The sequence below is a fragment of the Aeromonas sp. 603079 genome, from assembly GCF_049172135.1.
Taxonomy (GTDB): domain Bacteria; phylum Pseudomonadota; class Gammaproteobacteria; order Enterobacterales; family Aeromonadaceae; genus Aeromonas; species Aeromonas veronii.
The window spans coordinates 57,433-115,103 of the sequence record NZ_JAAKPX010000001.1 but is presented as its reverse complement, the minus strand read 5'-3'; the positions used below and the strand labels follow the sequence as shown (position 1 = coordinate 115,103).

Below are 57,671 nucleotides of genomic sequence, written 5' to 3'. Positions count from 1 at the left end.
CCACCGATGACGATGCGGTTATCCGGGGTCAATACCAGATGGAACAGGATGTTGCGGGTGTCGTAGTAGGGCACCCGACTCTGCCACTGGATGGCGGCCAGCTGTTTTTTGGTAAGCGGCTCGGTGACGGCGCTCTGGGCGTGCACCGGAAATACTCGCCCGCTGAAGTAGCCAAGTTTTGAGGTATAGCCGTTGGTCGCCAGCACTATGCTGTCGGCGGTCACCTTGTACTTGTCGGCTACATTGAGCTCGATCTGCTTGCCCTCCTTGATCCCCAGCACCGGGCTCTGCTCATAGATGGTGACGCCCGCCTGCTCCACCGCCTTGCGCAGGGCATTGACCAGTTTCATGGCGTGAACCTGACCACCATTGGGGTCGTAGACCGCCCCCACGTAGCGGTCGGTGCCCAGTTTCTCTTCGGTGGTATCGGCGTTCCAGTACTGGAGCGGGATGCCGAGGCGATTGGCGGTTTTTACATAGTCGCGGTACTCGGCGATATCCTCCTCATCGAGGATCGCCTCCACATAGCCATCGAGCTTGAGGTCGGTCTCGACGCCGGTTGAGGCCACCAGCGCCTGCAGCTTGCGCATGCTGGCGACGGTGAGGTCGTAATGGCGCTTGCTCGCTTCCCCCTCTTCGTCGAGATCCATCACCTCGGAGCCCGGCAACACCATGCCGCCGTTGCGGCCCGAGGCGCCGCTGCCCACCTGCTTGGCCTCGAAGATGGCGATCTTGAGCGACGGATTGGCTTTGGCCAGATGCCAGGCGCTGGAGAGGCCGCTGTAGCCGCCGCCTATGATGGCGATATCCACCTTCAGGTCTTGCGCCAGCGGGGCACTCTCCTCTGCCGGTTTCTCCTTGAACCAGTAGCTGGTGTTGGGCTCAAAGTCGCTCATCTTGGGGCCGCAGGCGGCGAGGAAAAAACAGCTGATGCACATGGTCAACGCTCGTTGGCAAAGGGTGGTCGGATTCATCTTCTACTCCGGTTACAGATACAAAATATCAAATCATTTCATCGGGTTGGGCGGTATTGACCCGGCGGCCTATGTCTCGCAGCCGGGCCAGCTGATCGGCAAGACCGGGCCCCTCATCCAGGCTGGTGACAAAGTTCCAGAGGTAGGTCATCACAGCATAGACATGGCCTGCCGAGACCTGGGGTTGGGCCATCAGCATGGTGATGGCCAGCAGGAACAGCAGGGAGGCGCTGATGCCGACCGCCAGAAAAGCGAGTGCCTCCCGATCCGAAATCCGGATTCGGAGCCAGGCCAGCGCGCGGTAGTGGCGGGCGAGGCTGGTTGATTGGGCATGGGTGACCAGTTTGACCTCGTGTTCCAGTCGATCGTTGAGCCGCTCGTGCAGCAGCTGGTTCTTGCGCGAAAAGCCGGGCAGCAGCAGGCCGAACAGCAGCAATACCCCCATGCAGGCGATGCCGACCCAGAACTCGATCACCATCAGCATCACGGCCGCCCCGACGATGGAGATCAGGCTGGTGGCCAGGATCGGGATATGTTTCTCGAAGAAGTCGACAAACTCCCGCGCCAGGGTGACCCGCGCCACTATGGTGGATTGCCCCTCCTGCTGCTGGCGCTGGGTCAGGATCACCGGCACCGCCAGTGCCGCATAGATATGGGTAAAGGTGCGGGTATCGACCGCCCGGCGCAGGGCGCCGATGAGCCAGAACAGCAGCACGATCAGGGCGTAGCTTGAAGCCTGCCACCACTGGCCCTTGACGATGGCGTCGATGGCAAAACCGGCGAACAGGGGATAGACCACCAGCAGGATGTTTTCGAGGGCCACCAGCGAGAAGGTGCCCGCCAGCTTGAGGGGATTGGCCCGCGCAATCGCCCCCAGCGAACGACCGGCCGAGTGTGGCAACGGCGTGGCCTGCTCGTCGCAACTGGCTGCCGAAGTGGTTGGTGTTGTCATGGGTTATCTCCTAAGATGTCGGAAACGCTAAGTTTGAGCGAGTGCTCAAAGTCAAGCAGAACGATGGATATCGCAGGAGGTCAGATGGCACGCCCATCAGCAGAACAGCGCAAAGAGATGATCATCGAGGCCGTATTGGCCCTGTTTCGAGAAAAGGGGATGGCGGCATCGTCAACCCGTGATATTGCCGAGCGCACCGGTCTGGCGCGCAGCCACGTCTACCACTACTTCAAGGATTGGAAGGAGCTCTGCCTCTGCGCCGTGGAGCGTTTCACCTATCAGGAGATAGCCGAGCAGCGGGAGTGGCTGTTGCCGCTGCCGGCCCGCGAAGCGTTGCCGCTCTTTGTACGGGACAACCTGCCGACCAGTCAGGATGCCTCCTGGGCCATCTACCTCGATGCCTGGAACGAGTCACTGCGCGACCCTGTGTTTGCCGAGAGCTACCGCAAAATCATTCTGGCCTGGCGCGAGGTGCTGGAGCAGATCCTGCAAAAGGGGATCGACAGCGGCGAGTTTGTGGCGGGCGATGCCCGGCGACTGGCGCGCCAGATCACCTCGCTCATCAACGGCTATGCCGATGACCTTATTCTGGAGCCGACCCCCGAGACGGTAGAGGCCACTTATCAAGAGATCATGCTGGTGGTCAATCAGCTGGTCTTGCCCCCGGCCCACTCATAGCGGCGCTGGCACACAAGGGAGGGGAGGCATGCCAGCGTGGTACCTCCCCCGGTTTTGTTGGCTATCCGTCGGGCGTGCGATGGTCAGATACCAGGGAGCGGTTGTTGATGTCGATTACCCATTTGTCACTGCAAGATGCCCGTCATCTGCAGCTGGCGGCGCAGGGGCTGCTCGTCCCCCGTCGCAGCAAGGCGACCCCGGCCAATCTGCTGGCCACCATTCGCCGAATGGCGTTGCTGCAGATTGATACCATCTCGGTGGTTGCCCGCAGCCCCTATCTGGTGCTCTTTAGCCGGCTTGGCCAGTACGAACCGAGCTGGCTGGAGCAGTTGCTGGCCGACGGCGAGATCTTCGAATATTGGGCTCACGAGGCCTGTTTTGTACCCCGCGAGGATTACCGGCTGTTGCGCCACCGGATGCTCGACCCCGCGGCCATGGGCTGGAAGTTTTCGGCCAACTGGCTTGCAACCCATCAGCAGGAGATTGACCAGCTTATCGAGCGCATTCGTGACCATGGTCCAGTGCGGGCGATCGACTTTGAGCGCACAACAGGCAAGGGGAATGGCTGGTGGGACTGGAAGCCCGAGAAACGCCATCTGGAGGTGTTGTTTATCACCGGTCAGTTGATGGTGCGGGAGCGGCGCAATTTTCAGCGGGTCTATGACTTGGCCGAGCGGGTCATTCCCGAATGGAGCGACCAGCTGCATCTGCCGAGTGTTGCAGAGGCGCAGCGGGATATGGTGCGTGCCAGTTGCCGTGCGCTGGGGCTGGTCAAAACCGGCTGGGTTGCGGACTACTATCGGCTGCGGCGCGGCAAATATGATGTCCTGCTCCATCTGCTGGCGGACGAAGGTGAGCTGCTGCCGGTTCGGGTGGAGGGGTGGCAGCACGATGCCTTTGTGCACGCATCTCTGGCCGATGAGCTGGTGCAGGTCAAGGAGGGCCGTCTCAAGGCAACCCATACTACGGCCTTGTCGCCGTTCGACCCGCTGGTGTGGGATCGCAAACGGGCCAGTGAACTGTTCAACTTCGACTATCGCATCGAGTGCTATACCCCGGCCCCCAAGCGCCAGTATGGCTACTTTGTGTTGCCCTTGCTCCATCGCGGCAAGCTGGTGGGCAGAATGGATGCCAAGGCCCATCGCCAGCAGGGGATCTTCGAGATCAAGAGTCTCTATCTGGAAGTCGGGGTGAGAGTGACCCGCACGCTTGCACAGGATCTGGTGAAAGCCCTGCACAAGCTGGCTGATTGGCACCAGACCCCGCAGCTTCGTTATGGTGCCATTCCGGCCAATTTGCTGGCGTTATGGCATGAAAGTGTTATTGACGAATGAGCGCTATCCCTTCTGGACTAAGCTGCAAGAGGAGAAAACAGTTCGGGAGCGGGAGATGAAACGAGCGGTGACATGGTTGACTGGGCTTGTGCTGGCTAGCCTCTCCCCCGTGCTATGGGCACAAGGACCTGTGGTACGGATCTGTTTGGGGGAGGGCAACGAGTGGGCTCCCTTTACCTACTGGGAGCGCAAGGACGGGGTGCCCGATACCAGCCGTCTGACCGGTTCGGCGACCACACTCGTGCTCGATGCATTGGAAAAGAGCGGATTGTCATATCAGATCCGCTATCTTCCCTGGGCGCGGGTCCAGCAGGAGCTGGCAGACTATCGCCAGAATGGTCTGTGCGAGTTGACCTGGGATGCCAGTTACAAACCGGAGCGGGCCGAGTTTGCTTTCTACAGCGTTCCTCTCTATTACACCCGCCTCGGCTTTTTCTATCTCAAGCGTCGCTTCCCCGACGCACCAGATTTACAGATGGTCAATCGCTCACGTGTGTGCGGGGTGATTGGCTATAATTACACCCCCTACGGTTTGGCACAGGAGCCACGCAGGGTGAGGCAGTTACAGCAGGCGCTCGATATGCTGGAGCGGGATCGCTGCGATTTTCTGCCAAGCGAAATTGAACCACTGGTGAGTGGCATCAGTCTCGGGATTTACCAGAGCGAGAGTGGATTGCTCAACCTCGTCTTGCCCAGCCGAAAGCAGTTTTACCTGCTGGTCAGCAAGGGCTCCCCCCGCGCTCACGAGCTGGTGAATAACCTCAATCAGGCTCTGGTGGCGTTTCAGGAAGGAGGGCATGCCGACGAGGTGATGCGCCGTTTCTTGCCGCCGATGGAGTAGGTGCTCATCAGGAAATGCAGCTGAAAAGGGCCAGCCTGAGCAATCTTGCTGGCCCTTTTCAGCTGTTCAGGAGGATAAAAAAACCGGGCAGAGTGCCCGGTTTGGTCTATCAGTCAGATGTGATTACTGGAGTACCAGTACCATCAGCAGGCCGACGGTAATGGCAGATACCAGGAAGGCAAAGCCATAGAACACATAGTGGTGCAGCTTGGTGGTGTGGATCCCCAGATCGTGCAGACCGTGGTAGATACGGTGCATGCCGTGCCAGATGGGCAGGGCGATGATCACCAGCAGGATGCAGGCACCCCACCAGGAGCTGGCAAACGCGTGCACGCGGTCATAGCTCATAGTTTCCACGTCCATGATGCCCATGGGCACCAGCAGACCGGTGATGAGGACAATGACCGGCAGCAGCATGGCAACGACCATGCCACCCGCACCAAACAGACCCCAGTAAATTGGCTCGTCAGAACGTCTCATTGTTTTCTCCTCAGGCCACGATGATCAGGACAAGCAGGGATACCACAGCCAGCGCCACATACTGGGCGATGACGATCGGTTTCTCCGGCACCAGGTCTTCACCACGGAAGATACGCATGGCTTTCGGCGCCAGTGCGAACCAGGTCTTGGCGTGGAACAGGCAGGCTGCCAGCGCAATCACATGGAACAGGATGGCGATCGGGCTTTGCAGGGATTCCAGCCAGCCGTTGAACGCTTCCTGACCCTGTACCAGACGCATCAGACCCCACATCAGCACAACAGCGTAGATGGAGACGAAGATACTGGTGCCTTCGCGGATCATGTAACCGGTGTAGAAGGCGTTCTTCAGCCACCAGTCTTTCTTCATTTCGCGGACGTAAGGTTTACGTTTGCTTTCAGTGTTGTTCATGGTCTCAATCCTGCTCTCAATCTGGCTTGAACATGGCGATCATGTAGTCCTTGGCACTCTCTACCTTGCCAAGCTGGATGGCCGCTGCCGGATCGACGCCCTTCGGGCACACTTCGGAGCAGTAGCCCACGAAGGTACAGCCCCAGACGCCTTCGTCCTGGCTGATGATGCGCATACGCTCTTTGGCACCGGCATCACGGTTGTCGACGTTGTAGCGATAGGCCAGAGCCAGTGCCGCCGGACCGGTGAACTTCTTGTTGATGCCGTACTGCGGGCAGGCCGCGTAGCAGAGACCACAGTTGATGCACTGGGAGAACTGCTTGTACTTCGCCATCTGGGCCGGAGTCTGGATGTACTCGCCATCGCACAGGTTGCGCGGCTCGCTCGGGATGATGTACGGCTTGATGCTCTCCAGCTTCTCGATGAAGTCGGACATGTCGACCACCAGATCGCGCTCGATCGGGAAGTTGTTGAGCGGCTCGACGGTCATCTTGCCCGGCAGGTAGTCGCGCAGGAACGCCTTGCAACCCAGCTTGGGCACACCGTTGACCATCATGCCGCAAGAGCCGCAGATCGCCATCCGGCAGGACCAGCGGAAGCTCAGGGTAGAGTCCAGGTGATCCTTGATGTACTGCAGGGCGTCCAGCAGAGACATCTCTCTCTGGTATGGCACCTGGAAGGTTTGCATCCAGGGCTCGTTATCCTGTTCCGGACGGTAGCGCAGGATCTCAATTTCAATCATCTCAGCCATTCTTCTTAGCCTCGTCTTGTTTCTCACCCTCGGAGCCGTACACGCGTTTTGCCGGCTGGGACTTAGTGATCTTCACATCGGAGTAATCGATGGAGGGCGTTTCGCCATTTTTGTAGAACGAGAGCGTGTGCTTGAGGAAGTTCACGTCATCGCGCTCTTCGTAACCATCCAGACGCTGGTGGGAACCGCGGGACTCTTTACGATTGATGGCGGAGTGCGCCATGGCTTCAGCCACGTCCAGCATGTAACCCAGTTCGATGGCGTACAGCAGATCGGTGTTGAAGACAGAGGACTTGTCGTTGATCTTGACCTTCTTGTAACGGGCTTTCAGCTCGTTGATCTTGTCGATGGTGCCCTGCATCAGCTCTTCGGTACGGTAGATACCGACACCGGCTTCCATGGACATGCCCAGTTCGTTGCGGATGTCTGCCGGGTTTTCAGTACCGTCTACGTCCATCAGGGAGAGGTGCTGCTTGATGAGCGCCTCGGCCTTGGCGGCCAGCGCTTCGGTATTGCCATGCTTCTGAGTCTTGGCAAATTCACCAGCCTGCTCACCGGCCAGCTTGCCGAATACCACGATCTCGGACAGGGAGTTGGAACCCAGACGGTTGGCACCGTGCAGACCGACGGAGGCACATTCGCCCGCGGCGTAGAGGCCGGGCAGACGGGTGGCACACTTGTTGTCAGTCTCGATACCACCCATGGTGTAGTGGGCAGTCGGACGTACCGGGATAGGCTCTTTGGCCGGATCCACGTTGACGTAGGCTTTGGCCAGTTCGCAGATGAACGGCAGACGCTCTTTCAGGTACTTCTCGCCAAGGTGACGCAGGTCGAGGTGAACCACATCGCCCATCGGGCCCTGAATGACGCGGCCTTTCTGCTGCTCTTGCCAGAATGCCTGGGAAACACGGTCGCGCGGACCCAGCTCCATGTATTTGCTCTTCGGCTGGCCGATCGGGGTTTCCGGGCCCAAGCCGTAGTCTTGCAAGTAGCGGTAGCCATCCTTGTTCAGCAGGACGCCACCCTCACCACGACAACCTTCGGTCATCAGGATGCCGGTGCCCGGCAGACCGGTCGGGTGATATTGGACGAACTCCATATCACGCAGCGGTACGCCGTGACGGTAGGCCAGTGCCATGCCGTCGCCGGTGACGATGCCACCGTTGGTGTTGTAGCGATAGACACGGCCAGCGCCGCCGGTTGCCACGATCACGGATTTGGCCTGGATGAAGCGGGTGATACCGTTCTGGATGTCGAAGGTCAGTACGCCCTGAACGCGGCCGTCGTCCACGATCAGATCAAGACAGAAATGCTCGTCGAAGCGCTTGATGCTCGGGTATTTGACGGAGGTCTGGAACAGGGTGTGCAGAATATGGAAACCGGACTTGTCTGCGGCGAACCAGGTACGGGGAACCTTCATGCCACCAAACGGACGCACGTTGGCTTTGCCATCCGGCTTGCGGCTCCAGGGGCAACCCCAGTGTTCCAGCTGGATCATCTCTTTGGTCGCGTTGTTGACGAAGTATTCCACTACGTCCTGCTCGCACAGCCAGTCACCACCGGAGACGGTGTCGTTGAAGTGGTTTTCGAGGGAGTCGTCATCACGGACGACACCGGCGGCGCCGCCTTCGGCAGCAACCGTGTGGCTGCGCATCGGGTAAACCTTGGAAATCAGGGCGATGTCCAGGTCTGGCTGTGATTCGGCTATAGCGATAGCGGCGCGTAAGCCGGTACCGCCAGCACCGATGATGGCCACATCGGTCTTGATAATATCCACATCTGCCTCCTTAGGGATAGATTTGCTGGGCACGATTTTGCTCTATGAAAAAAATTCAGGCTTGATGCAAGTCAAACTGCTAGGTTTTATTCCCTTTTTATTGGTTATTTTTCTATAAAACACCCAAATCCCTGGATGAAAATGTCGTTATTATCGTCATTTTTTGGTGTTACTGAGCAGTTGAACACCTAGCTACGAGTACTTTAACTTCTGGATTGTACGTAGTTTTCTTTCAATAAAATGCGAATCACCTCTCTTTTTAGGTACTCGCGAAAAAAATTTTAAGTTTTTTATTGTAATTTTTTAATGAGAATTATTGGCATTTACTTGTTCGGATAGAAATAGTTAATCCGAAATGCTGCGGTGACCACGGCGGTGATCTGATAATCCCAGACGAATCACAAGGATTTCAAGGCGGGGTATTTGGCGGGTAATGTGAGATTACTCACTGAAAATTAAGCGCTATTTAGAAAAATAAAAGGGGCCTGTACGGCCCCTTTTGCTCATGCTCAAATGCGGAACATGCCGACCTGATTGCTCAGTTCACCCGAAATATTTTTAAGTTGTTCAGAGAGATGGCGTGAGCTGTCTGCATCCACTGCCAGTTCGTCCGAGACATCTTTCACCGCCTGAATGTTGCGGCTGACCTCGTCGGTCACCGCTCGTTGCTCTTCCGCCGCGCTGGATATCTGGGTCGCCATGTCGGAGATCTGATTGATGGAGGAGGTGATCTGTTCCAGCGCCTGGGTGGCGTTGTTGGCATCATCCACGCTGTTCTGGGCCAGCAGCTGTCCTTCATGCATGGTGCTGACTGCCCCCTGGGTATTGCGCTGCAGGGTCTCGATCATGCTGCGGATCTCGACGGTGGAGCTATGGGTACGCTGTGACAGCACCCGCACTTCGTCTGCCACCACAGCGAAACCCCGGCCCTGTTCGCCTGCACGGGCTGCTTCGATAGCTGCGTTGAGTGCCAGCAGGTTGGTCTGTTCGGCGATGCCCTGAATGGTGGAGAGGATGGTGTTGATCTCCTGAGCGTTTTTCTCCAGTTCCTGAATGATGTTGGAGGCCTGTTCCACCTGGGTGGCCAGATCGGTGATGGAGCGCTGGTTGCGGGCGATCACCTGCTTGCCATGTTCGCAACTGCTGCTAGAAGAGCGGGCTGCTTCGGCGGTCTGTTCGGCGTTGCTTGCCACTTCAACGGCTGTGGCCGACATCTCGTGTACTGCAGTAGCGATCTGGGAGATTTCGTTTTGCTGACGTGCCAGCCCCTGATTCGCCTTCTCCGCCATGCTGTGGGAGGATTTGGCCTGCTGATTAAGCTGGGTCGAGGAGTTGGAGATATCCTGCACCATCACATGGATCCGGTCGATGAAGGTGTTGACGTGCTTGGCAACCGCGCCCACCTCGTCTTCCCGCTCGATCTTGATGCGGCGGGTCAGATCACCGTTGCCGCGTGAGAGATCGGCAATCGCTTCGCCCAGGGTTTTCAGGGGTGCCAGTGAACCATTGATGGCGACATAGGAGAAGCCAGCCACGATCAGTATGGTGATAAGCCCCTGGATGAGGGAGGAGGTGACCATGCTGCGCACCGACTGATAGGCGGTCTCCTCATCCACCATCATGCCGTAATACCAGTTGGTATTGGGGATTGCGTTGAAGTCAAAGACCTCTTTCTTGCCACTGATCACCAGCTCGTTGATCATGCCGTCATGGGCGATCTGGTTGATGTAAGAAGCGGTCAATTCAGGGGCCAGTGCGGTGGCAGACTTGAGACTCAACGAGGCATCCGGGTGGGCGATGATGGTGCCATTACTGTCTACCAGAATGGCGTAGGTGCCCTCGGTAGTGACTGCCAGAATATCCGAGATAAGGGCGCTGATGGATACGTCACCGGCGATGACGCCCTGAGTGTTGCCGCGCTGGAACGGCTCGGCAATGGTGACAATCAGTTGTCCGGTAGAGATATCCGCATAAGGGGCAGTAATGACCAGTTTGCCAGCTGCCATCGCATCCTTGTACCAGGGGCGTTGACGGGGGTCATAACCGGCAGGGAGGTTGGTGGGCTTGCTCTGGATCATCTTGCCATCGGCAGTACCGGCATAGACCAGGTCGAATCCACCTGCATTCATGGATTGGGCCAGATGGCTGATGGGTTCATCCTCTTTGGTGAAAGCCTCCTTGGTGGTGCTGACGATGGCGATACGGGAGTCAACCCAGCGGGAGATCCCCTTGACGTTGGCCATGGAGCTTTCGTCGATGATATTCCAGACCAGCCGCTGGGTTTCGCTGCGCAGTTGCGAGGTGTTGTACCAGACCTGTATCCCGGTGATCACCAGAATGATGACCCCGATAGCCAGGACCAGCTTGTTTTTAATCGATAAGTTCATAGTTACATCCTTGTGAGCGTCAGTCTGAGTGTGTGGAAACTGGTTATTGTTATGTGCCTGTTCTTATCGGCTGAAGTTGAACTCTTTGTATCCCGATCAGCTATTTAAAGTTAGTGCCTAAATCAGAGCTTATCCATATGTGTATCCTTGTCAGGTGGCTACAGGAAACGATCTGGACGATTGGTGAAGATTCCATCGACCCCCATGCTGGCTAGTTTTTCATAATCTTCATGATAATCAACGGTATAAACTAGAACCCTTAATCCGCGTTGATGTGCATCTTCCACCAGTATCCGGTCGACAAAATCCACGTCGCAGTTAAGTGACCAGGCCCCCAGCTCATCAGCAAACAGCGCCAGGTTGAGTGGCAGATTGGCGGTCAGGGCGCCGAGGCGGATATCGGGCCGCAAGGCGGCAAATCGGGCCAGCTCCGGGTGATGGAAGGACGAAACCACCCACTGGCCGGGAGTAAAGCCCAGCTCGGCCTCTGCCCGTCGGGTCAGGGCTGCCACCGCATCGGCGGTATGAGCCCCCTTGAGCTCGATGTGCAACTCGCAGCGTCCGGCTATGATCTCCATCACCTGCCAGAGGGTCGGGATCACCTCTCCTTCACCGGCATCAAGCTGCTCCAGATAGGAGCGGGATTGCTCGGTCAGTACCCCCTTGCCATTGGTGCAGCGCTCCAGCCGCCGGTCGTGGAAGACCCACAACTCGCCATCGGCCGCCTGCACGTCGATCTCGATGGCTGATGCTCCCAGCTCCAGCGCTTTGGCCATCGCCTTGAGAGTGTTTTCGGGGGCCAGACCGCTGGCGCCACGATGGGCAATAATCTGCATGTTCTGCTCCTTTTACCTCGCGGATCAGCCGCGGCTCAGGTGAATGTCGATCTGTTGATGGGGCAGAGTAAGTCCCTGCTGCTGCATCTTCTCCAGCACCAGCGAGTGAACCTCGTGAGTGATGGGCATCCGGTGATCCATGTTGTTGACGTAGAGGCGGATCTCGTAGATCAGCGCCGAGTCGGTGAATTCGATCAGGAATACTTCCGGACTGGGGGTCTCCAGTACCAGAGTAGAGGCATGGATCGCCTCCTCAAGAATACGTTGCACCAGTTTCGGATCACGGGTCAGACCGATCCGGATCCGCAGTTTGACCCGGGTTATCGCATCGGAGAGCGACCAGTTGATGAACTGCTCGGTGATAAAGGCCTTGTTGGGCACGATGATCTCCTTGCGATCCCAATCCACTATGGTGGTCGCCCGGGTTTTGATCTTGGTTACGGTGCCGGTGAGATCGCGAATGGTCACAGTGTCACCGAGCCGGATTGGTTTCTCGAACAGGATGATGAGGCCGGAAACAAAGTTGGCGAAGATCTCCTGCAGGCCGAAACCCAGCCCTACCGAGAGGGCGGCCACCAGCCACTGGGTCTTCGACCAGTCGATACCGAGCATGGAGAAACCGGTGAGGGCGCCAACGAGGATCACCAGATACTTGCTGATCGTGGTGAGTGCAAAGCCGGTTCCGGGAGAGAGGCTGAGGTGCTGAAGCAGGGTCAGCTCCATCAGCCCCGGCAGGTTGCGGGCGGTCACCACGGTCAGGATGAAGACGAAGGCGGTCAGCATCAGATCCTGCAGGGTGATGGCGGAGAGCTGCTCGATGCCACCAATCTTGCTGCTCACCTGCCATACCTCGATATTGCTGAGGAAGCTGAACGCCGAGTTGAGATCCGACCATTGCACTACCACCAGCATGGTGAAGCCGAGCATCAACAGGGTGCGCACCAGCCCCAGCGACTGGGCGCTGATGGTGTCGAGGTCCAGCTCAGTCTCTTCCACCACATCGGGGATCTCCGAACTTAGCTCCTCCTGATTGTCGTCACGGCCGCGCTGGGCCAGCATCTCGGCCCGCTTGCTCTTGGCACGCTCGAAGGCAAGGCGGCGGCGCTGGATCAGCATCCAGCGTCTGGCCAGATAGTAGATCAGCAGGCAACCCAGCCCCATCAGCAGGCTCAGCTCCAGCTGGCGCAGCAGGGTGCGCGAGGTATAGAAGTAGCCAAACAGGGCGCCGATCACCGCCAGCAGCGGCGCCAGCATCAGGCTGTTCCAGATGAAGTGGTGCAGCAGATGGGGCTTGGTCATGTCGGTCTGGCCCCAGGTGAGCGGCAGCCGCTCCCGGTTGAGGCGGGCAAAGAACAGCAGCAGCCAGAGTGCACCGATCATGAAGGCCATCCGGCCGAGGGAGTCGTAGAAGGCGTGCTCCTGATAGCTGTTGGCCATCCCCTGCACAAAGAAACTCGGGATCAGCACCAGCAGCAGGGTGCGAAACTGCCCCCATACCTTTTGCACCTGTTCCCGGGGCCAGCGGAAGTGGTGGATCAAAATCCCCCGCTCCAGCGTCAGATGGCGGGCCATCACCAGTGCCAGCAGCAGAAACCAGATCTCGCCAAGGCCGCGTGCTACCGCCACCGCAAACGGGTATTGCCAGGCCCCTTCGAGCAGGCCGCGCACCATCAGCACCATGGCGGGCAAGGGGAGGGCGGCAAGCAGGGAGCGCAGCAGCAAGCGGCTGGTGAGGCTGAATTTGTCCTGGGTCACCTTGCCGATCCGCGGCGCAATATGGTCGCAATAGAGGCTCAGGTGACGGGCCAGCTTGAACCAGCTCCAGGCCAGCACCAGCAGACCAATACCGGCTAGCGTGAGGCTCAGCGGGCTGTTCTCGGCGATGGCATAGGGCAGTTGCAACCAGTTGTCCGGGTTGAAGGCCAGGGTCAGCGCGGCAGGAATACCGAGCATCACCTGTGGGGTAAAGGGGCGCACATCCGGCATCCAGAACAGGTGGCTGGCGCTTATTTCGCGGATCTCGTCGATCTTGCTGTTCTGGCGGCTGTATAGAAGCTTGAGACGAGTCTGCTCCTGAATGAGGGTGTCTGAGGCGTCGTTGAGCCGGGTCAGCAGTTGGCGCCGGGCCTTGAGCAGGTTGTCGAGCACCGCTTGCTGTGGCCGATCGAGCGTCACCTCCTCTTCGGCCATCAGCTTGTCGCGCAACTGGCGGGTATCCTTGAGCCCATCCTGCTCGCTCTCGTACTGGTACTTGGCCATGCGGGCGCTGACGATGGCGGACTCCAGCTTGTCGAGGGGGAACTGGGGAGGCAGATCGGAGAGTTTGCTGCGCAGGTTCTCGCCGTAGGCATTACTGATCTGCAGCCACTCCAGCTGTTCGCGCACCGAGTTGACCAGCTCATTCAGCTCAAACAGATTTTTGTCGACGCTGCGCTGCTCATCCTGCACCCGCTCAATCTGATCTTCCAGTGTGCCGAGCTGGATGGAGAGCGCCTGATTCTGCTGTTGTTGCTCCAGCAGCAGCGGCATGTCGGTGGTGAGCTGTTTGCGCAGCCGTTCGCTCTCCTCCAGCGCCTGCTCGGTCTTCTCCCGCCGCAGTTGGTTCTGCTGGGTCAGCAGGCTGGCTTGCCACTCATCCTCGTCGGCGATGGCCAGATTGAGCTCCTGCAGTTTCAGCTTGCCGAGATCGTTGCGCTGCTGGGCAGAGAGCTGCTCCAGCTCCAGCATCTGGATCCGGTCGGAGAGGCTCTGCTCTTTCATTCTGGTCAGCAGCAGCTGTGCCTCCTGCTGGCGATCCGATTCGCTGCTGAAGCTCAGTCGCTCCAGCTGGCTGCGGGTCAGTTGCAGCTGTTTGCGCAGATCATCCACCCGCAGGTGATACTCCTGCCCGGTACTCTCTAGCTGGTTGAGGCTATCCATCACCCCCTGCCGCTCCTTGCGCAGGTTGAGCTGGCGGTTGCTGCTCAGGCCTATGGCCTGGCGCAGCGCCTCCTCCTTGAGGCTCGCCAGCGGCGGGCGAGCGGCGGGCTGATAGTTGTGCAGGCTCTCCTTGAGCCGTGCCGACTCCTTGGGGTAATCGATAAGGATCTGCTGATAGGCTTTGCTCTGCTCCCGGTAACGCTCGGCCTCTCTGGCAAATTGCAGCGCCTGCTGGTAGCTCTCCCGCAGCTTCTGGTTTTCCGGGGTATCGCTCTTGGGCACGCTCTGCAACAGGGATTCGGCCTGGGCAATGGCATCGTCGGCGCGCACGGCTGGCGGCAACAAGATAAGGGAGAGCAGCAAGAGGGTGAGCAGGCGTTGCAACATGAGGCTCGTTTCCGTTCAGAAGAGGTGGCCCTAGCCTAAAACAGGGCAGGGAGGCGGGTAAAGCAGTCTATATTAATGATTCATAACACAAATAACAGGAAGTCGTGCTGCCGTTTCGCTATGATCCCGGCCGCTTTCTCTCCACCGAGTCGAATATGTCAGCTGTTGATCTGGGCACAGCCCCGCTATCTCGCCTTTTCTGGCGTTACGTAACCCCGACCGTGGCGGCCATGCTGATCACCGGCATCTATGTCACCATCGATGGCATCTTCGTTGGCCATGTGCTGGGTCAGGATGGCATGGCCGGTTTGATGCTGGCTTATCCCATCTGCGCCGTGCTCTATGCGGTGGGGGCGCTGATCGGCATGGGGGCCTCGTCGCTGGTCTCCTTCTATCTGGGGCAGGGCAACCCGGCCAAAGCCCGCCATATCGTCGGAAATGCGCTGGTGATGGTGTTGCTGGCCTCGGCACTGCTCAGTTTTATCGGGATCCGCTATGGCGAGCCCATGCTGGCCTGGATGGGGGCGGAGGGGGAGATCTTCACCGCCGGGCTCTCCTACCTGCAGGCCTACGCCTGGCTTGGCGTCTTTGCGGTGCTGTCGATGGCGTTCAGCTCGCTGCTGCGCAACGATGGGCGCCCCGGATTTGTCACCCTCATCATGGTAGTCGGGGGGCTGCTCAACGTGCTGCTCGACTATCTGTTGATGGTGGTGTTTCCGTTCGGACTGGCCGGGGTGGCGACGGCCACCATGCTCTCCCAGGCAGTGACGGGCCTTGCTTGCCTGTGGCACTTCTTCACACCGCGTAGCCAGCTGCGGATAAGTTGGGACACCTTGCGCCCCGATCTGCGGCTGATGGGCGAGACGGTGCGCCTCGGGGTCTCCAGTTTTCTGATGTACCTCTATCTCTCGGTAGTGCTGGCGCTGCACAACAAGGCGTTGCTGGCGGTCGGCACTTCGCTGCATGTGGCGGCCTACGGGGTGATCAGTTACACCGAGGCCTTCTTCTATCTGGTGTTCGAGGGGATCGCCATGGGTATCCAGCCCATCGCCAGCTTCAACGCAGGAGCCGGTCACTGGCGGCGGGTGCTGCGGATCCGCAACCTGGCACTCGGAGTGACGTTGGGGATCGCCCTGTGCGCCATGTTCCCGCTTTATCTGTGGCCGGAGGCGGCGGTCTATCTGTTTGCCGGCGACAACGCCACCCTGCTGCCGGTGGCGAGCCTCGGGATCTGGCTCTACTTCTGGGGGCTGCCGATGGAGGGCTTGCTGCTGGTGGGGGCCACCTACTTCCAGGCCATCAATCGGGCTCGCATCGCCTCCCTGCTCACTGGTGGCAAGCTGGTGCTGATCGGCGGTTTCTTGTGGGGATTCTCGACCCTGTGGGGCGTGCCCGGGGTCTGGCTGGCATTGCCAACGTGCAGCTCATTGCTGGTGTTGGTGATGTGGCGGGCGATGCGTCGGGAGTCCGGCGCCCACGCGCTGGCCGGATAGGTAATCAGGTTCGACGTGCAGATAGCAGACAGGCAGCCATGGGCTGCCTGTTTTGTTAGAGGATGTTTTGTTAACGGGCTCTGCCGATTCAGGGCTTGAAGGCACCGATAAAGATGGCGGGATCGACCCGGGTGTCGTTGAGGCTGACGTTCCAGTGCATATGGGGGCCGGTAGCGCGGCCGGTCGAACCGACTCGCCCGACGATGCCGCCACGCGGCAGGCTCTGGCCGAGCTTCACATCGATCTTCGACATGTGGCAGAACATGCTGATGAGCCCCTGACCGTGGTCGACAAAGACGGTATTGCCATTGAAGAAGTAGTTGCCGATCAGGATCACCTTGCCGGCGGCGGGGGACTTGATCGGGGTGCCGGCGTCCACGGCGAAGTCGAGGCCGGAGTGGGGATTGCGCTCCTCGCCATTGAAGAAACGACGCAGGCCAAACGGGCTGGAGAGGGGGCCGTTGACCGGCTTGTCGAACATCAGGTTGCTCGGCTGGTTGGGGCTGAAGGTCTGGTAAGCCCGGGTCTGCTCCGCCAGCTCTCGGTTGATGCGGGTCATATCCTCGGCGAGCGGATTGACCTGACGGCTGTTCTTGAGCTTGATGTGCTGCTCGCGGTAGTGCTTGGGGGTCACGGTGAAGCCGAGAGTACGGCCATCACCTGTGGTCAGTTGCTGGGCGCCGGGCGTGCTTTTCAGAGAGATGCCGACGATGGCGATCCACTGGTTGTCTTCGCGCACTACCAGCACGGGCTTGTCGTGATAGCGGGCCGTGGGGGCAGTGGGTGACGCGCCAAGAGGGATCACCGCAACGCCACCTGGTACCGGATGGTTGAGCAGGCGACTGATAAAACCCTCGGCCAAGGCCGACTGGCTGGCCAGTAACAACAACAGACAACACACAACTCTCATGACGATACCACTCGATGTTAAAGCGCCCGGGATGGCGGGATGACAACCCCCTGTCCGGCATTCGTCGATCACTAAAGGGTGATCACGGCACGCTGGCCACGACAGGCGCGGCTGGGGAAGGGGGCAGATTGTGCCTCGTTATGGTCGGGGCAGCCAGTGGCGGGGCGTGGCTGATGCCCCTTTTGTGCATAGTTGCGTCAGGTTTTATGTCGTGCTCGGGTTGCTTCGCCATTGAGTCGCCCCCGCCCTGGCTCTAGAATCGGCTTCCGGCACTTATGCCACCGACACTCCGAGGAGACGATATGAACGGATTACCCCCTTTGCGCACCACACCGGCCCGATACACGACAGGTCGTGGCTGGCTCTGGGTTCGCAGCGGGTTCGATATCTTCAACAAGGGGATGGGGATCAGCGTAGCCATGGTGCTGGTCTGGTTTATGGTGGGCATGCTGCTGGAGCAACTGCCGGCGGGGGGCCTTATCTCCCAGCTGCTCTACATGGTGTGGGGCGCGGGTTGGGTGGCGGTCGCCGCTCGGGGTTATCGGGGGGAGCCGCTGCAGTTTGCCGATCTCTTCGCCGGTTTTCGCCACAAGTTGACCCCGCTGATGCTCGGCGGTCTGCTGGTGTTGCTGCTGTTCAGCCTGGTTGGCCTCGTCTGTCTCGGTCTGCTCTCCGTGTGGGGGCTGCTCCCGCTGTTGACGCAGGATCCCGAGAGCATGGTGGTCTCTGCCAGCCAGTTGCAACAACTGCTGCTGGTGTTGCTGGTGGGAATGCTGCTCATCATTCCCGTGCTGATGGGGGTCACCTTTGCTCCTGCGCTGATCTACCACCACGATATCGGCATCATCCAGGCGGTGCGTCTGAGCTTCTTCGGCTGCTGGCGCAATATGTGGCCCTTCTTCTGGTGGGGGCTGCTCTCAGCCATGTTGCTGCTGTTTGGCGCGGCGCTGCTGCTGGTGGGTCTGCTGGTGGTGATCCCGGCGCTCAACTACTCCATCTATGTGGCTTATCGGGATATTTTCCTGGACGAGAGTGCGCAGCAGGAAGCGCCTCACTCAGAACCATTCGGATTTGAAGCCTGATCAAGGGATCGGAATGAAGAAGGGGCACGCAGCGGCCCCTTCTCTTCATGGTCGGGTTTGAGGTGTGCTTACTCCTGCCAGATGGGATCCGCCGCCATGCGGGCTAGCAGAAAATCGAGGAAGCTGCGCAGCAGTGGCGACATCTGTTTGCGGGTAGCATACACCCCGTAGACCCCGAGGCGCTTGGGCTGCCAGTCGGTCAGCAGGGGCACCAGTTCTCCGCGCTCCAGATAGGGTTGGGCCGAGTAGCGTGGCTGCAGGCTGATCCCTGCGCCTTCCAGCGTTGCTTCCAGCAGCAGGTTGGAGATATTGGCGCTCAGGTTACCGCTGACCGGCACTGACTCGGGACCGTCCGGTCCATTAAACTCCCACAGGCTCTTGCCGAAGTAGGTGTAGGTGAGGCAGTTGTGCAGCGCCAAATCCTGCACCTTGTGTGGCATCGGATGACGGGCCAGATAGGCCGGGCTGGCACAGACTACCGAGTGGCAGGTGCCGAGACGGCGCGCCACCAGATTGGGGTCGAGGTCGTTGGTGATGCGCACCGCCAGATCGATCCGCTCCTCTACCAGATTGACGGTTCTGTCGAGCAGCAGAATGTCGATGGCCGTCCCCGGGTATTGCGCCAGATAGTCGTTGGCAGCCCCGACCAGCAGCGCTTCTGACAGGGAGTAGCTGCTGGTGATCCGCAGTTGTCCCTTGGGGGCGTCATCTCCCTTCACGGCGATCTGCTCCATTTCTTCGCCGAGGGCCAGCATGGCGCGGGCCCGGTTCAGCGCTTCCTCTCCCGGCCCGGTCAGGCTCAGACGACGGGTGGTGCGGTGCAGCAGGCGAGCGCCCATCCAGCTCTCCAGCTCGGCCAGATAGCGTGACACCATGGCGCGCGACATATCCAGTTTCTCTCCGGCGCCGCTCAGGCTCCCCTGTTCGACTACGCTGACGAAGACCCGCAATGCGGTCAGTCGATCCATGTATGGCTCTCTATATGTTCGATAAGTGCAACAGTGATGTGCTTTTTATGCTGTATTTGCACCTTATGTGATCCAATACACTCTGTCCATCAAATGAACCCCCGAATACTTAATGAGGAATAGATGATGAACAACACCCTGATCCGCAACCTGACTCTGGCGACCACCCTGCTGAGTGGCGCCGCACTGGCAGCCCCCCTGAGCGTGACCGTCTATAACCCTGGCGAGAAGGCGATCTTCCCGGTCTCCTCCTCACTGGTGACCGGTGACAAAGAGGCCATCCTGATCGATGCCCAGTTCGACGTACAAAATGGTCAGGCGCTGGTCGACATGATCAAGAAGAGCGGCAAGAAGCTGACCACTGTCTATATCAGTGCCGGTGACCCCGACTTCTACTTCGGTCTGGAGCCGGTCATGGCTGCGTTCCCGGATGTCAAGGTGCTGGCCGACCAGCATGTGGTTGACCACATCAACCAGACCAAGGATGCCAAGCTGAACTACTGGAGCCCGATCCTCGGCAAGGGGGCACCGAAGAGCCTGACCGTGCCGCAAGTGATGACGGCCAGTCACCTGACGCTGGATGGCGAGAAGATTGAAATCAAAGAGATGAACACCCCGAATGCCTACCTCTGGGCCCCTTCCATCAAGACTGCTTTTGGTGGTGTGCCGGTTTACCACGGGGTGCATGTCTGGATGGCCGACAGCCAGACCAAAGCGGCCCGCAGCAACTGGGTCAAGGCGCTGGACAACCTGCTGGCCCTGAAACCCGAACGTGTAGTACCGGGCCACTTCCTGGGCACTGCGCCCAAAGGCACTGCTGCTGTGACCTTTACCCGTGACTATGTAGAGCGTTTCGAGCTGGAGCTGGCCAAGGCAAAAAATTCCGGCGAGCTGATTGAGGCCCTGAAGAAGGCCTATCCGGCACTGCCGGTTGACGATGGTCTGGCCATCGGTGCCAAGGTCAATACCGGCGAGATGAAGTGGTAAGCCACTGAGCCTGCTCTCCCTGTGTTTTTTTACCGGGCCTCAGGGCCCGGTTTTTTATCCGAGATTGAAGCGAGAATGAAGATGAGCGAACCACAAACCATCCTCCATTATGTCTATGACCCGCTCTGTGGCTGGTGCTACGGTGCCGCCCCCCTGTTGCAGGCGGCAGCCACCATTGACGGGCTCGAGATCGAGCTGCATGCGGGCGGTCTCTGGCTGGGTAGTCGCCGTCAGCCGATGGGCGAGGCATTGCGTGATTATGTGCGCCCCCATGATCAGCGGATCGAAGCGCTGACCGGTCAGCATTTTGGCGAGCGCTACTTCAACGAACTGCTGCTGCGGGAAGGGGCTCTGCTGGACTCCGAGCCGCCGATCCGCGCGGTCTTGGCCGTCACGACATTGGGGGGCGATGGGCTGGCCATGTTGCACCGGATCCAACAATCCCACTATAGGGAAGGGAGCTGGATTGGTGAGCCGGCGTTTCTTGCCAGGCTGGCGGCAGAGCAGGGGATTGCAGCGGAGGCATTCCAGCAAGCTTATCTGCAGGCCCCCTTGCTGCAACATCTGGCAGATAGCCAGGGCTGGATGAAATGGTTGGGTGGTCAGGGTTATCCTACCCTTGGGCTGATGCACAAGGGGCGGGTCACGCCTGTACGGGTTGCCGATTTTATGGGGGAGCCGGATGCTCTGAGCACGCATCTGCTGGCTCTAATGACATGATGGCTGTTATTTGAACACGAGACCGCTTCAGGAAAGGTGTCCAGGGCCGATAGGCAAACAATCACAGAAACGGTATGAAATCCTTTTGTTTTCCGGGTGCAGGCTATGCTCTATATGACCATTCCCGGTGGATGTTGCGGGAGTGAAGACTCATTTCAAGGAAGCCCTTATATGTTCAAAAACATGTCCATCGGCCAGAAACTGAGTGCCGGATTTGCCATCCTGGCCTTGTTGGTACTGGGCTTGGCCTGGTTTTCAATCAGCCAGCTGGCAAAGCTCTATGGTGATACCGAAACCATCACGGGTAATTTACTGCCTTCTACTCGTCTGGCGAGCCAGATGCATGTTGCCGTGCTGGATGCGCGTCGTTCAGAGTTGGCCCAGGTCATCGGTGGCCTGAACAAGGATGAGCAAGAGGTAAGCGATCGCACCCTGACCTTCAATAAGGCCAAGCAGGAATTTGAGCAAGCAGCCCAAAAATATGGTGCTTTACCTTTCACTACTGGTGAAGAGAAGCAGGTTTATGAGCAGGTGGTTGCGGCGGGGGCCAAGTATTTTTCGGTACATGACCAGCTGTTAAATGCCTTTGCTGCTGGCGATCTGGATAAAGTCAGAAGTCTGCGCAAAAACGAGACTCGTGCCGCATTGGAAGAGGTTGGTGCCAAGTCATATCGTTTGCGGGAGATCAATAACGAGATTGCCGATGAGATGGTGAAAGACATTGCGGCCATGTATAGCAATGCCAGAACCATGAGCATTATTGTCAGCCTGGTGACGCTGGCTTTTGTGGTGGTGATTGCCTGGCTGTTGACCGCCCAGATCCGCAATCCGGTGATGGCCCTGCTGGAGCAGACCCGCCGTGTCTCCTCCGGTGATCTTACCTCCCGCATCGATATGCAACAGTTCAACAATGATGAACTGGGGACTCTTGCCAAAGGGTTTGGCGAGATGCAGACCAATTTGCGTACCCTGGTCAGTGAAGTCTCGGGCTCAGTGGTGCAACTGAGTTCGGCCACCGAAGAGATGAGCTCGGTAGCAAGGCAGTCAGCGGCCAACATGAGTGCCCAGCAGCATGAACTTAATCAGCTGGCAACCGCGATGAACGAGATGCAGGCTACGGTTCAGGAGGTTTCTCGCAACACTAGCGATGCCGCCAGTGCCGCCACCTCGGCCAGCGAAACCGCAGAGATTGGGGCCAAGACTGTTAATGACTCTATTTTGCGCATCGAGCGGGTAGCGGGGGCCATCGAGAGCACTGCAGTGGTGATCCGCCAACTGGGCGATGATAGCCGCAATATCGGCATGGTGCTGGAGGTGATCCGCGGCATTGCCGAACAGACCAATCTGCTGGCATTGAACGCGGCGATTGAAGCGGCCCGGGCCGGTGAGCAGGGACGGGGTTTTGCGGTGGTGGCTGATGAGGTGCGTACTCTGGCCAAACGAACCCAGGACTCCACCTCCCAGATCAATACCATCATTGCCGAGTTGCAGCAGCGTGCCGAACAGGCGGGCAGTACCATGCAACAGAGTCAGGAGCTGATGAACACCACGGTAGCTACCGCTCGGGAAGCGGGCGAGTCCATTTCCCAGATCAGTGGCTCGGTCAGCAGCATCTCCCACATGAACATCCAGATTGCGACAGCCACCGAAGAGCAGGGGGCGGTGAGTGAGGAGCTCAACCGCAACGTGGTCAATATCAGCCACGCCTCCGAAGAGGTGGCTGCCGGTGCCACCCAGATGGCTCAAGCTTGCAATGAGTTGAACCATCTGGCCAGCCAGTTGCAGGATATGGTGCGCCGTTTCAGGGTGTAATCCCTTGTCGAGTCAAACAGCCCGATTGCCGCGAGGTGATCGGGCTGTGTTATTTCCGAGGGCCAGAGCGAGCCGATGACTTGTTCCGCCGGGTGATATTGTGCATGCTGATGGCCCATTTTCCAGGCAGGACTCTTGCTGTATGAATCTTCGCGATCTCGAATATCTGGTGGCGCTGGATGAGGAAAAACATTTTCGCAAAGCCGCTGAACGCTGCTTTGTCAGTCAACCCACCCTGAGCGGCCAGCTGCGCAAGCTGGAGGATGAACTCGGGGTCATTTTGATCGAACGTACCTCGCGCAAGGTGCTGTTTACCCCGGCTGGCGATGCCATGGCCCATCAGGCTCGTCGGGTGCTCAAGGAGGTGCGCGAGCTCAAGAGCATCGGTCAGCACTTCTCCGAGCCGATGTCCGGGGAGATCCATATCGGTTTTATTCCGACCGTGGGCCCCTACCTGTTGCCCCGCATTATCCAGACCCTGCGTGAGCATTTTCCCCAGCTGGAGTTCTATCTCTATGAGGAGCAGACCCAAACCCTGCTCAAACGGCTGGAAGAGGGGGAGCTGGATTGCGTCATTCTGGCCGAGATGCCGGGGATGGAGGGGTTTGGTTCAATCCAGCTCTACCACGAGCCGATGTGGTTGGCTGTGCCTTGCCATCACCCCGAAGCACAGGCCAGACAGGTGCCACTCGGCAATCTCAAGGGCAAGAAATTGCTGATGCTGGCCGATGGCCACTGTTTGCGGGAGCAGGCGATGGGATTCTGTTTCGCCGGCGGGATAGGTGAGGATCAACGCTTCAAGGGGACCAGTCTCGAGACGCTGCGCAACATGGTGGCCGCCGGTAGCGGCATGACCCTGGTGCCAAAGCTGGCCGTACCCGCCGATCATGATGAGGGAGGTGTGAGCTATCGTCCTGTGGTTGACCCTGTGCCGGGTCGTACCATCTCGCTGCTCTATCGCCACTACTCGGTACGTCGCCCCTGTTTCAACGAGCTGGCCGCCTCGATTGCCACGCTGATGAGCAAGCAGTTGGCCCAATAAAAAAACCGGCAGCCAAGGCTGCCGGTTTTGCTTCTGCCGCGAGAGCAGCTTAGAAGATATCGTCGGTTGAGACAGGCCCTTCCACATCGGGGTTGTCACCACCATAGACCTGATTGCCGTCCGAACTGGGCGCGGCGTAACGGGTCGGCTCGGTCCCTTCCTTGAAGTATTCGTCGGTTCCGCCACTGGTCGCCAGCAGTCCGGTTTCGCTGTCAATCTTCACCGTCATGATCCCTTCGGGAACCGGCATCTTGTGCTCCGGCAGCTTTTTGAGGGCGACTTTCATGAAGTCGATCCAGATAGGCTGTGCAGCGCCACCACCAAACTCGGCACGGCCAAGGCCACGCTGGTGGTTGTCAAAACCGATCCAGGAAGTAGCTACGATGTCCGGGGTATAGCCGGAGAACCAGGCATCCCGCGATTCGTTGGTGGTACCGGTTTTGCCGGAGATATCGTGACGTTTCAGGTCACGGGCTGCACGCCAGCCGGTACCACGCCAGCCGTTGCCACCCCAGATGGCTGTGCTCAAGGTGTCGGTGATCAGGAACGCGCTCTGGGCACTGATGGTATGCGGGGCGATGGTTGGCGCGAGAGGGGTCTGCGTGCCATCTTGTGCTGCGCCATCAACAGTTGGCTCCGGCAGTGTGCTCTGCTCGGACGCCGTCTGCTGTTCGCAATTGTTGCAGGCAATGGCAGGATTGGCCTGATAGAGGGTGTTCTCCAGGCTGTCGGTGACTTTGTCGATGAAGTATGGGGTCACCAGGAAGCCACCGTTGGCCAGTACCGAGTAACCACGCACCACCTCGAGGGGGGTAAATTCGGCTGCGCCCAGCGCCAGTGACTCATGGGGCGAGATGAAGTCGCGGGGGAAGCCAAAGCGTGTCAGACCGTCGATATAGGTATCCAGACCGATGGCGCGCATCAGTCGAACCGACATCACGTTCTTGGACTTGGCCAAACCCAGACGCAGCGGGGTGGGGCCATCATAAACGGCCGGGGAGTTCTTGGGCTGCCACATGGGCCCTTTTGACGGATCCCACTGGTTGATTGGCGCATCGTTGATGAGCGACGCCAGGGTATAGCCGTGCTCCAGCGCGGTCGCATAGAGGAAAGGCTTGATATTTGAACCGATCTGGCGACGCGCCTGATCGACCCGGTTGAATTTGGATAGTTCGAAGCTGAAGCCGCCAACTACTGCTTCCAGCGCGCCATTTTTCGGGTTCATGGCAACCAGCGCGGCGTTGACGTCCGGGATTTGGGCCAGCAGCAATTCTTCGCCCTCTTCCCGCACCCAGATCTGGGCGCCGACTTTCAGTACATCGCGTGCCGATTTCGGGGCATAGCTTTGGCGGTCGTCGGTAATAAAGGAGCGAGCCCATTTAATGCCGTTCCAGCCCAGCTCTGCTTCCTTGCCATTTTTAAGTACCAGTGTGGCGCTACGGTCACCGAGCTTGGTCACGACTGCCGCCATCAGCGGATCATAAGTGGGTTGCTTGCCAAGGTGGGCCACGATCTGCTCGTAATCCCAAGCTGTTTCGCCTGCCTTCCACAACTGGGCCGTCGGGCCACGATAGCCGTGACGCATATCGTAGGCAAAGACGCCATCCAGCAGAGCCTGTCTGGCGGCCCTTTGGCGTTCGGCAGAGACGGTAGTGTAGACGTGCAGGCCCATGGTGTAGGCATCTTCACCAAACTGCTCTACCATCTTCTGGCGTACCATTTCACCCAGATAGGGAGCGTGCAGGGTCACTTCGGCGCCGTGAAAACGGGCCTTGATCGGCATTTTGGACGCTTCGTCAAACTGGGCCTGGGTGATCTTGCCGGTCTCCAGCATCCGACCAAGCACAACGTTGCGGCGCGCAAAGGCGCGCTCGGGGGATCGGATGGGGTTGAGCATGGAGGGGGCTTTGGGCAGACCGGCAATGATGGCGATCTCGTCCAGCCCCAGATCCTTGACCTCTTTACCAAAATAAACCTGAGCCGCAGCACCGATCCCGAAGGAGCGATAACCGAGAGGGATCTTGTTGAGGTACAGTTCGAGGATCTCGTCTTTTGAGAGATTCTGCTCGATCCGCCAGGCCAGGAAGACCTCCTTTATCTTGCGGATGATGGTTTTCTCATTGCTCAGGAAGAAGTTGCGTGCAACCTGCTGGGTAATGGTGCTGGCACCCTGACGGGCATGACCTGATACGGCCCAGACGGAGGCGGCGCGAATGATGCCGATGGGGTCAATGCCGGGGTGCTCGTAGAAGCGGGCATCTTCGGTTGCCAGTACGGCATCGATCATTGGTTGGGGGATTTCATCCAAGCGCAACGGAATGCGACGGATTTCGCCATATTGGGCGATCAATTCCCCATCTCGGCTGTAGACCCTCATCGGGGTTGCCAGTTTGACATCACGCAGTGCGGTGACATCGGGCAGTTGGGGTTTGATATAGAAGTAGATACCGATGAGGCTGGCAACACCCAGCACAGCACCCAGCATCATGACAATAAACAGGCGAACGAGCCATTTCAGCATGGAAGAACTACCAATCGTCTTAAATTTAGCCAACGGGCGCAGAGTATAGCCCTTTTGCCATCTGGAATTCGAGGTTTTCCTGTGGCAAGTCACCCATCGACAGGATGCGAGAGGTTAGCACTACAGTGAGCAATAACCAAGGTGCCTCCCTTTATCTCAAGAAAGCGAGGTGGGTCACTTTTCGGTATAAACTTTATGACATTGATAGTTAGAGCATTTAGGATGGATCAAGCTCTCATCTGATTAGAGTGTCCTACACTCAATTCAGGTATAAAACCCAATAACGCATGGATGTGTATATGTTTGGGCTATTTAATAAGGGATCCCTCCTCCCCCTGGTGGGCATTGATTTCGGTAGCCAGACCATCAAGGCCGTTACCCTCACTGGTCGTCCCGGCAAGCTGCATATTGAATCTGTTGCCGAGGTCGCCACCCCGAAAGGTACGCTGGTTGATTACCAGCTACAGGATATCGAGCGGGTCAGCCCATCTTTGAAAACCCTCAAGCGCCTTATCTCTGGCCACAGCGATTATGCCGCGACAGCGGTGACTGGTTCCAATGTGATCACCAAGGTCATCCAGATTGATGCTCGCCTTGGTGACAAGGAGCTGGAGAGTCAGGTGCAGCTGGAGGCCGAACAGATAATTCCCTTTCCCCTCGATGAAGTCAGCCTCGATTTTGAGGTGCTGGACACCAGCGCCAGTGAAGATCGTCAGGATGTCCTGTTGAGCGCAGCCCGTACTGAGAGCGTCAATGGCCGGGTCAGCGCTCTCGCTGAGGCTGGCATTGCCGTCAAGGTAGTGGATGTGGGAGCCCATGCCTTGGGGCGGGCCGTTGTGGCCTGTTTGCCCGAGTTGCAGGAGAGTGAGCGACCGATCGGGGTGATCGACATTGGCGCCAGTGCCATGACCTTCGCAGCCTTGGTCAAGGGAGAGGTGATCTACTCGCGCTTGCAGAATTTCGGCGGTGATCAATATAGCCAGGCGCTCTCCTCTTTTTATGGCATGACCCTCGATGAAGCTGAGCAAGCCAAGACCAAAGGCACCTTGCCTGTTGACCATGAGTTGGACGTGTTGATGCCACATATCAACTCGCTGTTGCAACAGGTGCGGCGCAATATCCAGCTGTTTTGCAGCTCGTCAGGTTATCGTGATATAGCCAAACTGGTGTTGACCGGGGGAGGCAGCTTGCTACCTGGCTTGTTGGTACAGGTAAAAGAGGAAGCCAATTGCGAGGTGTTTCATCCGGATTTGTTCGCCCTGTTTGGCAAACCGAAAGGAGAGGTTGATCTGGTACATGGCGCTAGATATATGACGGCATTCGGGTTGGCTCTGAGGAGTTTTACACCATGTCAAATATAAACCTTCTCCCCTGGCGCGAGGCTCGTGCTCAGCGGCAAAAGAAACAGTTTGGTGCCCTGCTCGGGCTTTTCGTGTTGGTCACTGTCGCACTGAGCCTCTTTGCCAACTGGCTGGTCGAGCGTCAGATTGCCGCCCAGCAGCAGCGTAATCAGCGTCTGGTTCAGGAGATGACCATCCTGGATGCACAACTGGGAGAAATCCGCCTGCTTAAAGAACGTCGCAAGGAGCTGATCGATCGGATGCAACTCATCGAACATCTTCAAATGCGTCGAAATGTGCCCGTTCGTCTTTTCAACCAGTTGCCCTCTCTGGTACCCAATGGGGTTTACCTCAATACCCTCTCGTTGCAGAACAATATTATCGATGTCAACGGCAAGACAGAAGCTTATGGTCGAGTGGCCAGCATGATGCGTCGAATCGATGGTTCCGGCTGGCTGGGACAGTCGAAAATAAGCACCATTTTTGCAGCGGAGGTCGCGCCGGTATCGTTGAGTCAATTCTCGATGATGTTCCTGATTGCCAATAATACCGCGGCTGCCGGGGATATGGCCAAGGAGAGCAAATGAACCTTCAGCAACTCAACGAGCTTGATCTGAATGACATCGCGAGCTGGCCAAAATGGGCGAAAGCTGTCTTTATCCTGCTGTGCTGTGTGTTGACTGGTGGCGCTATTTATTACTACGTGATTGCCAATTCCTTAGGCAATCTGACCAAAGAGAGCGCCAGAGAGACGGAGCTGAAAGGCCAGTTTGAAAGCAAGGCGATGCTGGCAGCCAATTTGGGCGCCTACAAGGCACAAATGATCCAGCTCGAGCAACTGGTCGATACCCAGCTCAAGCAGTTGCCCAATACCCATGAGGTCGCCGGTTTGCTGGACGATATCAGTTTTATTGCCACCGATAATGGCTTGAAACTCAATCGCATCAACTGGGAACCGGAGGTCAAGCACGAGTTTTCTACCGAATTGCCCATGCGGATCGAGGTAGTAGGTAATTATCATCAGATCGGCAAGTTTACGGCAGATATGGCAGCCCTGCCTCGTATCGTCATACTCGACTCCTTTACCTTGAGTCAGAGCAAGGATGAGGGAGACCTGATTGCTATGTCGATGCTGGCCAAAACCTACAAGTACAACGGTAAAACAGTGGAGCAGAAACAATGAGACGCATCTGCTGGTTGTTACCTGCCCTCTTGCTGACGGCCTGTGGTGGTCAGGAGGAGATGGATTCCTATATTGCCGAAACAAAGGCAAGACCCCCTGTACCTATTGAACCCTTACCCCAGTTGAAGCCGTTTTCCCCCATGCACTATCAACAACGCGATCTGCGTAGTCCCTTCATGATGCCGCAACCAGAAGCAAGTGTCGGGCGCGCGAATAGTGCCCAGGTGAAGCCTGATTGCGCACAGGTTATGATGGACAGAGAAAAAGAGGTATTGGAAAACTACTCTCTCGCCAGCTTGTCAATGCACGGCTCCTTGGGAAAGGCCGGGCAGTTGTGGGCCCTGATCAGCACACCTGATGGAAAATCAATACGGGTCGGGCTCAACCAGTATATGGGGCTCGATCAGGGTAGAGTCATCAAGATTACTCCTACGGCAGTGGATTTACTGGAAACCATTCCGGACGGGAAGGGGTGCTGGGTAACAAGAGAAACCCAGTTGGCGATGGCCAATATGCAAGAAAAACAATAATCAGGGACGAACAGCAATGAGAACAACCATAGACAGTGTAACAAAAGTGGCTTTGCTGTTTTGCGCCAGTGCCTTTGGTCAGGCGTGGGCAGTGGCAACCTTGCAAGAGATAAAAGTTAATCCATTGCTGGCAGACCAGTTGCAACTGGAGCTCAGCTTCAGCGAGCCTGTGAGTGGCTTTACCGATCGTCTCTCCTATCAACCTAACCAGCTCCTGTTGCATGTCCCCGGTGCTGTGGGCGCACTCAAGGTGAACCCGCTGCCTATTCAGCGTCAGGGAGTAGACAACATCAAGGTGGAAGGGAAGGGGGCAGGCCTTGATATCAAGATCGCTCTCGATCAGCTGGCTCCCTATCAGGTGCAGCAACAGGGTAATAAATTGCTGGTTTCCCTTGGTGAAGGGACCTCATCAGCTCTGATTAATGGCGAAAGCGCCCTGATTGCACCTGCCGCAACGGCTTCCTCAGCCATGGTGGCCACTCCAGCTCCTTCGGCACTGCTCAATTCTCAGGTTGTTGCCAAGTCAATGCCTGTTGCACCGGTAACCCCTCCTGTTGCGACGCCTGCTGCCAGCAAACCACTGCTCGGCAGCTATCAGAACAGTGGCGGTGGAGCCTATTTCAACTCGGTGACCGGGGTGGATTTTCGTCGTGGCAAGGATGGTCAGGGGGAGTTTCTGGTCACACTTGACAACAGCTCCGCTGCCGTCGATGTGAGCAGCCGCGGTCAAACTGTGCTGGCCAAGTTTCATGGTACTCGCGTGCCTGATGGTTTGCTTAATCTGATCAATGTACAGGATTTTGCGACACCGGTCTCTCAGGTTGAGGTGTCCCGGCAGGGCAACGATACCCTGTTTGAGCTGTCGGTTAATGGCCAGTTTGATTACCGTTACGATCAGGCTAATAAACTTTTCATTATCGAAGTGAAAAAACGCACGGCGGCATCTGCGTCTTCAAAGCAGTATCAGGGCAAGCCCATCTCATTGAACTTCCAGGATATCCCGGTTAGAACCGTGTTGCAGCTTATCGCTGACTTCAACAACCTCAATCTGGTTACTACCGATTCTGTGGCAGGCAATCTGACACTACGTCTGGATGGCGTGCCCTGGGAGCAGGCGCTCGACATCATTTTAAAAGTGCGCGGTCTGGATAAGCGGCTAGATAACAACATCCTGCTGGTTGCTCCGGCTGAAGAGATTGCAGCACGGGAGAAACAGCAGTTGGAGAGCCGGAATCAGGTGGCTGATTTGGCCCAGTTATATACCGAATATATGCAGATCAACTATGCAAAAGCATCCGAAGTGGCTGCTCTGCTCTCATCCGAGAGTACCAAGTTGCTATCGCCACGTGGCGCGGTGAGTGTGGATGAACGGACCAACGTGCTGGTTGTGAAGGATACGGCTGAGGTTATCAGCAGTATCAAGCGGATGCTGGATATTCTGGATATCCCGGTCAAGCAGGTGGTGATCGAAGCGCGTATGGTGACCATCGATGACGGTTTCGATGAAGCGCTCGGGGTACGTTGGGGAGTGACCAAGAACGATGGTCACGGCAACAGCACTTCAGGCTCTATTGAAGGGAATGATTCGTCCGGTAATAACGACGGTAGTTCAACGATTACCAGACCCTCGGTCGATAATCGGATGAACGTCAATCTGCCGGTGACCAATGCTGCCGGTACCTTGGCATTCCAGGTTGCCCGTCTGGCCGATGGAACCCTGCTTGACCTTGAATTGTCTGCGCTGGAAAAAGAGAGCAAGGCCGAGATTATCGCCAGTCCGCGGGTGACCACTGCGAACCAGAAACCGGCGTTGATCGAACAGGGTACCGAGATCCCCTATGTGGAGTCCTCTTCCAGTGGTGCAACCTCGGTCACCTTCAAGAAGGCGGTACTGAGCTTGAAAGTCACGCCGCAGATCACCCCTGACAACCGGGTGATCCTCGACCTGACCGTGACCCAGGATACCAAGGGCGAAACCGTACCGACCGGTACCGGTGATGCAGTCTCCATCAACGCCCAGTCCATCACGACGCAGGTACTGGTTAACAATGGCGAGACACTGGTGCTGGGCGGCATCTATCAGCAGACTATCAAAAGCGATGTGACCAAGGTGCCCTTGCTGGGTGATATCCCCGGATTGGGCGCCCTGTTCCGCAAGACCACCAGCGAGAACAAAAAGCGTGAACTGCTTATTTTCGTGACCCCCAAGATAGTCACCGACGCCTTCTGAAGGCTTTACATGTGAAGGTAAAACACATATAACCTTACGCCCCAATGAGGCTGGGGCGTAAGGGCTGCGGTTGCCAGTCCCGATATCTATTGAGATAATCCCCCTCCTGATCCATCGCAAGATAAGGTTCATAGGTACCCCGATCCAGTATTTATCGGGGTCGTACAGTTTGTAATTACTAACGAAAAAACATGGCTGAGAAACGCAATATTTTCCTGATAGGTCCCATGGGTGCGGGCAAGAGCACCATAGGTAGACATCTGGCAGAACAACTGCATATGGAGTTTTTCGACTCAGATCATGAGATTGAGCGCCGCAGTGGTGCTGATATCGGCTGGGTGTTTGATGTTGAAGGCGAAGAGGGTTTCCGTATTCGCGAAGAGAAGGTGATCAGCGAATTGTCTGAGCAGCAGGGTATCGTGCTGGCAACCGGTGGTGGAGCCATCAAGAGCCGGGAAACCCGCAACAAGTTGTCTGCTCGTGGCATCGTGGTCTACCTCGAAACCACCATTGAAAAGCAGTTGGCGCGTACACAGCGAGACAAACGCCGTCCTCTGCTACAGACTGAAGAGCCGCCGCGTGAGGTGCTTGAGCGTCTGGCACAAGAGCGCAACGCCCTGTATGAAGAAGTGGCTGACTTTGTTATCCAGACAGATGATCAAAGCGCAAAGATCGTTGCCAATCAGATTGTGAAGCTGATCGGTATGTAATCAAGAGGACGTCCATGGAACGGTTGAAGGTTGAACTGGGTGAGCGCAGCTATCCCATCGAGATAGCTGCCGGTTTGCTACAGCACTCCGAGGTGCTGGCAGCAAGCATCAAGGGCAGGCGGGTGATGATAGTGACCAATACGGTCGTCGCCCCGCTCTATCTTGAGAAAGTGACTTCCCTGCTGGCGGATTTTCAGGTGGAACACCTTGTTCTGCCCGACGGCGAGGCGTACAAGAACCTGGCGACCTTTGAGCAGATCATGTCTGCTCTGCTTGAAACCAACCATGGGCGCGATACGACACTGATCGCTCTGGGGGGCGGCGTGATCGGGGATGTGGTGGGCTTTGCGGCAGCAAGCTATCAACGTGGCATTCCTTTTATCCAGATCCCGACCACTCTGCTCTCCCAGGTTGACTCCTCTGTTGGCGGTAAAACCGCGGTCAACCACCTCCTCGGCAAGAACATGATTGGGGCTTTTTATCAGCCCAAACAAGTTGTTATCGATACCGAATGTCTGAGTACCTTGCCAGCCCGCGAATTTGCCGCAGGGATGGCCGAGGTGATCAAGTACGGCATCATTTGGGATGCTGATTTCTTCAGTTGGCTGGAGCAGAACATGGTGCGTCTGCAACAGCTGGAACCTGCCGCGCTGGCCTACGCCATCAAACGCTGCTGCGAGATCAAAGCCGATGTGGTCGGTCAGGATGAGACCGAGCACGGCGTCCGTGCGCTGCTCAATCTGGGCCACACCTTTGGTCATGCCATCGAGGCCGAGCAGGGGTATGGCAACTGGCTGCACGGTGAAGCAGTGTCCGCCGGCACCATGCTGGCTGCCTGGACTGCGCAGGCACGTGGCGATATGAGCGAAGCGGACGTTGCGCGAGTGCGCGCCCTGCTGCTGGCCGCCAATCTGCCCATTCATGCGCCTGCCGAGATGGATTTCGCCGCCTTTATTCGCCATATGCGCCGTGACAAGAAGGTGCTGGAAGGCAAGCTGCGTCTGGTGTTGCCGGTTGGCATCGGCCATGCGCAGGTGGTGGGGGATGTGTCCGATGCCGAGTTGCTGGCGGTGATCGAGTCTGGTCGTGACGAATAAACTGCTAAAACTTCCTTCCCAGCGGCAGCTGGTTGACCGGCTGCTGCATCTGATTGAATTCAATCACCCTTTCATTTTTCTCTCCGGTAAACCCGGTTGTGGTCGCGGTACCCTGTGCGAATCCCTGCTCGGCGTGTTGCCGGAAAAAGTGCGGGTGGTAAGCCTGATTGGTACGCCTGCCATGAAGATGGTGGATGTGCGCCAGCTGTTGCTGCCACAGGTGGTGGCGCGCCCGCTGTTCAATCCACAGGATGCGCTGGCGGAGAGCTTCTTTCGCATGCTGGAGGGGAGCAAGCCTGCCACCCTGTTGCTACTGATAGAGCGGGCCGACCAGTTGCCGGCCGACCTGCTGGGAGAGTTGTGGGCGATCATCCGTCATAACGATACCCTGGCGGCGCCCCATCAGCTGGCCATTATCGTCTCGGGCAGTGACGTCTGGTGTCGTACCCAACGGCCGCAGCTCAAAGGGCGAGCCATGCCAGCCCTTGAGCTGGAAGTGCCGCCACTGAGCCCGCCGGAGCAGCGCATCTTCTTGTATGAAAAAGCCAAAGAGCTCAAGATCCCGGCGACCCTCTTGCCCAAGCCGCAAGTGGAGGAGATCCTGAAAACGGCGAACGGACATCCGTCCACCATCATGCAGTTACTGGAGGATATCATGACCGACAGAAGGCCCAAGAAGCGTCAGGCGGAGTTGCCCGTCAAGAAGATTGCCACCGCTATCGCGCTGGTCGCTGGCGGCCTGCTGGCGTTGAGCTACCTGCTGCCTGCGCTGTTTGACAATGAAAGCAAACCGGCGCTGCAGGGTCCGGCGCAGAACACGGCATTGCCGATCCCGGTAGCGGGAGGCGATCCCCTCACCGCAGGCGGTTCGAATACCGATGCCGCTGCACAAGGCGCGCAAAACCGCGATGCAGCCAACAATCCCAACGGGGTAGTGAAAGATTGGCAGCCGGAGGCGAAAGTGCTTCCCAAATCGGTGGAGAGCGAAACCGTGACCACCGAATCAACCAATTACGAAGGGCGTCGGGTGGTGATCTCTGACGAGGTCGTGCAAAAGCTGATGACCGAACCCAAGGTGAGCGGCGCTCTGCCTACTGACGTGGTGGACGAGCTGACCGGCAAGAACCCGAGTGGCACAGCCCCCAGTGGTGCAATCGCAACCACGGTGCCAGCCAGTACCTCCAAAGTACTGAATCCGGCGACAACCGCAACGCCTGCTGCTACCACCAAAACAGCCAGCAACGAGCCGGTTGCCGCGCCAGCACCCAAAGTGGCCCTGACACCGGTCGCCACCTTGAACAAGAAGCCGCGCAACCACTACAGCGTTCAGCTGATGGGGGCGAGCAACACCAAGGCGGTGGATCAATTTGTCGCCGAGCATAGTCTGGCGGGCAAGGTATGGGTCTATCAGACCAAATTCCGTGGCAGTCCCTGGTATGTGGTGCTGCAAGGAGATTATGCCGGTCTGACCCAGGCCAAGAGTGCCATTCGCAAGCTTCCGCCAGCCTTGCTGAAAGGCCAGCCCTGGCCCAAGTCGTTTGCACAGGTACAAAAAGAGCTGAAGCAATAGCCTTGATACCGGATAAGGGGGTAGAATCGTCCCCCTTTTTGGGTCTTGCCTTCTTACACACCGGATTTCCATGAAAAAAACACGCGCTTTTTTAAAATGGGCCGGGGGAAAATACTCCCTGGTTGAAGAGATTGCCGAGCGCCTGCCGGCCGGGCGTGTGTTGCTGGAGCCCTTCGTCGGGGCCGGGTCTGTGTTTCTCAACACCGACTACGACGCGTATGTGCTCAACGACATCAATCCGGATCTGATCTGCCTGTACAACCACCTCAAGCTGACGCCGGACAGTTTCATTGCCGAGGCGCGCAAGCTGTTTGTGGCAGAGCACAACCACAAGGCGGCCTATTATCGGCTGCGTACCCAGTTCAATCAGACCGAGACCACCTTCGAGCGGGCACTCTTGTTCCTGTTTCTCAACCGTCACGGTTTCAACGGACTGTGCCGCTACAACAAGAAGGGCGGCTTCAACGTGCCGTTCGGTTCCTACAAGAAGCCCTATTTCCCGGAAAAAGAGCTGTGGGCCTTTGCCGAAAAGGCGCAGAAGGCGACCTTTATCTGCGAGAGCTACGCCGACGCCATCAAGCGTGCCGAAGAGGATTGGGTTATCTATTGTGATCCACCCTATGCGCCGCTCTCCACTACGGCGAGCTTCACCACCTATGCCTCCGGCGGGTTTACCCTGGATGATCAGGCGATCCTGGCGCGACTGGCCCGTCACACAGCCGCTCACAAAGGGGTGCCGGTGCTGATCAGCAACCATGATATCGAGCTGACTCGTGAGCTTTATCGCGGTGCCCGCCTCGACGAGATCCTGGTCAAGCGCACCATCAGTCGCAACGGCGGCACCCGCAACAAGGTGGCCGAGTTGCTGGCGCTCTATCCCCCCGGAATCGAACCTGAGCAGGGTTACTATCCCAGCGACAGTGAACTGCTGCCGCTGACGTAACAGACCATGCGGCGCCCAGGGGCGCCGTTTTTTTATGGGCGCGCCTAGGCCCGTGCCGATGCCCCAAAACCTAGGTGGCTGGGGGAGGGGAGGCGATTGCCCCATTTACCCCGCATTCGAGTCGTTTTCGCCCGCCTTTTACGTTAAAATTGCGCCGCTTTTTCTCCCTGGCTGCCAATGGATGATGCTGATGAAAGACTTTCTGATTGCCCCCTCGATCCTCTCTGCCGATTTTGCCCGTCTGGGTGACGATGTAGCCAAGGTACTGGCTGCAGGTGCCGACGTGGTTCACTTCGACGTGATGGACAACCACTATGTCCCCAACCTGACCATTGGCCCCATGGTCTGTCAGGCGCTGCGTGACTACGGTATCGAGGCCCCCATCGACGTGCACCTGATGGTCAAGCCGGTGGATCGCATCATTCCCGATTTTGCCAAGGCCGGTGCTTCCCTCATCACCTTCCATCCGGAAGCGTCCGATCACGTTGATCGCTCTTTGGGCCTGATCAAGGAGATGGGCTGCCAGGCGGGTCTGGTTCTGAATCCTGCTACCTCGCTCTCCTGCCTCGAGTATGTGATGGACAAGCTGGATGTGATCCTGCTGATGTCGGTCAACCCGGGCTTCGGTGGCCAGAGCTTTATCCCCGGCACCCTCGACAAGCTGCGTCAGGTGCGTCGTCTGATCGACGAGAGCGGCCGCGATATCCGCCTCGAGATCGATGGCGGGGTGAAGGTCGACAATATCCGTGAAATCGCCGAAGCGGGCGCCGACATGTTTGTCGCCGGCTCTGCCATTTTCAGCCAGCCTGACTACAAGGCGGTGATCGACAAGATGCGTGCGGAGCTGGCTCATGTCACACGCTGAGCGCGCATTTGATTTGGTGCTGTTCGATCTGGACGGCACCCTGATTGACAGTGCCGCCCAGCTGGCGCTGGCAGTCAATCTGACTCTGGCAGACCTCGGTCTGGCACAGGCTGATGAAGTTGTGATCCGTACCTGGGTCGGCAATGGTGCCGACAAGCTGATCCAGCGGGCGCTCGCCTATCGCGAGGCTGACCCCGAGCTGTTTGCCAAGGCCAGACCGATCTTTTTCCAGCACTACAACGCCTGCCTGCTGCAAGGGCTGGCTATGTATGACGGGGTTGCCCAGAGTCTGCGTCGCCTGCAAACCCTGGGTTACAAGCAGGCGATCGTCACCAACAAGCCGAGTGATTTCGTGGCACCCATCCTCGATGCCCTTGGCATCAGCGATTGTTTCGAACTTTGGCTTGGCGGCAACTGCGTGCCAGTCAAGAAGCCGAGCCCGGAGCCATTGCTGCACGCTTGCCAGGAGTTGGGGGTGAGCCCGGCTCGCACTCTAATGGTGGGCGACTCCGAAAATGACGTGCTGGCGGCCAAGGCGGCCGGCATGAAGGTGGTGGGCCTGACCTACGGTTACAACTATGGCCGCCCCATTGCCGACTCCCATCCAGACTGGGTATTCGAGCAGTTTGCCCAGCTCGATGCACTTTTGGTCTAATAGCGCAGCTGGGCTGGCTGAATAACAAGGATTAACACTCTCATGACTAAACCAATCGTATTGAGCGGGGCGCAACCCTCCGGTCAGCTGACCATCGGCAACTACATGGGGGCCCTGCGTCAGTGGGTCAACATGCAGGATGAGTTCGACTGCCTCTACTGCATCGTCGACCTGCACGCCATCACCACTCGTCAGGACCCGGCTGCCCTGCGCAAGGCTTGTCTGGACGCAGCCGCCCTCTATCTAGCGGTCGGTATCGATCCCAAGAAGAGCACTGTCTTCATCCAGTCTCACGTGCCGCAGCACGCCGAGCTGGGCTGGATCCTCAACTGCTATACCCAGATGGGTGAGTTGTCGCGCATGACCCAGTTCAAGGACAAGTCCGCCCGTTTCGAGAACAACGTCAACGTCGGCCTGTTCGGTTATCCGGTGCTGATGGCAGCCGATATCCTGCTCTATCAGGCCAATCAGGTGCCGGTCGGCAACGACCAGAAGCAGCATCTGGAGCTGACCCGCGACATCTGTACCCGTTTCAACAACCTCTATGGTGAAGTGTTCACCATGCCGGAGCCCTTCATTCCGACCGAAGGGGCGCGGGTGATGAGCCTGCAGGATCCGACCAAGAAGATGTCCAAGTCGGATGACAACGAGGCCAACTTCATCGGCCTGCTGGAAGATCCCAAGCAGATCGTCAAGAAGATCAAGCGTGCGGTGACTGACTCCGACGAGCCGGCGGTGGTGCGTTTCGACCCGGAAAACAAACCGGGTGTCTCCAACCTGCTGACCCTGATGTCCGGCGTGACTGGCCGCTCCATCCCCGAGCTGGAGCAGCACTTCGAAGGCAAGATGTATGGTCACCTCAAGACCGAGACCGCCGAAGCCGTGGTTGCGCTGCTGGAACCGATCCAGGCTCGTTTCCACGAGTTGCGTCAGGATGAGGCCCATCTGATTGCGATTCTTGCCGAAGGGGCACAAAAGGCGCGTGAAAGAGCTGAAAAAACCCTGACCAGCGTATATGATGTAGTCGGCTTCGTTCCTCGAGCCTGACATACTGGGAAGGTGTAGTAGAAGAGAGCTGGGTATTTGCCTGGCTTTCTTTATTTTCCCACGTTGTATTTTGTTTAATTCTTTATTTCAACCCGGGTTATATCCCCAAGAGTACGCATGTCTGTTCAACCAAATATTTCGATTGAAGAGCTGAGTGATAAAGGTCACTGGCTGCGCAAGTTCCGCAAGGCGAAAAACCTCAATACCCTGCAATTGATGGTCTCCAATGCCATCGATAAACATCACAAGACTGCTGCCATCGCTGCAGCCATCTATCTGGCCGAGTGTCAGCGTGAACGGGAAATGGAACAGGGTCGTTATCTCGATCGTTAATTCTCCACTGTTGGTTATCTCATGCTGTTGTTGATCGATAACTACGACTCTTTTACCTGGAATCTGGTGCAATATTTCGGCGCCCTGGGACAAGAGGTTGTGGTCAAGCGCAATGATGAACTGACGCTTGATGCCATAGCGCAGCTCTCCCCCCGTTTTCTGGTGATCTCTCCCGGTCCTTGTACACCCAATGAGGCGGGGATCTCTCTCGATGCCATCAGCCACTTCGCCGGCAAGCTACCCATTCTTGGCGTCTGCCTTGGCCACCAGTCGCTGGCGCAGGCGTTTGGTGCCCGCGTGGTTCGCGCGCGTCAGGTGATGCATGGCAAGACCTCCCTGATTCGCCATCGCGGCGAAGGGGTATTCTACGGTCTAAAGGATCCCTTGCGGGTGACCCGTTATCACTCACTGGTGGTGGAGCGCGACACGCTGCCCGACTGCTTCGAGGTCACCGCCTGGAGCGAGCATGCCGATGGCTCGTTTGACGAAATCATGGGATTACGCCATAAGACACTTCCTGTCGAGGGTGTTCAGTTCCATCCGGAGAGTATTTTGAGCGAACAGGGCCATTTGCTGCTGGCCAATTTTCTGTCCTGTTCATAAAAATTTGTGATCACCTTCTCAAGTTTGAAAGAAGGTAAAAAATATTTCTCTGACACTTTATTCAGCCCCCTTCCAGCCCAAATTATCTCTTGCCAAGCCCCCCTGAGTCGTTATGCAATGCGGTTGCCTAAAATCTCAAGGTCAATCGAACATTGTTCCTCATAGGTCGTCTTGTTACAGACTTTTTACTTTATTTCTGTGATAATCCCGTCACGTTTACACGGATTTAACTTTTAGGCGGTGGATTATTCTGTCGCCGAATCTGAAGGAGAGCTATATGTCAGAGTTGTTGGCAGTGACACGTGAAGTGTTTGATGAAGTGATGGTTCCCAACTATGCGCCAGCCAAGATCATCCCGGTGCGTGGTGAAGGGTCACGTGTCTGGGATCAGGAGGGGCGCGAGTATGTCGACTTCGCCGGTGGTATCGCCGTTAACGGCCTGGGTCACTGTCATCCCAAGCTGGTCGAGGCTCTGAAAACCCAGGGCGAGAAGCTGTGGCACCTCTCCAACGTAATGACCAACGAACCGGCCCTGCGTCTGGCCAAGAAGCTGGTCGCGGCCACCTTTGCCGACAAGGTCTACTTTTGCAACTCCGGCGCCGAAGCGAATGAAGCTGCCCTCAAGTTGGCTCGCCGCTACGCCATCGAGAAGTTTGGCGAGCAGAAGACCCAGATCATCGCCTTCAATCAGGGCTTCCACGGTCGTACCTTCTTTACCGTCAGCGTCGGTGGCCAGGCTGCCTACTCCGATGGCTTCGGTCCCAAGCCCGGTGACATTACCCATGTTCCCTACAACGATCTGGCGGCACTAGCCGAGGTGATCTCCGACAACACCTGCGCCGTGGTGATGGAGCCGCTGCAAGGGGAGGGTGGCATCATTCGTCCTACCGACGAGTTTGCCAAAGGGGTGCGCGAGCTGTGCGACAAACACAATGCCCTGCTGGTGTATGACGAAGTGCAGTCAGGGGTCGGCCGGACCGGTGATCTCTATGCCTATATGGGGCTCGGCGTCACGCCGGACATCCTCACCAGCGCCAAGGCGCTGGGGGGCGGTTTCCCCATCGGCGCCATGCTGACCACCGACGAAATCGCTTCTTATCTGAAAGTGGGCACTCACGGCTCTACCTACGGCGGTAACCCGCTGGCCTGTGCGGTCGCCGAGGCAGTGATCGACGTGATCAATACTCCCGAGGTACTGGACGGGGTCAAGCGGCGCGAACAGCTGTTCCGCGATGGGCTTGAGGCGATCAACGCCAAATACCACTGCTTTAGCGAAGTGCGTGGCAAGGGGCTGCTGCTGGGTGCCGCTCTGAGCGAGGACTTCAAGGGGCGTTCCCGCGACTTCCTGCTGGCCTCTATCGATCAGGGGCTGATGGCACTGGTTGCCGGTACCAACGTGGTTCGTTTTGCCCCTTCACTGGTGATCCCGGAAGCGGACATCAAGGAAGGGTTGGCCCGCTTCGAGAAGGCGGTTGCCCAGGTGGTCAACGCCTGATTCCAAATTGAGGTGGGGAGCTCTCCCGGCAGGAGCCGGGCCCCCACCTGTCGTCAATGAAAGGGAGTTGTCATTTATGTTGGTTATCCGTCCCATCGAGCAAAAAGATTTTGCCGGGCTCAAGACCTGCGCCATCGAGTCCGGCACCGGCATGACCTCGTTGCCCGTCAACGATGAGTTGCTGCAGCGCAAGATCGATGCTTCTACCCAGACTTTTTCCGACAAGCCCGCCGGCAAGGGGGACTGCCTCTACTTCTTCGTGGCTGAGGATCTGGAGACCGGCGAGATGGTCGGCACCTGTGCCATCGATGCCGCGGTTGGCCTCTCCCAGCCGTTTTACAACTACCACATCGGCAAAGTGGTGCACTCTTCTCCCAAGCTCGGCATCTACAACGTCGTTGAAACCCTGACTCTCTCCAACGACTACACCGGCAACTCCGAGCTCTGCACCCTGTTCTTGCGCGAATGTGCCCGCGAAGGGCTCAACGGCCGCCTGCTCTCCAAGCACCGCTTTCTGTTTATGGCCGAGCACCCCGAGCTGTTTGACGAGACCGTCTTCGCCGAAATGCGCGGCGTCTCCGATGCCAACGGTCACAGCCCCTTCTACGAGTGGCTGCAAACCCACTTCTTCTCGATGGATTTTCCCACCGTCGACTATCTGACCGGCATCGGCAAGAAGCGTTTTATCGCCGAACTGATGCCCAAGTACCCCATCTACGTCAATTTGCTGAGCAAAGAGGCGCGGGCCGTTATCGGTCAGACCCACGAGAAGACTCGCCCGGCCATCAAGATGCTGCAGGACGAGGGCTTCGTGAACCGTGGCTACGTCGATATTTTCGATGCGGGCCCCACCGTCGAGTGCGACGTGAAGAATATCCGCAGCGTGCGCCGCAGCAAGAAACTGCGGGTGCTGGTGGGCGAGCCCATCGGTGGCAAGACCCACCTTATCTGCAACAGCCGTTTCGAGCATTACCGCGCCTGCTACGGCAATATCCGGGTCGATCTCGACAAGCACGAAGCCATCATCCCGCCCAAGATGGCGGCGGCACTCAAGGTACAGGATGGCGACATGGTGCGGGTGGTCGACCTCGACTGAGACAAACAGGACAAGCAAACCGATTATCAGGCAGGCAGCCGAGGCTGCCTGCCAGCGACAGGGAGTGAATGGATGAGCCAGTTAGTGCAATTTATCGACGGTCAGTGGCTTGCCGGTGAAGGCAAGCCGTTCGAGTCAACCGATCCGGCCAAGAACGAGGTGATCTGGCAGGGGGCTGCCGCCAGTGCGGCGCAAGTGGATGCTGCCGTCAAGGCGGCCCGTGCCGCCTTCTACCACTGGGCGGATTTGAGCCTTGAAGATCGTCTGGCCATAGTGCGCCGTTATGCCGACCTGCTCGGCGAGCAGAAAGAGGCGCTGGCCCTGACCATCGCCCGCGAAACCGGCAAACCGCTGTGGGAGACCCGCACTGAAGTAGCCGCCATGCAGGGCAAGATTGCCATCTCCATTCGTGCCCACGACGAGCGCACCGGCACCGTTGAAAATGCCATGCCGGGCGCCAAAGCGTTTGTCCGTCACAAGCCCCACGGCGTGGTGGCTGTGTTCGGCCCCTACAACTTCCCGGGCCATCTGCCCAACGGCCATATAGTCCCGGCCCTGATCGCGGGTAACGCCGTGGTGTTCAAACCCTCCGAGCTGACCCCCATGGTGGCCGAGGCCATGGTCAAGGTGTGGCAGCAGGCCGGATTGCCCAAGGGGGTGCTCAATCTGGTGCAAGGGGAGGTCGAGACCGGCAAGGCGCTGGCGGGCAATCCCGATATCGACGGCCTCTTCTTTACCGGCTCCTCCCGCACCGGCCATTTCCTTCATCAACAGTTTGCCGGCCAGCCGGGCAAAATTCTGGCGCTGGAGATGGGCGGTAACAACCCGCTGATCGTGAAAGATGTGAGCGACATCGACGGCGCCGTCCATGCCATCGTCCAGTCGGCATTTATCACCTCGGGTCAACGTTGCACCTGTTCCCGCCGTCTGTTTGTCGAGCGCGGTGAGCGGGGCGATGCCCTGGTCAATCGACTGATCGAGGTGGTCAGCCAGATCAAGGTCGGCCTCTACGACGCTGCCGAGCAGCCGTTCATGGGCTCGATGATTAGCGAGAAGGCAGCACTGGGCATGGTCGAGGCGCAAGCCAACCTGCAGCGCCTCGGTGGCGAGAGCCTGCTTACCCTCAAGCACCTGGAAGCGGGCACAGGCTTTGTCTCCCCGGGTATTATCGACGTGACCTCAGTCAGCGAGCTGCCTGACGAAGAGTACTTCGGCCCGCTGCTGCAACTCATTCGTTACGATGATTTCGATGCTGCCATCGATCAGGGCAACGCCACCCGCTACGGTCTCTCGGCCGGTCTGCTGGGGGATAAGGAGGCGGACTGGCACCACTTCTTCAAGCGGATCCGCGCCGGTATCGTCAACTGGAACAAGCCCATCACCGGCGCCTCCAGTGCCGCGCCGTTTGGTGGCATCGGCGCCTCCGGCAACCACAGAGCAAGCGCCTACTACGCTGCTGACTACTGTGCGTATCCGGTTGCCTCTGTCGAAGACAGCAAAGCCGCGATGCCGGATCAACTGTCGCCCGGCCTGCGCTTCTAATAACGACACGGGGCATCCAGCGGTGCCCCCATCTGTACCCGCAATCAAAGGAAAGAGAGATGCAAAAGGATATCGACACCCTGTTCAGCCATCTGTGGGACAACTACATCAAGGTGACCCCGAGCGCCCTCAAGGTGCACACCCTGCTGGGTGGCGGCGAGCCCATCGTCAACGATCACGTGGCGTTTCGTACCTACAACCTGCCCAAGCTGGGGCTGGAGAAGCTGGCCGCCCACTTTCTCGCGCTCGGTTACGAGCAGAAGGGCGAGTACGTCTTCAAGGCCAAGAAGCTCTACGCCAAGCACTTCGAGCATCAGGATCCGGACGCTCCCAAGGTGTTTATCAGTGAGCTGAAGGTGGAAGAGCTCTCTTCGGCTGCCCAGGCCATCATCCACAAGCTGGCCAATCAGGTGCCTGATCATCTGACCGATACCCCGGCATTTCTCTACACCGGCGCCCCCTGGCAGGTCTCCTATGCCGATTATCAGACTCTGCTGGCGGAGAGCGAGTATGCGGCCTGGATGGCAGCCTGGGGTTATCGTGCCAACCACTTCACGGTGAATATCAACAAGTTGAAGGATTTCGACACCATCCATCAGGTCAATGCGGCACTGAAGGCGGCGGGTTTTGTGCTCAACAGCGTGGGTGGCGAGGTGAAAGGGGATCCGCAGGTGATGCTGGAGCAATCCTCCACCATGGCGGACAAAGCAGAGGTGCCGTTCAGCGATGGGGTGCGTACCATCCCGAGCTGCTTCTACGAGTTCGCCCTGCGCTACCCGCAGATAGATGGCGTGCTCTATCCGGGCTTTGTCGAAGCGTCCGCCGACAAAATTTTTGAGTCCACCAATGCCATGTAACAACGGGTGTTGGCCAAAGTGCCACTGTTCATGATGTGACATGACGACAGCCCCATATCGGGGCTGTCGTCATTTGCATATCTGGGGGATATCTAGGGTGCGGGGTAGAGAGCACCCAACACAGCCGGACGGCTGGCGCCGGTGACGGCGGGCAGGTTGCCGGGTTTGTGCTTGATAAAGCGCTCCGCCAGCCAGGCAAAGGCTGCGCCTTCCATCCAGTCGGGCGCAATGCCCAGTTCGGCGGTGCTGGCGATGCGCCATGCAGGCAGCAGGCTGGCCAACTCCTTCAGCAAGGGGGCGTTATGGGCACCGCCGCCGCAGACAAACAGCTCGGCTTTCGGCTGGCTGGCACCGACTGATTCGGGCCGGGCGGGCAGTTGGCGGGCGATGCTGTGGCAGGTGAGCGCCTGCAGGGTGCGCTGCACATCCACGGGGGCGTATGAAGTGCCTGCCAGCTCCCCATCGAGCCAATCGAGGGTAAACATCTCCCGTCCGGTGCTCTTGGGGGAGGGGGCGGCAAAGTAGGGGTGAGCCAGCAGTTTCTCCAGCAGGGCAGGGATGGGCTTGCCGCTGGCGGCCCATTTGCCACCGGCGTCATAGTTGCCGCCGTGGGGCTGATGGCGGCGATACCAGCCATCGAGCAGGGTGTTGGCCGGGCCGGTATCAAAACCATATACCCCGCCCGGATTGCCCGGCAGCACCGAGATATTGGCGATGCCGCCGAGGTTCAGTACCACTCGCAGGGCGCCGGGTTTGGCAAACAGCGCCTGATGGAAGGCGGGCACCAGCGGCGCCCCCTGACCACCGAGGGCCATATCCATGGTGCGAAAATCGGCGATAACGTCGATGCCGGTTAGCGCCGCTAGCAGGGCGGCGTTGCCGATCTGCAGGGTGAAGCCAAGCTGGGGGCGGTGGCGGATGGTCTGGCCGTGGCTGCCGATGGCGCGAATATCGGCGGGCGTGAGGCCCGTCTTGGCCAGCAGGGCGTGGGTGGCGGCGGCAAATTCGCGCGCCACCAGATTGTCGGCCACCCCCATGCGATCGATCTCGTTGTCGCTAGGGGTACAGAGCTCATGCAGCTCGTGGGCGGTGGGCCAGGGGTGGCTGAGGGCCGCCTCGACCCGCAGTTGATCCCCGTCGATCACCACCAGCACGGCGTCAATACCGTCCATGCTGGTGCCTGACATCAATCCGATATAGCGTTCAGCCATTGGCTCTCCTCACTCGCTGGTCGGGATAGTCCGCTTCCCGACACCGATGCAGCATGGCGCCGAGCCATGCGCAGGCAAAATAAAAAGGGCTGGCGGGGCTGCTACCCCGCCAGCCCTGATGGCTTAGTTGCCGCGGCTATCCCGCTTGTTCTGGGCCAGCTGCAGCTCGGGGCTGTCGAGCTTGGCCAGTTGCGGCATCGCCAGCTTTTTGAAGTTGGCCAGCTCGCGTCCGCTCAGGGTCTCTGCCTGCGGCAGGGTGAGGGTGCGCGGGTTCTTGTGAATGCCGCCCACCACGAATTCGTAGTGCAGGTGCGGGCCGGTGACGCGGCCGGTGCCACCCAGAGTGCCGATGGTCTGCCCCTGCTTCACCCGCTGTCCCTTGTTGACGGTGCGTTTGGAGAGGTGCAGGTACTTGGTCACATAGTTGCCGGCATGCTTGATAAAGACGTAGTTGCCGTTGAACTGGTTGTAGCCCGCCGCCACCACGTTGCCGGAGCCCGCCGCCATGATGGGGGTGCCCACCGGCGCCACATAGTCGATGCCGTTGTGGGGGCGGATCTTGCCGGTCACCGGATGGAGGCGGCGCGGGTTGAAGTTGGAGCTGATGTATTTGAAGTTGACCGGCGCACGCAGGAAGCTCTTGCGCATGGCTTTGCCTTCCGGGGTGTAGTAGTTGCCATCTTCATTGAGCACGGCGCGGTAGGCAGTGCCCTGGTTGACGAACTCGGCGGCCAGAATATCGCCGGAGGCGACCCGCTCGTCGTCGCGGAACTTGTCTTCATAGACCACCCGGAAGCTGTCCCCCGGCTGCAAGTCCTGGGCAAAGTCGATGTCCCAGCCGAAGATGGCGGCCAAGTCCATGATCTGATCTTCGGTCATCCCCGCATCCACCGCCGCGCCCCAGAAGCTGGAGCGGATCTCCCCCTTGCTCACCTGTTCGCGGGTGTCGAGGGCGATCTTGACGTTGCGGGCGACAAAGGTCTCCTCCTTGCGGCTCACCTTGAGCGCCTGCTCCAGACTGTGGGGGTAATAGAGGCTGTGCAGCTCGCCGTTCTCGGTGAGCGTGAAGGTGAGCTCCTGCCCCGGTTGCAGCATCCGCAGGGGATCGCTGCCCTCGAGCTGGTCGATCAGGTGCAGATCCGTGGTGCTCAGGCCAATGCGCTGGAAGATCACCCCCATGTTGTCGCCACGGCGCACCTTCACCTGCTTGGTGATATAGCGCGGCTTGGGCGGGGTAACGGGCTGGGCGGCCTCGGCTGGCAGCTCGTTGTTTAGCGCGTTGTCGTTGGCCGGTTCCCGCAGGGCAATTTCGTTGCCGTTTTCATCGACCCGTGTTGCTACTGCCTGTTCGCTGGGCCAGGCCGCCAGCATCATGATCATGATGCTCAAGATCAGCACCATCTTGCGGTGCCAGTGGGGGAGTGCGTTGAAGGCGTGCCAAATAACCATGAGAAGCAGATGAAGTCGGGCAGAATGGACGGATTTTACAGCCTTTCCAATTGGCCCGCCATTCCAGTAATATGTTTGGCCCTGTGGAATCGTGATGGAGAGTCAAAAAATGTCCCAGCTCGAGGTGGCGCTAGCCGAGATCAAGCGCGGAGCGGAAGAAATTCTGGTTGAAGAAGAACTTGTCGCCAAGTTGAAGGAAGGGCGCCCGCTGCGCATCAAGTTGGGTATGGACCCGACTGCCCCTGACATTCACCTGGGTCATACCGTGATCCTCAACAAGCTGAAAACCTTCCAGGATCTGGGCCATGAAGTGATCCTGCTGATCGGTGACTTCACTGCCATGGTGGGTGACCCCTCCGGCAAGAACGCCACCCGTCCGCCGCTCTCCGAAGAGGCCATCAAGCACAACGCCCTCACCTATGCCGAGCAGGCGTTCAAGATCCTCGACCCGGCCAAGACTCGCATCGAGTACAACTCGACCTGGCTGAGCGAGCTGGGTGCGACCGGCATGATCAAGCTGGCGGCCAAGCAGACCGTGGCACGCATGATGGAGCGCGACGACTTCAAAAAGCGCTACACCGGCGGCCAATCCATCGCGATTCACGAATTCCTCTATCCGCTGCTGCAAGGCTATGACTCGGTCGCGCTGAAGGCGGACGTTGAGCTCGGCGGTACCGACCAGAAGTTCAACCTGCTGATGGGCCGCGAGCTGCAAAAAGATGCCGGCATGGCGACCCAGTGCGTGCTGATGATGCCGCTGCTGGTGGGTCTGGATGGCGTCAAGAAGATGTCCAAATCCGCAGGCAACTACATCGGCGTTCACGACGCTCCGGGCGAGATGTTCGGCAAGATCATGTCCATCACCGACGATCTGATGTGGAACTACTACGAGCTGCTCTCCTTCCGTCCGCTGGCTGAAATCGAAGAGTTCAAGGCAGGCATCGCTGCCGGTACTCTCAACCCGCGCGACGTGAAGATCTGGCTGGCCAAAGAGATCATCGCCCGTTATCACGATGAAGCGGCGGCCGAAGCTGCCCACGAAGATTTCACCCAGCGTTTCTCCAAGAACGCCATTCCGGACGAGATGCCGGAAATCGAGCTGGCACTGGAAGGTGAAGGTCTGGCCATTGCCAACCTGCTGAAAGAGGCCGATCTGGTGGCCACCACCTCCGAAGCGCTGCGGATGATCAAGCAGGGGGCGGTCAAGGTGGATGGCGAGAAGCTGGAAGATGGCAAGGCACTCATCGGTGCCGGTACCGCCGTCTATCAGGTCGGCAAGCGCAAGTTTGCCCGGGTGACTGTCAAATAAGCAGCACCGTCAAATAAGCCGTCGCATCAGGCAAGCTGGTCATCAAACCGGTTCAAGCTTGTTCAACAGGGCCTCCTTCGGGAGGCCTTGTCGTATCTGGGCAGCACGGATCTGGGCGATAAAGTGCCGCAGCACGGCACTACCTGGGTGAGGCCGTGTCGCCAGACTGATGCTGGTCATCATGCCGTTGCCCTCAATGGGGTGATAACTGACCCCGAGCGGGCGCAGCGCCGCCACCGAGCTGGGCACCAGAGTTACGCCAAAGCCCGCCTGCACCATGCCGACGGTGGAGATCACCTGCGGGCATTCGGGCCCCAGTATCGGCTCGAAGCCCGCCTCCCGGCAGAGACCTACGATGCCGTCATAGAGCCCGGGCCCGATGGCGTGGGGAAACAGAATAAAACTCTCGTCCTTCAGGCTGGCCAGTGGCAAGGGGCCAGGCTTGGCTTTGGGGTGGCTGGTGGGCAGGGCGATCAGCAGCGGCTCCTGCTCGATAAGGTGATGGGCAAAGCCCTCGCTACCCCGGCAGGGCAGCCGCAAGATGGCGGCGTCCAGCCGATCGTTGCGTAGCGCCTCCACCAGTGCCGGCATGGTGCCCTCCTGCGGGCTGAGGGCCACCTCGGGGTAGCGCTCCCGATAGTCGTGCAGCAGGGTCAGCACCGCGGGATGGAGCACGGTGGAACCGGCAAAGCCGATCCGCAGTGCCCCCTGCTCGCCCCGGGCAATCCGCTTTACCTTCAGTTTTGCCGCATCGGCCAGCGCCAGGATCTGCGCCGCATCCCGATAGAGGCTCTCGCCCGCCTCGGTCAGCTCGACACTGCGGGTCAAACGGCGCAGCAGCGGGGTGCCCAAGGTCTCCTCCAGCTTGCGGATCTGCTGGCTCAGCGGCGGCTGGGCCATGTTGAGTGATTCGGCTGCGCGGGTGAAATTCTGCTTTTCAACAACGGCCATGAAGTAGCGGAGCGTACGAAGTTCCATATCGATTGAGTCTCAAAGTCATGGGATCAGCGTATTGGTGTTGAAATGTGAACCAAGTCACCATTGGATCCGAACGCTAACAGGATTCACGGTGGAGGTGAAACCCGAATGGAACATATTGCAACATCTGACAGTGCCGGGTGCAGCTGTGCCCTCGAAGTGAGCCAGCAGTTTTCTCGCTGGCGCAGGCAGAATGACGGTGGCGAGATCTACCAGAGTTCCCTGATGAGCGCCCTGCTGGCGGGGGTCTACGAAGGGGAGACCACCATGAGCGAGCTGCTGCGCCACGGCGACTTTGGCCTCGGCACCTTCAATCACCTCGATGGTGAGCTGATCGCCTTCGAGCGCCAGATCCACCAGTTGCGCTCCGATGGCTCGGCTCGGCCCGCCCGCGCCGATCAGAAGACCCCCTTTGCGGTGATGACCCATTTTCGCCCCTGTCTGGAGCGTCGTTTCGATCACCCCCTGAGCCGTGACGAGATCCACCAGTGGGTGGATCGGCTGGTGGGCTCCGACAACGTCTTCGTCGCCCTGCGCCTCGACGGCCAGTTTGAAACGGCCAAGGTTCGTACCGTGCCGCGTCAGGAGCCCCCCTATCGCCCCATGCTGGAGGCCATCGAGCAGCAGCCGCTGTTCCGCTTTGCCGCGGTAGCGGGGACTCTGGTGGGCTTTCGCTGCCCGCCGTTCGTGCAGGGGGTCAATGTGGCGGGCTTTCACGAACACATGATCACCGCCGATCGCAAGGGGGGCGGCCATCTGCTCGACTACACCATGGCCCACGGCACCCTGCGACTTTCGGTGGTGCGTCACCTCAATCTGGCCCTGCCATCGGATCCCGCTTTCCGGCAGGCCGACCTCACCCCCGCCGATCTCGATCGCGCCATTCAAGCCGCCGAAGGCTAATAGACAAGGAGCAATAACATGGAAAACAGACAGTGGAAGTGCGGTGCCGAGCTGGTGGTTCGTCATCTGGAGGCGCAAGGGGTCAAGCAGGTGTTCGGTATTCCTGGTGCCAAGATTGACCGGGTGTTCGATGCGCTGGAGGATTCCCCCATCGAGACCATAGTGGTGCGCCACGAGGCGAATGCCGCCTTTATGGCGGCCGCCGTGGGGCGCCTGACCGGCAAGGCGGGGGTGGCGCTGGTCACCTCGGGCCCCGGCTGCTCCAACCTCATTACCGGGTTGGCGACTGCCACCTCGGAGGGAGACCCCATGGTGGCGCTGGGCGGTGCAGTGCGCCGTGCCGATGGCCTCAAGCTCACTCATCAGAGCATGGATACGGTCAACCTCTGCCGTCCGGTCACCAAGTTCAGCGCCCAGGTCAACAGCGGGGCGGCGATCTCGGAAGTGATGGCCAACGCTTTTCGCGCCGCCGAGCTGGGACGGCCGGGGGCGGCGTTTGTCAGCCTGCCGATGGATATCATCAACAAGCCGGTGAAGGGCAATGTGCTGGTGCCTCGGGAAGTGCCGGAGCCGGGCTGTGCCGATGAACAGAATATGGAGCAGGCATTGACCCTGCTGCGCAACGCCCAGAATCCAGTGGTGCTGCTCGGCCTGATGGCGAGTCGGCCGGAGAATGCCGAGGCAGTGCGCGCCTTCCTCGACAAGGTGCGGCTGCCGGTGACCGGTACCTATCAGGCTGCCGGGGTGGTGGACAGCTGCCACTTCGATGACTTTGCCGGACGGGTGGGGCTCTTCAACAACCAGCCGGGGGATCAACTGCTGGCAGGGGCCGACCTGGTGATCTGCATCGGCTACAGCCCCATCGAGTACGACCCCGTGCTGTGGAATGGCGACCGGGAGCGGCGCATCCTCCATATCGACGTGCTGCCTGCCGATATCGACAGCAGCTACTGCCCGACCGCCGAGCTGGTGGGGTCGATCCGCGCCAACCTGTTGCAGCTGACCCGCATCATGGGCAATCCGAAAATCCGCCCCCCCGAGGTGGATCGGCTGCTGCAAGGGGTACGTCAGCAGCGGCTGCGACTGGCGATGCGGGCCGATGATATGCACGGCAATCCGGTTCACCCCTTGCGTATCGTGCGCGAGCTGCAGGATCTGGTGCGCGACGACATGACCCTCTGCGTCGACATGGGCAGCTTCCATATCTGGATTGCCCGCTACCTCTACAGCTTCCGCGCCCGTCAGGTGCTGATCTCCAACGGTCAGCAGACCATGGGGGTGGCACTGCCGTGGGCCATCGGCGCGGCGCTGGTAAGGCCGGGTGAGAGGGTGATCTCGGTATCGGGGGATGGCAGCTTTATGCAGTCGAGCATGGAGCTGGAGACGGCGGTGCGGCTCAAGAGCAATATCGTCCACATCATCTGGGTCGATAACGGCTACAACATGGTGGCGATGCAGGAGCAGCAGAAGTATTGTCGCACCTCTGGCGTCTCTTTTGGCCCCATCGACTTCAAACGCTATGCCGAATCGTTCGGGGCGGCCGGGTTTGCGGTGCGCTCGGCCGACGAGCTGCGCGCCACCCTGCGGGCCGCGCTGGCGGTGGAGGGGCCTGCTGTGGTGGCCATTCCGGTGGATTACTCCGACAACCCGGGGCTGATGGCCCAGCTCAGGCCAGAAGTATTGGCATAGTGTGGGCAGCAGTGCTGGCCTGAATCCTCGAGTAAGGGCAGGCAGACCCGCCCATATAGCAGAAACCGGCATCAGGGGATGCCGGTTTTTTATTGTTTTGCGGGATGGGTGGTCTTAACGGGCCAGCTGGACGGCGGCGCGTGCGCGGGCCGGTTGCGGGCGACGCTTGTTTTTTGGCGCGCAGGCCATCTTCAGGCGCAGCCACTCGCGCCACAGCAGCCAGCAGAGCGGCAGGGTGAGCAGCAGCACGGTCGCGGGCTGGGCCATCAGCACCCCATCACGACCCCACAGTTGTGGCAGCAGGAAGATGAGCGGCAGCAGCAACACGGTTTTGGCGATGGAGATGACCAGCGCCTGACGGGTACGCGCCATGGATTGCAGCAGCACTATGCCGAACATGATGATCCCCTCCAGCGGAATGGCGCCGAGGTTGAGGGTCAGGCTGCTGATGGCAGCGGCCAGCAGTTCGGGATCCTTGTCGCCGGTATAGAGCATGGCGACCTGTCCCGGCAGCAGCTGGATGGTGAGCCACACCAGCATGCCGTAGATAAAGGTGAACTTGAGCCCCATCTCCATGAGGTACTTGAGGTTGCGGTGGCGCTTGGCCCCCGCCGCTTTGCTGATGAGCGGCTGAATGCCGAACGCCAGCCCCTGCAGGATGACGATAAAGACCGCCTCGGTGTAACCGGCAACGGTAAAACCCGCCAGATCCTTCACATTGCCATACACCATCAGCTGGCTGTTGTGCAGCATCAGCAGCAGGCCGAGGTTGAACTGGGCAATCAGGCTCGGCAGGCCGGTAAAGAGCAGGTGCGGCATGGCGGGGAGGTTGGGCACCAGATCCCGCCAGCTGAGGCGCAGCCGCGCCCAGGGGGTAAAGAAGTAGCCAAGGCCGATCAGGCTCACCGCACCCTCTGCCATCAGGGTGGCTTGCGCAGTCCCGATCAATCCCAGCCCCAGCCGACCCACCATGATGTAGTTGAGGATGATATTGAGCACGGCGCCGCTGCTCACCAGCACCATGGCCAGTTTCGGGCGGCCATCGTTGCGCAGCAGATAGGGCACCGCCAGATTGCTGGCCAGCAGCAGGGTACCGCCGCCAATCCAGGTTAGGTAGTCGCTTGCCTGTTTCCAGGTCTCGGTGCCCTGTTCAATCCCCAGCCCCAGCAGGATATCGGTGTGGGTGTAATAGAGCAGCACCGGCGCAACGCCCCCGAGTCCGGCCAGCAGCCAGAGGGCGTTGACCAGCGCCTGACGGGCCAGCTTGTCGTTTTTCGCCCCTTGCTGGAAGGAGATGGCAGTGGCGGCCCCCATGCTGATCATGGCGGCCAGACCAATCAGCACCATGATGACCGGATAGACCAGGTTGATCCCGGCGAGGCCAGCGGCACCGACATAGTGGCCGACGAAGATGCCGTCGATGAGGTAGTAGGCCCCCGAGACCAGCATGGCAAGAATGGAGGGGAGGGCGTAAGCCCAGAAGCGACGGGTCATGGCCCGTTGCCGCAGTGTTAAATAGGCAGACATATCTGTTCTCTCGGGGAGTTCGATTATCGAACAGCTAGTCTAGATTAATACTTATTTGGTGATAATCAGGGTTTCACTTGATGAATTGCTGAGTATTACTCATTAATCCGGGGTTTTGGTAGTGGGCCTTGAGCATGTCGATCAGGATGCGCAGGCCGCTGCCCAGTTGATGCCGACTGGGATAGAAGAGGTAGAAGCCGGCAAAGGTGGGGCACCAGGGCTCCAGCACGGTGAGCAGTTTCCCTTCCGCGACTTTTTGGCTCACCTCCTCTTCCAGACAGTAGGCGAGCCCCAACCCAGCCTCGGCGGCGCCCAGATAGAGGGCCGGGGTGCTGGTGGTGAGCGGCCCGGTTACTTCGATCTCCAGCATGGTGCCGTCGGCGGCAAAGGCCCAGCGATAGTGATGGTGCGGAGTGAGGCGATAGCCGATGCAGGCGTGGCGGCTCAGCTCGCTCGGGTGCTCCGGCGTACCGTGCTCCGCCAGATAGGCCGGGGAGCCCACCACCAGATAACGCTGGGGCGGGCCGAGGGGGATGCCGATCATCTCCTTGGGCAGCAGATCGCCATAAAAGAGCGCGGCATCGTAACCATCTTCAATCAGCCGGGGCATCAGCTCCTGCTCCACCACCTCCACCTGCATCCGCGGATAACGGGCCAGATAGTCGATCAGCACAGGTGCCAGCAGGCTGTCGATGGCGCCGCGGGGGGCGCAGAGTTTGAGTCGACCCACCGGTTCATCGCTGTTGCGGGCTAGCTCGCAAAGCGCCTCTTCAAGAGTATTGAGGGTGGGGAGCAGCTGCTTGAGCAGCCGCTGGCCCGCTTCGGTCGGTACCACGGCGCGGGTGCTGCGGTTGAGCAGCCGCACCCCCAGACGGGCTTCCAGCCCCTTCAGGCTATGGCTGAGGGCGGAGGCGGAGACCCCGAGTTCGAGGGCGGCCTTGCTGAAACTGCGGTGACGGGCGACGGCGGCAAATACCGCCAGTTCGGCGAGATCGGTACGGGTAATGGTCATCATCAATCAACAAAAAGGCGTGAGTCACAAGGGTACGCCAAGGCCGTGCTGCACACAATCCGCGCTAAACGGGTGGCTTGTTGCAAATATGTAGCTGCTCGCAGGCCATTGATTCCAGTGAAACTAAGTTGAATTGTTAAAAAAAACTCACAATAAGGCGCTTTGAGTGTGATCTTGGTCGTCCGAAAGGCGACCAAAATCAAACTTTGGTTGATTAATTCAAAAAAACGCTGTGATTAATAAGGGCATTTAATTAAAGTCAGCCCATCAAGAGTGGCGCACGTTAATCAGTTGTTAAGTGAGACGGGCGCCGACCCTCAGGGTCAAAATCTCGCACTGTTGTTTGTTGCAATCCTGTTGTCACAAGGAGTGATGGCCAGGTTGCCGGGGGGCGAGAGGTTAATATCAAGGACGGACAGCAGGCGTTCCAGGGAGATGGAACCGGGCCAAGGCCCGACCAAACAAGAATCCCATTTTCCTAGATGACAGGAACAACGTATGTCTGACATGAATATTGCAGCTGATGGTCGTTTAGCCAGCAACACCTCCCGCGGCGTCAACAAGGCCGATGTGGTCTGGATGCTGGGTCTGTACGGTACCGCGATCGGTGCCGGTGTGCTCTTCCTGCCAATCAACGCCGGTGTAGGTGGTCTGTGGCCGCTGGTTGCCATGTTGATCCTGGCGCTGCCGCTGACTTTCTTTGCTCACCGTGGTCTGACCCGCTTCGTGCTGTCCGGCTCTACTCGTGATGGCGACATCACTGAAGTAGTAGAAGAGCACTTCGGCAAGACCGCAGGCAAATTCATCACCCTGCTCTACTTCTTTGCCATCTACCCGATCGTGCTGATGTATTCAGTCGCCATTACCAACACCGTCGAGAGCGTGATTGTTCACCAGCTGGGCATGTCTGCACCTCCCCGTGCCGTTCTGTCACTGGCCCTGATCCTCGGTCTGATGGCGGTTGTTCGTCTGGGCGGCCAGGTTATCGTCAAAGCGATGAGCGTGCTGGTATTCCCGTTCGTGCTCACCCTGATGGGTCTGGCGTTCTACCTGATCCCGCACTGGAACGGTGCCATCATCACTGAAGCTCCGGCCCTGTCCGACGCCTTCAACGGTGATTTCATCAAGACCCTGTGGCTGGCTATCCCGGTAATGGTGTTCTCCTTCAACCACTCCCCGATCATCTCCTCCTTCGCGGTGGACAACAAAGGTCGTTACGGTGAAGGTGCCGAGAAGAAGTGCAGCAACATCCTGCTGGGCGCCCACGTCATGATGGTGATGACCGTTATGTTCTTCGTATTCAGCTGCGTACTGAGCCTCTCCCCGGCTGACCTGGCTGCTGCCAAAGAACAGAACATCTCCATCCTGTCCTACCTGGCCAACCACTTCGATAACCCGGTTATCGGTACTGTGGCTCCGCTGATCGCCATGGTTGCCATCAGCAAATCCTTCCTGGGTCACTACCTGGGTGCGCAAGAGGGCATGAACGGCCTGATGGCCAAGGCGCTGCGCGAGAAGGGCAAGAACGTTGACACCAAGCAACTGAACAAAGTCACTGCCGTGTTCATGATCCTGACTACCTGGGCCATCGCCACCATCAACCCGAGCATCCTCGGCATGATTGAAGACCTGGGCGGCCCGATCATCGCAATGCTGCTGTTCCTGATGCCGATGTACGCCATCACCAAGGTTCCGGCCATGCGCAAATACGCTGGCAACATCAGCAACGGTTTCGTGACCATCATCGGCCTGATCGCCATGTCCGGTATCATCTACAAGCTGATTGCCTGATAACGTCGGTTACCAAGTTGAATGAAGAAGCCGCCTCGCAAGAGGCGGCTTTTTTATGGCCGGGATTCAGGATTGGGCATTGTCGATATTCTCCGACTGCCAGAGGGCGTAGCCCTTGCCGGAGGCCGTGGTGGGCAGATCAATCTGCATCAGGTCGTTGCCGATGACAAAGGGGCCCGAGTAGCGGGCACGCAGATCCTGCGCCAGATCTTTGACCCTGATCTTGCCGTTGAGGCCGATATGGCTGAACACGGTCAGCGCCGGTTTGGCTTCGTTCATTACCCGGGCCGCCTGCTCGGGGGAGGCGAGGTGACCGGCGATCGCCTTGTAGCCGGGGTTGGCCTTCATCTGCTCGGCAGAGGTCATGGAGACGCAGTGCACCAGCAGATCGGCCCCTTTGGCCTGCTTCACCACTTCGGGGCTGTAGCGGGTATCGCCGGAGAGCACCACGCTGTGGCCGTGATAGTCGATGCGATAGCCGAATGACGGCTTGATGTTGACCCCGTGGTCGTTGTCAAAGGCGGTTACCTTGACCCCGTCATGGTTGTAGACCACCCCGGCGGTGACCTCGTGGCTGTTGATCTCCACCCCGTCCAGAGGCGTTCCCTCATCCTTGACCCGGGTCGCGATGTCGGTGGCGTAGGCCTGCTGCAAGCCACGGGCGAGAGCTGTGGTGCCTTTGGGGCCGTAGAGTTCCATCGGCGCGTGGCGCTGGCCATAGGCCGGTTGTAGCCAGCCGGTCAGCCAGAGATCCGCCAGCCCGTTGGTGTGGTCTGAGTGAAAGTGGGTAAGGAAGAAGGCGTTGACCCGGCCGATGGGGATATGCAGCTGCCACAGGCGAGTGGCGGAGTTGCGGCCAAAATCGAACACCAGCTTCTGGTTGCCCGCCTCGACCAGAGTGCTGTAGCCGCCCCGGCTGATCTGGGGCACCGGAGTGCCGGTGCCGAGCAGGCTGACCCGAAAGATATCGGGCCGGGCTTGAGTTGCTGAGGCAGGGGCATGGTCGTGGTTGCTGATAAAGCTGCTCTCGGCAGCCTGACTGGCGCCGCTCGCCAGTAGACCGACCAGCAGGGCGGCCAGATAGGTGCTTTTCATGGGAATTTATCCTGTGGGGGAGGGATGGCATCACTGTATTGGTAACTAAAAGTTGAATAAATTGGCTAAAATCCATTTCTTACTAAACTTTTGGTTGTGAATCAGGGCCCTGGTCGCGGGCCAAACGGCCTTGAAACGGGCAAAAAGGAGGGGTTGTGGACCGATTGACCAGCATGCGTATCTTCATCCGGGTGGTGGATCTCGGCTCCTACAGCGCGGTGGCGAGCGAAGAGGGGATCAGCGCCCAGATGGTGGGCAAGCATGTGCTGGGACTGGAGCAGTGGCTGGGGGGCAAGCTGTTTCACAAGACCACCCGCCAGCAGACCCTGACAGAGCTGGGCCAGCTTTTTC

General features: G+C 58.6%; 50 protein-coding genes (2 of these 50 only partly in view). 32 read left to right on the top strand and 18 right to left on the bottom strand.

Features of this window, described 5'->3' with window-relative positions; all coding sequences use genetic code 11:
* On the bottom strand, window positions 1–974 hold the 5' portion of the coding sequence (locus G5287_RS00480; RefSeq protein WP_421230610.1) for an NAD(P)/FAD-dependent oxidoreductase. The gene continues 415 nt to the left of window position 1, outside the view; 974 of the gene's 1,389 nt are visible here — the first part of the coding sequence; its start codon is at window positions 972–974; its stop codon lies off the left edge, out of view.
* A 28-nt stretch (window positions 975–1,002) separates the two neighbouring features.
* A complete protein-coding gene (locus G5287_RS00475; protein ID WP_201904880.1) occupies window positions 1,003–1,926 on the bottom strand; it encodes an ABC transporter six-transmembrane domain-containing protein in 924 nt (307 codons plus the stop codon).
* A gap of 84 nt (window positions 1,927–2,010) precedes the next feature.
* Between G5287_RS00475 and G5287_RS00470 the strand changes: the two genes are divergently transcribed.
* The 3 genes from G5287_RS00470 (at window position 2,011) to G5287_RS00460 (ending at window position 4,779) form a co-directional block, all read left to right on the top strand.
* Window positions 2,011–2,604 carry a TetR/AcrR family transcriptional regulator gene (locus G5287_RS00470; protein ID WP_005335070.1) on the top strand — a complete coding sequence of 198 codons (594 nt, stop codon included), beginning with the start codon at window positions 2,011–2,013 and terminating at the stop codon, window positions 2,602–2,604.
* 107 nt (window positions 2,605–2,711) lie between these two features.
* Window positions 2,712–3,938 (top strand): winged helix-turn-helix domain-containing protein, encoded by a 1,227-nt coding sequence (locus G5287_RS00465; protein ID WP_421230609.1) that lies wholly within the window; start codon window positions 2,712–2,714, stop codon window positions 3,936–3,938.
* Between the two features lie 55 nt (window positions 3,939–3,993).
* The gene (locus G5287_RS00460) at window positions 3,994–4,779 is read left to right on the top strand and encodes a substrate-binding periplasmic protein (protein ID WP_041234336.1); all 786 of its coding nucleotides are present in this window, start codon (window positions 3,994–3,996) and stop codon (window positions 4,777–4,779) included.
* A gap of 123 nt (window positions 4,780–4,902) precedes the next feature.
* Here G5287_RS00460 and frdD read toward each other — a convergent pair whose 3' ends face one another.
* From frdD to mscM, 7 genes are all read right to left on the bottom strand, one after another.
* Window positions 4,903–5,259 (bottom strand): fumarate reductase subunit FrdD, encoded by a 357-nt coding sequence (frdD, locus tag G5287_RS00455; RefSeq protein ID WP_040098079.1) that lies wholly within the window; start codon window positions 5,257–5,259, stop codon window positions 4,903–4,905.
* A 10-nt stretch (window positions 5,260–5,269) separates the two neighbouring features.
* Window positions 5,270–5,668 (bottom strand): fumarate reductase, encoded by a 399-nt coding sequence (locus tag G5287_RS00450; protein WP_033112664.1) that lies wholly within the window; start codon window positions 5,666–5,668, stop codon window positions 5,270–5,272.
* Window positions 5,669–5,684: 16 nt separating this feature from the next.
* On the bottom strand, window positions 5,685–6,419 hold the full coding sequence (locus G5287_RS00445; RefSeq protein WP_421230608.1) for a succinate dehydrogenase/fumarate reductase iron-sulfur subunit: 735 nt from the start codon (window positions 6,417–6,419) through the stop codon (window positions 5,685–5,687).
* Window positions 6,412–8,196, bottom strand: coding sequence for a fumarate reductase (quinol) flavoprotein subunit (gene frdA / locus G5287_RS00440; protein WP_005335056.1), 1,785 nt, complete (start codon window positions 8,194–8,196; stop codon window positions 6,412–6,414). Before frdA ends, G5287_RS00445 begins: the two co-directional genes overlap by 8 nt.
* A gap of 509 nt (window positions 8,197–8,705) precedes the next feature.
* Window positions 8,706–10,583, bottom strand: a complete 1,878-nt coding sequence (locus tag G5287_RS00435) for a methyl-accepting chemotaxis protein (RefSeq protein WP_266134319.1) — start codon at window positions 10,581–10,583, stop codon at window positions 8,706–8,708.
* Window positions 10,584–10,741: 158 nt separating this feature from the next.
* Window positions 10,742–11,419, bottom strand: coding sequence for a glycerophosphodiester phosphodiesterase (locus tag G5287_RS00430; protein ID WP_421230607.1), 678 nt, complete (start codon window positions 11,417–11,419; stop codon window positions 10,742–10,744).
* Window positions 11,420–11,443: 24 nt separating this feature from the next.
* On the bottom strand, window positions 11,444–14,725 hold the full coding sequence (gene mscM / locus G5287_RS00425; RefSeq protein WP_421230606.1) for a miniconductance mechanosensitive channel MscM: 3,282 nt from the start codon (window positions 14,723–14,725) through the stop codon (window positions 11,444–11,446).
* A gap of 155 nt (window positions 14,726–14,880) precedes the next feature.
* On the opposite strand from mscM, the gene G5287_RS00420 reads away from it, so the two are divergent.
* Entirely contained in the window at window positions 14,881–16,218 is a 1,338-nt protein-coding gene (locus tag G5287_RS00420; RefSeq protein WP_106842912.1) for an MATE family efflux transporter, read from the top strand.
* Between the two features lie 88 nt (window positions 16,219–16,306).
* Here G5287_RS00420 and G5287_RS00415 read toward each other — a convergent pair whose 3' ends face one another.
* Window positions 16,307–17,128, bottom strand: coding sequence for a peptidoglycan DD-metalloendopeptidase family protein (locus G5287_RS00415; RefSeq protein WP_421230605.1), 822 nt, complete (start codon window positions 17,126–17,128; stop codon window positions 16,307–16,309).
* 302 nt (window positions 17,129–17,430) lie between these two features.
* Here G5287_RS00415 and G5287_RS00410 point away from each other — a divergent pair, with 302 nt between their 5' ends.
* Complete coding sequence (locus G5287_RS00410; protein ID WP_227342102.1) at window positions 17,431–18,210, top strand: BPSS1780 family membrane protein; 780 nt, start codon at window positions 17,431–17,433, stop codon at window positions 18,208–18,210.
* 68 nt (window positions 18,211–18,278) lie between these two features.
* Here the strand turns inward: G5287_RS00410 and G5287_RS00405 are convergent, their stop codons facing one another.
* The gene (locus tag G5287_RS00405; protein ID WP_005362277.1) at window positions 18,279–19,178 is read right to left on the bottom strand and encodes a LysR family transcriptional regulator; all 900 of its coding nucleotides are present in this window, start codon (window positions 19,176–19,178) and stop codon (window positions 18,279–18,281) included.
* Between the two features lie 126 nt (window positions 19,179–19,304).
* Between G5287_RS00405 and G5287_RS00400 the strand changes: the two genes are divergently transcribed.
* The 4 genes from G5287_RS00400 (at window position 19,305) to oxyR (ending at window position 23,739) form a co-directional block, all read left to right on the top strand.
* On the top strand, window positions 19,305–20,165 hold the full coding sequence (locus G5287_RS00400) for a Vmh family MBL fold metallo-hydrolase (RefSeq protein WP_227343009.1): 861 nt from the start codon (window positions 19,305–19,307) through the stop codon (window positions 20,163–20,165).
* Window positions 20,166–20,240: 75 nt separating this feature from the next.
* Window positions 20,241–20,885 (top strand): DsbA family protein, encoded by a 645-nt coding sequence (locus G5287_RS00395; RefSeq protein WP_227342104.1) that lies wholly within the window; start codon window positions 20,241–20,243, stop codon window positions 20,883–20,885.
* Window positions 20,886–21,056: 171 nt separating this feature from the next.
* Window positions 21,057–22,697 (top strand): methyl-accepting chemotaxis protein, encoded by a 1,641-nt coding sequence (locus G5287_RS00390; protein WP_216978208.1) that lies wholly within the window; start codon window positions 21,057–21,059, stop codon window positions 22,695–22,697.
* A gap of 142 nt (window positions 22,698–22,839) precedes the next feature.
* Entirely contained in the window at window positions 22,840–23,739 is a 900-nt protein-coding gene (oxyR, locus tag G5287_RS00385) for a DNA-binding transcriptional regulator OxyR (protein WP_216953055.1), read from the top strand.
* Window positions 23,740–23,788: 49 nt separating this feature from the next.
* On the opposite strand, the gene G5287_RS00380 is transcribed toward oxyR, so the two are convergent.
* Window positions 23,789–26,260: a penicillin-binding protein 1A gene (locus G5287_RS00380; protein WP_216953056.1), complete on the bottom strand. Its 2,472-nt coding sequence runs from the start codon at window positions 26,258–26,260 to the stop codon at window positions 23,789–23,791.
* A 299-nt stretch (window positions 26,261–26,559) separates the two neighbouring features.
* Between G5287_RS00380 and tapM the strand changes: the two genes are divergently transcribed.
* From tapM to G5287_RS00290, 18 genes are all read left to right on the top strand, one after another.
* The gene (gene tapM / locus G5287_RS00375) at window positions 26,560–27,621 is read left to right on the top strand and encodes a PilM family type IVa pilus assembly protein TapM (RefSeq protein ID WP_421230604.1); all 1,062 of its coding nucleotides are present in this window, start codon (window positions 26,560–26,562) and stop codon (window positions 27,619–27,621) included.
* Window positions 27,609–28,187, top strand: coding sequence for a PilN family type IV pilus biogenesis protein TapN (tapN, locus tag G5287_RS00370; RefSeq protein ID WP_216953058.1), 579 nt, complete (start codon window positions 27,609–27,611; stop codon window positions 28,185–28,187). The genes tapM and tapN overlap by 13 nt, the downstream gene beginning before the upstream one ends.
* Entirely contained in the window at window positions 28,184–28,783 is a 600-nt protein-coding gene (gene tapO / locus G5287_RS00365) for a PilO family type IV pilus biogenesis protein TapO (protein WP_216953059.1), read from the top strand. The genes tapN and tapO overlap by 4 nt, the downstream gene beginning before the upstream one ends.
* A complete protein-coding gene (locus G5287_RS00360; protein ID WP_216953060.1) occupies window positions 28,780–29,313 on the top strand; it encodes a pilus assembly protein PilP in 534 nt (177 codons plus the stop codon). The genes tapO and G5287_RS00360 overlap by 4 nt, the downstream gene beginning before the upstream one ends.
* A 16-nt stretch (window positions 29,314–29,329) precedes the next feature.
* On the top strand, window positions 29,330–31,543 hold the full coding sequence (locus G5287_RS00355) for a type IV pilus secretin PilQ (RefSeq protein WP_216953061.1): 2,214 nt from the start codon (window positions 29,330–29,332) through the stop codon (window positions 31,541–31,543).
* A gap of 191 nt (window positions 31,544–31,734) precedes the next feature.
* A complete protein-coding gene (gene aroK / locus G5287_RS00350) occupies window positions 31,735–32,253 on the top strand; it encodes a shikimate kinase AroK (protein WP_005347909.1) in 519 nt (172 codons plus the stop codon).
* Between the two features lie 14 nt (window positions 32,254–32,267).
* The gene (gene aroB, locus G5287_RS00345; RefSeq protein WP_227342105.1) at window positions 32,268–33,350 is read left to right on the top strand and encodes a 3-dehydroquinate synthase; all 1,083 of its coding nucleotides are present in this window, start codon (window positions 32,268–32,270) and stop codon (window positions 33,348–33,350) included.
* The gene (locus G5287_RS00340; RefSeq protein ID WP_227342107.1) at window positions 33,340–34,920 is read left to right on the top strand and encodes an SPOR domain-containing protein; all 1,581 of its coding nucleotides are present in this window, start codon (window positions 33,340–33,342) and stop codon (window positions 34,918–34,920) included. The genes aroB and G5287_RS00340 overlap by 11 nt, the downstream gene beginning before the upstream one ends.
* A gap of 70 nt (window positions 34,921–34,990) precedes the next feature.
* Window positions 34,991–35,863 carry a Dam family site-specific DNA-(adenine-N6)-methyltransferase gene (locus G5287_RS00335; protein ID WP_005335008.1) on the top strand — a complete coding sequence of 291 codons (873 nt, stop codon included), beginning with the start codon at window positions 34,991–34,993 and terminating at the stop codon, window positions 35,861–35,863.
* A 190-nt stretch (window positions 35,864–36,053) separates the two neighbouring features.
* The gene (rpe, locus tag G5287_RS00330; protein WP_005335006.1) at window positions 36,054–36,728 is read left to right on the top strand and encodes a ribulose-phosphate 3-epimerase; all 675 of its coding nucleotides are present in this window, start codon (window positions 36,054–36,056) and stop codon (window positions 36,726–36,728) included.
* The gene (locus G5287_RS00325; RefSeq protein ID WP_227342109.1) at window positions 36,715–37,383 is read left to right on the top strand and encodes a phosphoglycolate phosphatase; all 669 of its coding nucleotides are present in this window, start codon (window positions 36,715–36,717) and stop codon (window positions 37,381–37,383) included. Before rpe ends, G5287_RS00325 begins: the two co-directional genes overlap by 14 nt.
* Window positions 37,384–37,425: 42 nt before the next feature.
* Entirely contained in the window at window positions 37,426–38,430 is a 1,005-nt protein-coding gene (trpS, locus tag G5287_RS00320; protein ID WP_005362251.1) for a tryptophan--tRNA ligase, read from the top strand.
* Window positions 38,431–38,547: 117 nt separating this feature from the next.
* Window positions 38,548–38,763, top strand: coding sequence for a hypothetical protein (locus tag G5287_RS00315; protein WP_216953064.1), 216 nt, complete (start codon window positions 38,548–38,550; stop codon window positions 38,761–38,763).
* A 21-nt stretch (window positions 38,764–38,784) separates the two neighbouring features.
* A complete protein-coding gene (locus tag G5287_RS00310) occupies window positions 38,785–39,366 on the top strand; it encodes an aminodeoxychorismate synthase component II (protein WP_216953065.1) in 582 nt (193 codons plus the stop codon).
* A 277-nt stretch (window positions 39,367–39,643) separates the two neighbouring features.
* Window positions 39,644–40,861 (top strand): aspartate aminotransferase family protein, encoded by a 1,218-nt coding sequence (locus G5287_RS00305; protein ID WP_216953066.1) that lies wholly within the window; start codon window positions 39,644–39,646, stop codon window positions 40,859–40,861.
* A gap of 76 nt (window positions 40,862–40,937) precedes the next feature.
* The gene (gene astA, locus G5287_RS00300) at window positions 40,938–41,957 is read left to right on the top strand and encodes an arginine N-succinyltransferase (protein WP_005334994.1); all 1,020 of its coding nucleotides are present in this window, start codon (window positions 40,938–40,940) and stop codon (window positions 41,955–41,957) included.
* Window positions 41,958–42,029: 72 nt separating this feature from the next.
* Window positions 42,030–43,499: a succinylglutamate-semialdehyde dehydrogenase gene (astD, locus tag G5287_RS00295; RefSeq protein WP_227342111.1), complete on the top strand. Its 1,470-nt coding sequence runs from the start codon at window positions 42,030–42,032 to the stop codon at window positions 43,497–43,499.
* Window positions 43,500–43,558: 59 nt separating this feature from the next.
* Window positions 43,559–44,356, top strand: coding sequence for a DUF1338 domain-containing protein (locus G5287_RS00290; RefSeq protein ID WP_227342112.1), 798 nt, complete (start codon window positions 43,559–43,561; stop codon window positions 44,354–44,356).
* Between the two features lie 92 nt (window positions 44,357–44,448).
* Here the strand turns inward: G5287_RS00290 and G5287_RS00285 are convergent, their stop codons facing one another.
* Both G5287_RS00285 and G5287_RS00280 read right to left on the bottom strand, forming a co-directional pair.
* A complete protein-coding gene (locus G5287_RS00285; protein ID WP_227342114.1) occupies window positions 44,449–45,567 on the bottom strand; it encodes an anhydro-N-acetylmuramic acid kinase in 1,119 nt (372 codons plus the stop codon).
* 123 nt (window positions 45,568–45,690) lie between these two features.
* Window positions 45,691–47,016 (bottom strand): peptidoglycan DD-metalloendopeptidase family protein, encoded by a 1,326-nt coding sequence (locus G5287_RS00280; protein ID WP_157161227.1) that lies wholly within the window; start codon window positions 47,014–47,016, stop codon window positions 45,691–45,693.
* A 109-nt stretch (window positions 47,017–47,125) separates the two neighbouring features.
* On the opposite strand from G5287_RS00280, the gene tyrS reads away from it, so the two are divergent.
* Window positions 47,126–48,325: a tyrosine--tRNA ligase gene (gene tyrS / locus G5287_RS00275; RefSeq protein ID WP_005347884.1), complete on the top strand. Its 1,200-nt coding sequence runs from the start codon at window positions 47,126–47,128 to the stop codon at window positions 48,323–48,325.
* 42 nt (window positions 48,326–48,367) lie between these two features.
* Here tyrS and G5287_RS00270 read toward each other — a convergent pair whose 3' ends face one another.
* Window positions 48,368–49,303 (bottom strand): LysR family transcriptional regulator, encoded by a 936-nt coding sequence (locus G5287_RS00270; RefSeq protein ID WP_124929994.1) that lies wholly within the window; start codon window positions 49,301–49,303, stop codon window positions 48,368–48,370.
* 108 nt (window positions 49,304–49,411) lie between these two features.
* Here G5287_RS00270 and budA point away from each other — a divergent pair, with 108 nt between their 5' ends.
* Complete coding sequence (budA, locus tag G5287_RS00265; protein ID WP_421230603.1) at window positions 49,412–50,206, top strand: acetolactate decarboxylase; 795 nt, start codon at window positions 49,412–49,414, stop codon at window positions 50,204–50,206.
* A gap of 18 nt (window positions 50,207–50,224) precedes the next feature.
* Window positions 50,225–51,895, top strand: coding sequence for an acetolactate synthase AlsS (gene alsS, locus G5287_RS00260; protein ID WP_227342117.1), 1,671 nt, complete (start codon window positions 50,225–50,227; stop codon window positions 51,893–51,895).
* 114 nt (window positions 51,896–52,009) lie between these two features.
* Here the strand turns inward: alsS and G5287_RS00255 are convergent, their stop codons facing one another.
* Complete coding sequence (locus tag G5287_RS00255) at window positions 52,010–53,422, bottom strand: MATE family efflux transporter (protein WP_076492884.1); 1,413 nt, start codon at window positions 53,420–53,422, stop codon at window positions 52,010–52,012.
* A gap of 73 nt (window positions 53,423–53,495) precedes the next feature.
* Window positions 53,496–54,434 (bottom strand): LysR family transcriptional regulator, encoded by a 939-nt coding sequence (locus tag G5287_RS00250; RefSeq protein WP_064338523.1) that lies wholly within the window; start codon window positions 54,432–54,434, stop codon window positions 53,496–53,498.
* Between the two features lie 498 nt (window positions 54,435–54,932).
* Here G5287_RS00250 and G5287_RS00245 point away from each other — a divergent pair, with 498 nt between their 5' ends.
* Window positions 54,933–56,225: an HAAAP family serine/threonine permease gene (locus tag G5287_RS00245; RefSeq protein WP_005338498.1), complete on the top strand. Its 1,293-nt coding sequence runs from the start codon at window positions 54,933–54,935 to the stop codon at window positions 56,223–56,225.
* A gap of 66 nt (window positions 56,226–56,291) precedes the next feature.
* On the opposite strand, the gene G5287_RS00240 is transcribed toward G5287_RS00245, so the two are convergent.
* Window positions 56,292–57,320, bottom strand: coding sequence for an MBL fold metallo-hydrolase (locus G5287_RS00240; protein WP_216949498.1), 1,029 nt, complete (start codon window positions 57,318–57,320; stop codon window positions 56,292–56,294).
* Between the two features lie 155 nt (window positions 57,321–57,475).
* On the opposite strand from G5287_RS00240, the gene G5287_RS00235 reads away from it, so the two are divergent.
* Window positions 57,476–57,671, top strand: the start of a protein-coding gene (locus tag G5287_RS00235; RefSeq protein ID WP_227342119.1) for a LysR family transcriptional regulator. 704 nt of this gene lie beyond the right edge of the window; only the first 196 of its 900 coding nucleotides appear in the window; it begins with the start codon at window positions 57,476–57,478; the stop codon falls past the right edge of the window.

Bases quoted from the DNA above. Each gene is read 5' to 3' on its own strand.
- G5287_RS00475 (WP_201904880.1), bottom strand. From the start codon at position 1,926: ATGACAACACCAACCACTTCGGCAGCCAGTTGCGACGAGCAGGCCACG.
- G5287_RS00470 (WP_005335070.1), top strand. From the start codon at position 2,011: ATGGCACGCCCATCAGCAGAACAGCGCAAAGAGATGATCATCGAGGCC.
- G5287_RS00465 (WP_421230609.1), top strand. From the start codon at position 2,712: ATGTCGATTACCCATTTGTCACTGCAAGATGCCCGTCATCTGCAGCTG.
- G5287_RS00460 (WP_041234336.1), top strand. From the start codon at position 3,994: ATGAAACGAGCGGTGACATGGTTGACTGGGCTTGTGCTGGCTAGCCTC.
- frdD (WP_040098079.1), bottom strand. From the start codon at position 5,259: ATGAGACGTTCTGACGAGCCAATTTACTGGGGTCTGTTTGGTGCGGGT.
- G5287_RS00450 (WP_033112664.1), bottom strand. From the start codon at position 5,668: ATGAACAACACTGAAAGCAAACGTAAACCTTACGTCCGCGAAATGAAG.
- G5287_RS00445 (WP_421230608.1), bottom strand. From the start codon at position 6,419: ATGGCTGAGATGATTGAAATTGAGATCCTGCGCTACCGTCCGGAACAG.
- G5287_RS00435 (WP_266134319.1), bottom strand. From the start codon at position 10,583: ATGAACTTATCGATTAAAAACAAGCTGGTCCTGGCTATCGGGGTCATC.
- G5287_RS00430 (WP_421230607.1), bottom strand. From the start codon at position 11,419: ATGCAGATTATTGCCCATCGTGGCGCCAGCGGTCTGGCCCCCGAAAAC.
- mscM (WP_421230606.1), bottom strand. From the start codon at position 14,725: ATGTTGCAACGCCTGCTCACCCTCTTGCTGCTCTCCCTTATCTTGTTG.
- G5287_RS00420 (WP_106842912.1), top strand. From the start codon at position 14,881: ATGTCAGCTGTTGATCTGGGCACAGCCCCGCTATCTCGCCTTTTCTGG.
- G5287_RS00415 (WP_421230605.1), bottom strand. From the start codon at position 17,128: ATGAGAGTTGTGTGTTGTCTGTTGTTGTTACTGGCCAGCCAGTCGGCC.
- G5287_RS00410 (WP_227342102.1), top strand. From the start codon at position 17,431: ATGAACGGATTACCCCCTTTGCGCACCACACCGGCCCGATACACGACA.
- G5287_RS00405 (WP_005362277.1), bottom strand. From the start codon at position 19,178: ATGGATCGACTGACCGCATTGCGGGTCTTCGTCAGCGTAGTCGAACAG.
- G5287_RS00400 (WP_227343009.1), top strand. From the start codon at position 19,305: ATGAACAACACCCTGATCCGCAACCTGACTCTGGCGACCACCCTGCTG.
- G5287_RS00395 (WP_227342104.1), top strand. From the start codon at position 20,241: ATGAAGATGAGCGAACCACAAACCATCCTCCATTATGTCTATGACCCG.
- G5287_RS00390 (WP_216978208.1), top strand. From the start codon at position 21,057: ATGTTCAAAAACATGTCCATCGGCCAGAAACTGAGTGCCGGATTTGCC.
- oxyR (WP_216953055.1), top strand. From the start codon at position 22,840: ATGAATCTTCGCGATCTCGAATATCTGGTGGCGCTGGATGAGGAAAAA.
- G5287_RS00380 (WP_216953056.1), bottom strand. From the start codon at position 26,260: ATGCTGAAATGGCTCGTTCGCCTGTTTATTGTCATGATGCTGGGTGCT.
- tapM (WP_421230604.1), top strand. From the start codon at position 26,560: ATGTTTGGGCTATTTAATAAGGGATCCCTCCTCCCCCTGGTGGGCATT.
- tapN (WP_216953058.1), top strand. From the start codon at position 27,609: ATGTCAAATATAAACCTTCTCCCCTGGCGCGAGGCTCGTGCTCAGCGG.
- tapO (WP_216953059.1), top strand. From the start codon at position 28,184: ATGAACCTTCAGCAACTCAACGAGCTTGATCTGAATGACATCGCGAGC.
- G5287_RS00360 (WP_216953060.1), top strand. From the start codon at position 28,780: ATGAGACGCATCTGCTGGTTGTTACCTGCCCTCTTGCTGACGGCCTGT.
- G5287_RS00355 (WP_216953061.1), top strand. From the start codon at position 29,330: ATGAGAACAACCATAGACAGTGTAACAAAAGTGGCTTTGCTGTTTTGC.
- aroK (WP_005347909.1), top strand. From the start codon at position 31,735: ATGGCTGAGAAACGCAATATTTTCCTGATAGGTCCCATGGGTGCGGGC.
- aroB (WP_227342105.1), top strand. From the start codon at position 32,268: ATGGAACGGTTGAAGGTTGAACTGGGTGAGCGCAGCTATCCCATCGAG.
- G5287_RS00335 (WP_005335008.1), top strand. From the start codon at position 34,991: ATGAAAAAAACACGCGCTTTTTTAAAATGGGCCGGGGGAAAATACTCC.
- rpe (WP_005335006.1), top strand. From the start codon at position 36,054: ATGAAAGACTTTCTGATTGCCCCCTCGATCCTCTCTGCCGATTTTGCC.
- G5287_RS00325 (WP_227342109.1), top strand. From the start codon at position 36,715: ATGTCACACGCTGAGCGCGCATTTGATTTGGTGCTGTTCGATCTGGAC.
- trpS (WP_005362251.1), top strand. From the start codon at position 37,426: ATGACTAAACCAATCGTATTGAGCGGGGCGCAACCCTCCGGTCAGCTG.
- G5287_RS00315 (WP_216953064.1), top strand. From the start codon at position 38,548: ATGTCTGTTCAACCAAATATTTCGATTGAAGAGCTGAGTGATAAAGGT.
- G5287_RS00310 (WP_216953065.1), top strand. From the start codon at position 38,785: ATGCTGTTGTTGATCGATAACTACGACTCTTTTACCTGGAATCTGGTG.
- G5287_RS00305 (WP_216953066.1), top strand. From the start codon at position 39,644: ATGTCAGAGTTGTTGGCAGTGACACGTGAAGTGTTTGATGAAGTGATG.
- astA (WP_005334994.1), top strand. From the start codon at position 40,938: ATGTTGGTTATCCGTCCCATCGAGCAAAAAGATTTTGCCGGGCTCAAG.
- astD (WP_227342111.1), top strand. From the start codon at position 42,030: ATGAGCCAGTTAGTGCAATTTATCGACGGTCAGTGGCTTGCCGGTGAA.
- G5287_RS00290 (WP_227342112.1), top strand. From the start codon at position 43,559: ATGCAAAAGGATATCGACACCCTGTTCAGCCATCTGTGGGACAACTAC.
- G5287_RS00285 (WP_227342114.1), bottom strand. From the start codon at position 45,567: ATGGCTGAACGCTATATCGGATTGATGTCAGGCACCAGCATGGACGGT.
- G5287_RS00280 (WP_157161227.1), bottom strand. From the start codon at position 47,016: ATGGTTATTTGGCACGCCTTCAACGCACTCCCCCACTGGCACCGCAAG.
- tyrS (WP_005347884.1), top strand. From the start codon at position 47,126: ATGTCCCAGCTCGAGGTGGCGCTAGCCGAGATCAAGCGCGGAGCGGAA.
- G5287_RS00270 (WP_124929994.1), bottom strand. From the start codon at position 49,303: ATGGAACTTCGTACGCTCCGCTACTTCATGGCCGTTGTTGAAAAGCAG.
- budA (WP_421230603.1), top strand. From the start codon at position 49,412: ATGGAACATATTGCAACATCTGACAGTGCCGGGTGCAGCTGTGCCCTC.
- alsS (WP_227342117.1), top strand. From the start codon at position 50,225: ATGGAAAACAGACAGTGGAAGTGCGGTGCCGAGCTGGTGGTTCGTCAT.
- G5287_RS00255 (WP_076492884.1), bottom strand. From the start codon at position 53,422: ATGTCTGCCTATTTAACACTGCGGCAACGGGCCATGACCCGTCGCTTC.
- G5287_RS00250 (WP_064338523.1), bottom strand. From the start codon at position 54,434: ATGACCATTACCCGTACCGATCTCGCCGAACTGGCGGTATTTGCCGCC.
- G5287_RS00245 (WP_005338498.1), top strand. From the start codon at position 54,933: ATGTCTGACATGAATATTGCAGCTGATGGTCGTTTAGCCAGCAACACC.
- G5287_RS00240 (WP_216949498.1), bottom strand. From the start codon at position 57,320: ATGAAAAGCACCTATCTGGCCGCCCTGCTGGTCGGTCTACTGGCGAGC.